The sequence below is a fragment of the Gemmatirosa kalamazoonensis genome (assembly GCF_000522985.1).
GTDB classification, from domain to species: domain Bacteria; phylum Gemmatimonadota; class Gemmatimonadetes; order Gemmatimonadales; family Gemmatimonadaceae; genus Gemmatirosa; species Gemmatirosa kalamazoonensis.
In genome coordinates this window covers 4,304,561-4,362,231 of the sequence record NZ_CP007128.1, presented here as the reverse complement: position 1 = coordinate 4,362,231, position 57,671 = coordinate 4,304,561, and the positions used below count along the sequence as shown (strand labels likewise).

General features: G+C 71.1%; 44 protein-coding genes, 1 tRNA gene, 1 rRNA gene and 1 pseudogene (2 of these 47 running past the window's edge). 21 read left to right on the top strand and 26 right to left on the bottom strand.

Features of this window, described 5'->3' with window-relative positions:
• From pckA to J421_RS19035, 4 genes are all read right to left on the bottom strand, one after another.
• On the bottom strand, positions 1–179 hold the 5' portion of the coding sequence (gene pckA, locus J421_RS19050; protein ID WP_025412760.1) for a phosphoenolpyruvate carboxykinase (ATP). The gene continues 1,450 nt to the left of window position 1, outside the view; 179 of the gene's 1,629 nt are visible here — the first part of the coding sequence; the start codon lies at positions 177–179; the stop codon falls past the left edge of the window.
• Positions 180–194: 15 nt separating this feature from the next.
• Positions 195–2,510, bottom strand: a complete 2,316-nt coding sequence (locus J421_RS34500; RefSeq protein WP_025412759.1) for an NADP-dependent malic enzyme — start codon at positions 2,508–2,510, stop codon at positions 195–197.
• Between the two features lie 155 nt (positions 2,511–2,665).
• Entirely contained in the window at positions 2,666–3,457 is a 792-nt protein-coding gene (locus tag J421_RS19040; protein ID WP_025412758.1) for a Swt1 family HEPN domain-containing protein, read from the bottom strand.
• A 10-nt stretch (positions 3,458–3,467) separates the two neighbouring features.
• Positions 3,468–4,085: a hypothetical protein gene (locus J421_RS19035; protein WP_025412757.1), complete on the bottom strand. Its 618-nt coding sequence runs from the start codon at positions 4,083–4,085 to the stop codon at positions 3,468–3,470.
• A 134-nt stretch (positions 4,086–4,219) separates the two neighbouring features.
• On the opposite strand from J421_RS19035, the gene J421_RS34015 reads away from it, so the two are divergent.
• Positions 4,220–6,094 (top strand): recombinase family protein, encoded by a 1,875-nt coding sequence (locus J421_RS34015; protein WP_104022809.1) that lies wholly within the window; start codon positions 4,220–4,222, stop codon positions 6,092–6,094.
• Here the strand turns inward: J421_RS34015 and J421_RS19025 are convergent.
• From J421_RS19025 to J421_RS18940, 18 genes and pseudogenes are all read right to left on the bottom strand, one after another.
• Positions 6,042–6,479 (bottom strand): annotated as a pseudogene (locus J421_RS19025) (NADP-dependent malic enzyme); the annotation flags it as partial. The gene J421_RS34015 and the pseudogene J421_RS19025 sit on opposite strands and share 53 nt — an antisense overlap.
• A 149-nt stretch (positions 6,480–6,628) precedes the next feature.
• Positions 6,629–9,775, bottom strand: a complete 3,147-nt coding sequence (locus J421_RS19020) for an efflux RND transporter permease subunit (protein WP_104022808.1) — start codon at positions 9,773–9,775, stop codon at positions 6,629–6,631.
• Positions 9,772–10,971, bottom strand: a complete 1,200-nt coding sequence (locus J421_RS19015; protein ID WP_025412753.1) for an efflux RND transporter periplasmic adaptor subunit — start codon at positions 10,969–10,971, stop codon at positions 9,772–9,774. Before J421_RS19015 ends, J421_RS19020 begins: the two co-directional genes overlap by 4 nt.
• Positions 10,968–12,299: a TolC family protein gene (locus J421_RS19010; protein WP_025412752.1), complete on the bottom strand. Its 1,332-nt coding sequence runs from the start codon at positions 12,297–12,299 to the stop codon at positions 10,968–10,970. The genes J421_RS19015 and J421_RS19010 overlap by 4 nt, the downstream gene beginning before the upstream one ends.
• 48 nt (positions 12,300–12,347) lie before the next feature.
• Positions 12,348–12,719, bottom strand: coding sequence for a hypothetical protein (locus J421_RS19005; protein WP_025412751.1), 372 nt, complete (start codon positions 12,717–12,719; stop codon positions 12,348–12,350).
• Positions 12,720–12,824: 105 nt separating this feature from the next.
• Positions 12,825–13,718 (bottom strand): deoxyribonuclease IV, encoded by an 894-nt coding sequence (locus J421_RS19000; protein ID WP_104022807.1) that lies wholly within the window; start codon positions 13,716–13,718, stop codon positions 12,825–12,827.
• Positions 13,719–13,996: 278 nt separating this feature from the next.
• Positions 13,997–15,052 (bottom strand): murein hydrolase activator EnvC family protein, encoded by a 1,056-nt coding sequence (locus tag J421_RS18995; RefSeq protein ID WP_158508838.1) that lies wholly within the window; start codon positions 15,050–15,052, stop codon positions 13,997–13,999.
• 185 nt (positions 15,053–15,237) lie between these two features.
• The gene (locus tag J421_RS18990) at positions 15,238–16,110 is read right to left on the bottom strand and encodes a cell division protein FtsX (protein ID WP_025412748.1); all 873 of its coding nucleotides are present in this window, start codon (positions 16,108–16,110) and stop codon (positions 15,238–15,240) included.
• A complete protein-coding gene (gene ftsE, locus J421_RS18985) occupies positions 16,107–16,802 on the bottom strand; it encodes a cell division ATP-binding protein FtsE (RefSeq protein ID WP_025412747.1) in 696 nt (231 codons plus the stop codon). The genes J421_RS18990 and ftsE overlap by 4 nt, the downstream gene beginning before the upstream one ends.
• Entirely contained in the window at positions 16,799–17,995 is a 1,197-nt protein-coding gene (locus J421_RS18980) for a trans-sulfuration enzyme family protein (protein ID WP_025412746.1), read from the bottom strand. Before J421_RS18980 ends, ftsE begins: the two co-directional genes overlap by 4 nt.
• 64 nt (positions 17,996–18,059) lie before the next feature.
• Complete coding sequence (locus tag J421_RS18975) at positions 18,060–18,335, bottom strand: molybdopterin dinucleotide binding domain-containing protein (RefSeq protein ID WP_025412745.1); 276 nt, start codon at positions 18,333–18,335, stop codon at positions 18,060–18,062.
• A gap of 41 nt (positions 18,336–18,376) precedes the next feature.
• Positions 18,377–18,955, bottom strand: a complete 579-nt coding sequence (locus J421_RS18970; RefSeq protein WP_148306397.1) for a hypothetical protein — start codon at positions 18,953–18,955, stop codon at positions 18,377–18,379.
• Positions 18,956–18,961: 6 nt separating this feature from the next.
• The gene (locus J421_RS18965) at positions 18,962–19,894 is read right to left on the bottom strand and encodes an ATP-binding protein (RefSeq protein WP_025412743.1); all 933 of its coding nucleotides are present in this window, start codon (positions 19,892–19,894) and stop codon (positions 18,962–18,964) included.
• Between the two features lie 69 nt (positions 19,895–19,963).
• Positions 19,964–20,947, bottom strand: coding sequence for a PfkB family carbohydrate kinase (locus J421_RS18960; RefSeq protein WP_025412742.1), 984 nt, complete (start codon positions 20,945–20,947; stop codon positions 19,964–19,966).
• Between the two features lie 91 nt (positions 20,948–21,038).
• A complete protein-coding gene (locus J421_RS18955; protein WP_104022805.1) occupies positions 21,039–22,046 on the bottom strand; it encodes an ROK family protein in 1,008 nt (335 codons plus the stop codon).
• A 46-nt stretch (positions 22,047–22,092) separates the two neighbouring features.
• The gene (locus tag J421_RS18950; RefSeq protein WP_104022804.1) at positions 22,093–23,217 is read right to left on the bottom strand and encodes a glycosyltransferase family 9 protein; all 1,125 of its coding nucleotides are present in this window, start codon (positions 23,215–23,217) and stop codon (positions 22,093–22,095) included.
• 20 nt (positions 23,218–23,237) lie between these two features.
• The gene (lepA, locus tag J421_RS18945) at positions 23,238–25,034 is read right to left on the bottom strand and encodes a translation elongation factor 4 (protein WP_025412739.1); all 1,797 of its coding nucleotides are present in this window, start codon (positions 25,032–25,034) and stop codon (positions 23,238–23,240) included.
• Positions 25,035–25,121: 87 nt separating this feature from the next.
• The gene (locus tag J421_RS18940) at positions 25,122–25,400 is read right to left on the bottom strand and encodes a DUF485 domain-containing protein (RefSeq protein WP_025412738.1); all 279 of its coding nucleotides are present in this window, start codon (positions 25,398–25,400) and stop codon (positions 25,122–25,124) included.
• Between the two features lie 96 nt (positions 25,401–25,496).
• Here J421_RS18940 and J421_RS18935 point away from each other — a divergent pair, with 96 nt between their 5' ends.
• From J421_RS18935 to J421_RS18905, 7 genes are all read left to right on the top strand, one after another.
• Positions 25,497–26,402, top strand: a complete 906-nt coding sequence (locus J421_RS18935; RefSeq protein ID WP_025412737.1) for a DUF58 domain-containing protein — start codon at positions 25,497–25,499, stop codon at positions 26,400–26,402.
• Between the two features lie 93 nt (positions 26,403–26,495).
• Positions 26,496–28,352 carry a vWA domain-containing protein gene (locus tag J421_RS18930; RefSeq protein ID WP_148306396.1) on the top strand — a complete coding sequence of 619 codons (1,857 nt, stop codon included), beginning with the start codon at positions 26,496–26,498 and terminating at the stop codon, positions 28,350–28,352.
• Between the two features lie 22 nt (positions 28,353–28,374).
• On the top strand, positions 28,375–31,722 hold the full coding sequence (gene mfd, locus J421_RS18925; protein WP_025412735.1) for a transcription-repair coupling factor: 3,348 nt from the start codon (positions 28,375–28,377) through the stop codon (positions 31,720–31,722).
• A gap of 87 nt (positions 31,723–31,809) precedes the next feature.
• Entirely contained in the window at positions 31,810–33,339 is a 1,530-nt protein-coding gene (locus tag J421_RS33675; protein ID WP_025412734.1) for a peptidylprolyl isomerase, read from the top strand.
• 74 nt (positions 33,340–33,413) lie between these two features.
• A complete protein-coding gene (locus J421_RS18915) occupies positions 33,414–34,775 on the top strand; it encodes a peptidylprolyl isomerase (RefSeq protein ID WP_025412733.1) in 1,362 nt (453 codons plus the stop codon).
• 10 nt (positions 34,776–34,785) lie between these two features.
• Positions 34,786–35,718 carry a PdxA family dehydrogenase gene (locus tag J421_RS18910; protein ID WP_025412732.1) on the top strand — a complete coding sequence of 311 codons (933 nt, stop codon included), beginning with the start codon at positions 34,786–34,788 and terminating at the stop codon, positions 35,716–35,718.
• Between the two features lie 69 nt (positions 35,719–35,787).
• Positions 35,788–37,260 (top strand): type IV pilus twitching motility protein PilT, encoded by a 1,473-nt coding sequence (locus J421_RS18905; RefSeq protein WP_025412731.1) that lies wholly within the window; start codon positions 35,788–35,790, stop codon positions 37,258–37,260.
• 91 nt (positions 37,261–37,351) lie between these two features.
• Here J421_RS18905 and J421_RS18900 read toward each other — a convergent pair whose 3' ends face one another.
• The gene (locus J421_RS18900) at positions 37,352–37,573 is read right to left on the bottom strand and encodes a hypothetical protein (RefSeq protein WP_025412730.1); all 222 of its coding nucleotides are present in this window, start codon (positions 37,571–37,573) and stop codon (positions 37,352–37,354) included.
• Between the two features lie 203 nt (positions 37,574–37,776).
• Between J421_RS18900 and typA the strand changes: the two genes are divergently transcribed.
• The 3 genes from typA (at position 37,777) to J421_RS18885 (ending at position 41,899) form a co-directional block, all read left to right on the top strand.
• Entirely contained in the window at positions 37,777–39,615 is a 1,839-nt protein-coding gene (typA, locus tag J421_RS18895) for a translational GTPase TypA (protein ID WP_025412729.1), read from the top strand.
• 131 nt (positions 39,616–39,746) lie between these two features.
• A complete protein-coding gene (locus J421_RS33670; protein ID WP_025412728.1) occupies positions 39,747–40,064 on the top strand; it encodes a hypothetical protein in 318 nt (105 codons plus the stop codon).
• Between the two features lie 310 nt (positions 40,065–40,374).
• A 16S ribosomal RNA gene (locus J421_RS18885) occupies positions 40,375–41,899 on the top strand.
• 188 nt (positions 41,900–42,087) lie between these two features.
• On the opposite strand, the gene J421_RS18880 is transcribed toward J421_RS18885, so the two are convergent.
• Together J421_RS18880 and J421_RS18875 are read right to left on the bottom strand one after the other, a co-directional pair.
• On the bottom strand, positions 42,088–44,733 hold the full coding sequence (locus tag J421_RS18880) for an RCC1 domain-containing protein (protein ID WP_025412727.1): 2,646 nt from the start codon (positions 44,731–44,733) through the stop codon (positions 42,088–42,090).
• A gap of 29 nt (positions 44,734–44,762) precedes the next feature.
• The gene (locus J421_RS18875; RefSeq protein ID WP_104022801.1) at positions 44,763–45,608 is read right to left on the bottom strand and encodes an FHA domain-containing protein; all 846 of its coding nucleotides are present in this window, start codon (positions 45,606–45,608) and stop codon (positions 44,763–44,765) included.
• A gap of 317 nt (positions 45,609–45,925) precedes the next feature.
• On the opposite strand from J421_RS18875, the gene J421_RS18870 reads away from it, so the two are divergent.
• From J421_RS18870 to J421_RS18855, 4 genes are all read left to right on the top strand, one after another.
• Positions 45,926–45,999, top strand: a tRNA-Ile gene (locus J421_RS18870).
• 112 nt (positions 46,000–46,111) lie between these two features.
• Positions 46,112–47,290: an NAD(P)/FAD-dependent oxidoreductase gene (locus tag J421_RS18865; RefSeq protein WP_025412725.1), complete on the top strand. Its 1,179-nt coding sequence runs from the start codon at positions 46,112–46,114 to the stop codon at positions 47,288–47,290.
• A 32-nt stretch (positions 47,291–47,322) separates the two neighbouring features.
• Positions 47,323–48,474, top strand: a complete 1,152-nt coding sequence (locus J421_RS18860) for a DUF2156 domain-containing protein (RefSeq protein ID WP_158508837.1) — start codon at positions 47,323–47,325, stop codon at positions 48,472–48,474.
• A gap of 34 nt (positions 48,475–48,508) precedes the next feature.
• Entirely contained in the window at positions 48,509–49,492 is a 984-nt protein-coding gene (locus tag J421_RS18855) for a deoxyhypusine synthase family protein (protein WP_025412723.1), read from the top strand.
• A 12-nt stretch (positions 49,493–49,504) separates the two neighbouring features.
• Here the strand turns inward: J421_RS18855 and J421_RS18850 are convergent, their stop codons facing one another.
• Positions 49,505–50,422 (bottom strand): LysM peptidoglycan-binding domain-containing protein, encoded by a 918-nt coding sequence (locus tag J421_RS18850; RefSeq protein ID WP_148306395.1) that lies wholly within the window; start codon positions 50,420–50,422, stop codon positions 49,505–49,507.
• 156 nt (positions 50,423–50,578) lie between these two features.
• Between J421_RS18850 and J421_RS18845 the strand changes: the two genes are divergently transcribed.
• From J421_RS18845 to J421_RS18820, 6 genes are all read left to right on the top strand, one after another.
• Positions 50,579–51,655 (top strand): LacI family DNA-binding transcriptional regulator, encoded by a 1,077-nt coding sequence (locus tag J421_RS18845; RefSeq protein WP_104022800.1) that lies wholly within the window; start codon positions 50,579–50,581, stop codon positions 51,653–51,655.
• 23 nt (positions 51,656–51,678) lie between these two features.
• Complete coding sequence (locus J421_RS18840; protein ID WP_025412720.1) at positions 51,679–52,674, top strand: 3-oxoacyl-ACP synthase III family protein; 996 nt, start codon at positions 51,679–51,681, stop codon at positions 52,672–52,674.
• Positions 52,671–54,452 carry an AMP-dependent synthetase/ligase gene (locus J421_RS18835; protein WP_025412719.1) on the top strand — a complete coding sequence of 594 codons (1,782 nt, stop codon included), beginning with the start codon at positions 52,671–52,673 and terminating at the stop codon, positions 54,450–54,452. Before J421_RS18840 ends, J421_RS18835 begins: the two co-directional genes overlap by 4 nt.
• Positions 54,449–55,006, top strand: coding sequence for a hypothetical protein (locus J421_RS18830; RefSeq protein ID WP_025412718.1), 558 nt, complete (start codon positions 54,449–54,451; stop codon positions 55,004–55,006). Before J421_RS18835 ends, J421_RS18830 begins: the two co-directional genes overlap by 4 nt.
• Complete coding sequence (locus J421_RS18825) at positions 55,003–56,538, top strand: sodium:solute symporter family transporter (protein ID WP_148306394.1); 1,536 nt, start codon at positions 55,003–55,005, stop codon at positions 56,536–56,538. Before J421_RS18830 ends, J421_RS18825 begins: the two co-directional genes overlap by 4 nt.
• Positions 56,539–56,599: 61 nt before the next feature.
• Positions 56,600–57,671: the start of a TonB-dependent receptor gene (locus J421_RS18820; protein WP_025412716.1), read on the top strand. It continues 1,529 nt past the right edge of the window; only the first 1,072 of its 2,601 coding nucleotides appear in the window; the start codon lies at positions 56,600–56,602; its stop codon lies off the right edge, out of view.

Below are 57,671 nucleotides of genomic sequence, written 5' to 3'. Positions count from 1 at the left end.
AACGGGCCCATGTCCGCGAGCTCGCCCTCGCCGCGCCGCACGGCGGCCTGCACGAGCTGCGGCGCGACGAGGTTCCAGTGCACCGCGCCGGCGGGCGTGATGCCGAGCGCGGCGAGCGACCTCGACGCGTTGACGGCGTCGTCGGACGCGTCGCGGTGTGGCTGGGTGAGCGTGGCCATGACGGAGAGTGCGAGTTAGAGGATGCCGGCCTCGCGCGGCACGCGCGGCACTCCCGGACCGAACCCGCTCTCGGCGGTGCTGCGACCACGGGACTGCGCGTCCATGACGGCGACGGCGGCCATGTTGACGATCTCCTGCACGTCGGCGCCCTGCTCGAGCACGTGGACCGGGCGCCCCATACCCACGAGGATCGGCCCGATCGCCGTCGCCCCGCCGAGGTGGTTCAGTAACTTGTAAGCGATGTTGCCGGCGCTCAAGTTGGGGAAGATCAACACGTTGGCCTCTTCCTTGAGCGTCGAGAACGGATACCGGTCGCGCAGGATCTGCTCGTCGAACGCGGTGTCCGCCTGCATCTCGCCGTCGACGACGAGCGACGGATCGCGCTGCCGGATGAGCCGCACGGCCTGCGCGACCTTCTCCGCGCCGGGGTGCCGCACCGAGCCGAAGTTCGAGAACGACAGCATCGCCACGCGCGGCTCCATGCCGAACGTGCGCACGATGCGACTCGCGGCGTAGGCGATCTGCGCGAGCTGCTCGGCGGTCGGGTCGATGTTCACGGTCGTGTCGCCGCAGAACACGACGCGCTTCTCGAACACCAGCATGTACATGCCGCTCAGGATCCCCGCCTTCGCGTGCGCGCCGATCGCCTCGAGCGCGGGGCGGATCGTCTCCGGGTACGTCGCGTTCACGCCGGAGAGCATCGCGTCGGCGTCGCCGCACGCCACCATGCAGCTCGCGAAGTAGTTCGCGATGTTGAGCCGCTGGTGCGCCTCGCCTAACGACAGGCCCTTGCGCTGCCGGCGCTCCCAGAGATAGCGCGCGTACTTCTCGCGGCTCGACGACGTCACGATGTCGACGATCTCGATCTCGTCGAGCGGGATCTGCCACTCGTCGGCGACGCGCTCGATCGCTTCCGCGTTGCCCAACAGGATCGGGTGCGCGATCCCCTCGTCGGCGCAGATGCGCGCGGCGCGCACGATCTTCGGCTCCTCGCCCTCGGCGAACACGAGCCGCTTGGGGTCGGCGACGGCGCGGTTGATGATGCCGCGCATGACGCCGCGCGCGCGGCCGAGCCGCGCCTCGAGCGTCTCGCGGTAGCTCTCGACGTCGATGAACTGCCGCGCGACGCCGCTCGCCACCGCTGCCCACGCGACGGCGGGCGCCACCCACAGCAGCACGCGCGGATCGAACGGGAAGGGGATGAGGTACTCGGGCCCGAACTTCACGCGCTTCAGTCCGTACAGGCGGCTCACCGACTCCGGCACGTTCTCGCGGGCGAGCAGCGCGAGCGCGCGCGTGGCGGCCATCTTCATCTCCTCGTTCACCGTCGTCGCGCGGGCGTCGAGCGCGCCGCGGAAGATGAACGGGAAGCCGAGGACGTTGTTGACCTGGTTCGGGTAGTCGCTGCGCCCGGTGGCGACGATCGCGTCGTCGCGGACCGCCTTCACCTCGTCCGGCAAGATCTCCGGCACCGGGTTGGCGAGCGCGAAGATGATCGGGCTGTCGGCCATGCGCCGCACCATGTCCTGCGTCATGGCGCCGGCGACCGAGAGCCCGACGAACACGTCGGTGCCGCCGATGACGTCGGCCAGCGTGCGGGCCCCGGTGTCCGGGGCGGTGAAGCGCGCCTTGTACGGGTCCATGTGGCCGCGGCCCTCGTACACCAGCCCCTCGCGGTCGCACATGAGGATGTTCTCGCGCCGCACGCCGAGGCGCACGTAGTGCTCGGCGGTCGCGATCGCGGCCGCGCCGGCGCCCGAGAACACGACCTTGATCTCGTCAAGCTTCTTCCCGACGAGGTCGAGCGCGTTCAGCAGCGCCGCACCGGAGATGATCGCGGTGCCGTGCTGGTCGTCGTGGAAGACGGGGATCTTCATCGTCTTCCGCAGCGTCTCCTCCACCAAAAAGCAGTCTGGTGCGCGAATATCCTCCAGATTTATTCCGCCGACGGTGGGCTCCAAAAGCTGGCAGAAACGGATTACGTCCTGTGGGTCCTCGGAGCCCACCTCCAAATCGAAGACGTCAAGGTCGGCGAACTGCTTGAAGAGGTTCGCTTTGCCTTCCATCACCGGCTTCCCGGCGAGCGCTCCGATGTTGCCGAGGCCGAGCACTGCCGTGCCGTTGCTGACCACGGCGACCAGGTTGCCCTTAGCCGTGTATCGGTAGGCGTCCTCGGGGTTCTTCTCGATCTCGAGGCACGGGTCGGCCACGCCGGGGGAGTAGGCGAGGGCGAGGTCGCGCTGGTTCGTGAGCGGCTTGGTCGGGACGACGGCGATCTTGCCTGGGCGACCGCGCTCGTGGTAGTCGAGTGCTTCTTTGCGTCTGCTCATAGAGGCCGAAACCTAATGCGGAGCATGGACATGCGACCAAGCCTCGTGTGGTCCTGCGCCGCAGGCGCACGCATGAGTCCGCCGAGTCCTTCGTAGCCGGTGCTCGTGTCGAGCGCCGGGAGGGCACGGCGTACAGCTCGACCGGCCCACCCGCGCTACGGGTTGACCTGTCGACACCAATCGCGGAACGAGAGAATGACCCTTTGGAAATCGTCCTCGGCGGGCAGCACGCCGTGGTGAGCAACGATGTTGCGGAGCCGCTCTAACTCCTCAAGCCTCAGTTCCACAAACTTGATGTCACTGATGAACGGCAAGAACTCGTTCTCATGCTTACGAATGAGAGCGACCAGATCGCCCCAGTCGATGTAGTACAGCGGGGAACCCCCGCGCGGCGTGATCCACTTTTGCCGCTGTTCCTTCTGCCTGCGGTCCTGGTACTTCGCCTTCATTCCCGTATTCGCGGCTTTCTCCCACCACGTAGCGCCTAACGACGTGCTAAGCACAGTCTCAATCAGCCGGCGTGCCGAGTTTTCGTAACAGTGGAGGATGATGTATAGCTCCGCCATTTGCTGAGCGGCGTCGACGTCGGCTTCGAGAAGTAACGGTGCCTGCCGGACTCCGGCTCGGTCCGTCACTTTCTGATCGGGCGTCGTCCGAAACAGGTGGCCCAACTGCTCGTCCAGCGCCGCTGCTCTTGTGCGGCTGACGCGATATTGGCCTTCAGCGGAGCCCTTGTATACGTCGCGGCTCTTTCGAAACGCCTCTCGCAAGCGCGATGTGTTTGGACGCGGGAGCCCCGCCGCGCCGAATAGAGCGTCGATGTCTGCGAGACTTCCGTCGGTACTTCCCGTCGATCGCGCGTGGAACCACAGGAGCGCGATCGCCTGATCTGTCTTGCTCAGGGACTGGAGACCGAGGTCTTGGCAAAACCGTTCGAGGAGATCCATCGGCCGCTAGCTACTTCGTCTCCGCCGGCTTCGGCAGTTCGTGCGTTACGAAGTCCTCACCGGTGTGGTGCAACACGAAGTTCTTGTCGTCACGTACCATCACGCCCTTGAGCACCAAGTTCGACATGACGGAACTCAGCCGCGTCGGAACGCGCGCCCCGACCGTCCGCAGAGCCGTGAAGACTTGGTCTTTGGAGAGGCTCGTCAGGTTCGCTTGCTGGGTGAGCCATGCTGCGACGACCAGTACCTCTTGACTCTGTCCCTTCGGCTGCTTGGCGGAGAAGAACTCCTTGAACGCCTTCCGTTGCGCGTCGTCGAGCCCGAGGTTGACAGACTTGAATGTCTCGGGCTTTGCCGCGCCCCGCTTTCTTGTCGTTCCGCCCTTGCTCGCAAGGTTGCTGGCGCTAGAAGCGGTACCTGTTCCGGCCTGCACAGGCGGCGTGTCGCTCTCTGATTCCGGTGCGCCCAGGTCGTCCGCATCCTCCTCCTCGGAGTCATCATGCGCGGCAACGAGGCGTGGAAGGAAGCTGTCCAACCGATCGAAAATCGTGTCGATTGCCTCGACGGGCGCCTCAACGTTCACCGACCCGTTTCGAAGATCGATCTGGATGCGGACAGGTGTGCTCATCGTGGAGATGGAAGGGGAAGCGGTCGCGTGAGCTTGGCAGACTGTTGAAAGATGCTGGGCTGTTACGTAGCGGTCCAGTCCGCTGATGTTGCAACGACCTGCGCGCTGTGCAAGTTGCCGTAGAACAGTCACTTATGTGGCTTTGTCGCAATTCAGAGGCGGGCGTCCGGTCACCGACCAGGCGCCCGCGAGTCTTCCCTACATTCCAAACGGCCATGCTACCACCACTCCCTGTCGCGTTGTACACGCGTAAGTCGAGCGTTGAGGACAGCAAGCAGGTCGCATCGCACGAGCAGCAGCGTGCTGCGATCCTCGCGCTCCACGACATCCCGGAGTACTTCCCTGGCACTTCCGTGCGCGCCTGGTGGCAGGACAGCGGGACGGGCAGCAGCTTCGATACTCGACCCGGCATAATCGGCTTCCTTCGTGAGGTCGCCGAGAAGTACCCGCAGCCGCCCGATGCGCCCGGGCGGCTTTTCATTTATGACGAGTCGCGATTCTCCCGCGCGCTCAAGAATGGCCAAGTGGATCTCCACGCCTCACAGGAGATGCAGATCAGGTTCGCGCGGTTAGGCTGGCAGATCGTGTTCATCAATCGACCGCCGACCGGCAACGCGGTTATGGACGCTGTGATGGACACTCTCGCCTTCGCGCAGGCGTCCGACTACCTCGTGAAGCTGTCCGCAAGCGTCAAGCGCGGGAAGGCGCACTGGGGTCAGAGCGGGTACTGGCTCGGCGGGCCGCCGCCGTTCCCTGCGCGTCGCGTTGAGGCCATCACTGGGCGGCCGCTCGCCGACGGCGTGAAGGCGACCGAGCGGACGGTGCTCGAAGCCGATCCGGCCAAGGTCGAGCACTGGAACCACGGCGCGGAAATGCTCCTCGCGGGTCGCACGGTAATGGACGTCGTGCGCTACTTCTCGGAAAACGTGCCGAACAGCTATCCGAAGCGGAAAGGGGAGGGCACCCACTGGACGTACACCACCGTCCAGAAGATGTACACCAACCGTGCGTTAATCGGCGAGTTGCGCTACCGTCTGAGCGGCGAGTTGATAGCGACGCAGGCGCGATGGGCACCAGTCGTGGATGTGGATCTGTTTCTACAGGTGAACGCCGAACTGGCGCGGCGCCAACGTCCTGAGTCGAGCCGCGTCGGTCGCCGAAACGGGAGCCGGTTCGTGCTCCAGCTGCTGCGCTGTGCGAAGTGCGGCTCCGGATACAAGGGCACGACGTTGGGCGGGCGGCGGTACTACGTCCACTACCAAGCCAAGGAACCGTACTTGCGCGGGGCCGCGCTACACCGCGCGGAAGCTGGCGGCTGCCGCAGCTTTACCGTCGATGCGGAACAATTGGAGCGGTTGATCCGTGACGCGATCGTCGCATTTCGATGCAGCGCCGAGGCGAGAGTCGCGGTGCTGAGTGCGCACCGTACGCGAGTCGCCTCTGCATCGGCGGAGCGTTCGGCAGTAATGGCGCTTCAGTCCGAGGAAGCGCGCCTCGCCGCCGAGTACGACAACCTCCGCGAGGCACTTCGTGCTACGCGGGATGCCGACCTCCGGAAAGACCTGATCGCGGACGCCGGCGGCGTTCGCGCGAAGCTGGAGCGGCTGCGGTTCGAGTTGCAGGCGGCCATCACTCGGCAGACCACGGTCGAAGGTGCAACAGACGCAGTGGGGCGCACGATTGACGAGTCAGCGCGCATCGCCGCCGAGTGGGACGAAGTCAGCACCAACGACCGGCAGGCGCTATTTGACCTATGGGTGGAGGACGTGCTGATCGAGATCGACCACCAGCCGGGGAAGCGGTGGGCGTCTGCGAAGCGCGCGTTCGTATGTCTCGCGGTGAGCCCCAACGAATTGCATCAGCGTCGCCGGCCCGAGAGTGAGATTCCGGCCTGGTACCGAAAGCAAAAGGGCCGCAAGCACTTGGCTTGCGGCCCCTTTATGTGTGGAGATGCTATAGCGTCTCCTCGATGTAGAAGCAATCCGGCGCGCGGATGTCCTCGAGGTTGATGCCGCCGACCGTCGGCTCGAGGAGCTGGCAGAACCGGACCACGTCGTCCGGGCTCTCGCTCCCGACCTCGAGGTCGAACACGTCGAGGTCGGCGAACTGCTTGAACAGGTTCGCCTTCCCCTCCATGACCGGCTTGCCGGCCAGCGCCCCGATGTTGCCGAGGCCGAGCACGGCGGTGCCGTTGGAGACCACGGCGACCAGGTTTCCCTTCGCCGTGTAGCGGTACGCGTCCTCGGGATTGCGCTCGATCTCGAGGCAGGGCTCGGCCACGCCGGGGGAGTAGGCGAGGGCGAGGTCGCGCTGGTTCGTGAGCGGCTTCGTCGGGACGACGGCGATCTTGCCGGGCCGGCCGCGTTCGTGGTACTCGAGGGCGTCCTTCTTCATGGACGAGAAACTAACGACGGCTTCGGCGCTGATGAATCGGCGCTGGTCGGACGGCGCTCGTGGGGCGGCGCTGATACCGCGCGGTACCAGCGCCGCCGTTCCAGCGCCGAAGGTCCAGCGCCGCCGTACCAGCGCCGCCTCACCCTGTCTCAGACTTCCAGATGGTCCCCCTCGCGGGCCGTCACGAGATACAGCACCGGCATGAGGAAGACGCTGATGAGGAGCCGGGAGAACAGCCCGCCCACGATCACCATGGCGAACGGCCGCTGAGTGTCCGACCCCACCCCGTGCGAGAGCGCCGCCGGGAGCAGGCCGAGCGCGGCCACCAGCGCCGTCATCATGATCGGCCGCAGCCGCAGCAGCGCCGCCGCCCGCGTCGCGTCGGCAATGCCGAACCCGCCGAGTCGCAGCTCGTTCGCGTAGGAGATGTAGACGACTGCCGTCTGCACCGAGACGCCGAACAGGGCGAGGAAGCCGATCATCGCCGATACCGACAGCGGCGTGCCGGTGAGGGCGAGCGCGAGCAGCCCGCCGAGCGGCGCCGAAAGGATCACGCCGCCGACCGTGATGAGCGGGAACTTGAAGTTGTGGTACAGCACGAACAGGATCGCGAAGATCAGCACCACCGTGATCGGCAGCACCACGTTCATCTCCGCGCGCGACGCGGTGTACTCCTCGAACTCGCCGCCCCAGCGCGTCGCGTAGCCCGTGGGCAGCTTCACCTGCCGCTCCACCGCGCGGCGCGCCTCGGCCACCGCGCTCGCCAGGTCGCGTCCCTCCACCGAGTACTGGACGCCGATGTAGCGCGAGTTGTCCTGGCGGTAGATGAACGACGCGCCGTTCGCGAGCGAGATGTCGGCCACCTCGCGCAGCGGGATCTGCTGTCCGTCGGGCGTGGCGATCAGGATGTTGCCGATCTGCTCCGGCGTCTCGCGGAACTGCGGCTGCAACCGCACCACGAGGTCGAACGTGCGCTCCCCCTGGACGACCTCCGTTGCGGAGACGCCGCCGACCGCGGCCTCGATCAGGCCGTTCACCGCGGCGACGTTCAGCCCGTAGCGCGAGAGCTTCTCGCGGTTCGCCGTGACGGTGAGGCTGGGCTGCCCGAGCTCCTGCACGAGGGTGACGTGGTTGATCCCGCGCACGCGCTCGATCACGCCCTTGATCTCGCGCCCCTTCTGCTCGAGCAGCGTGAGGTCCGTGCCGAACACCTTCACGTCGAGCGACGCCTTCAACCCGGTGAGCGCCTCGTCCACGGCGTCCTCGGCCGGCTGCGTGTAGTTGAACGTGATGCCGGGATAGACGGCGAGCTTCTTCTGGATCGCGAGGATCAGCTCGTCCTTCGTGCGATAGAGCCCGTGCCACTCGCGGTACGGCTTCAGGCCGACGTAGAACTCCGCGTTGAAGAAGCCCGTCGGATCGGTGCCCGCGTCGTCGCGCCCGTGCTCCGACGTGACGACGGTGACCTCGGGGAAGCTGCGCAGGATCTTCCGCACCTGCGGCACGATGCCCGACGACTCCTCGAACGAGATCGTGTACGGCATCGTCGCGCGCACCCACAGCGCGCCCTCGTCGAGCTTCGGCATGAACTCGCCGCCGAGCAGCGCGGCGAGGGCGAGCGATGCGACGAACAGCGCGATGGACGTCGCGACCGTCGCGCGCACGTGCGCCAGACACCAGTCGAGCGCGCGCGTGTAATGGCCGCGGAGCCACTCGAACGGGCGGTTCCGCCGTTCCACCACGCCGCCCTTGAGTCCCCACGCGCAGAGCACGGGTACCACGGTGAGCGTGAGCACGAGCGCGCCGAGCAGCGCGAAGATCGTCGTGTCGGCCATCGGCCGGAACAGCTTCCCGGACGCGCCGGACAGCGCGTAGATCGGCAGGAACGCCGCGACGATGACGGCGATCGCGTACACGATCGGCCGGTTCACCTCCGACGCGGCGGAGAGGATGACGTCGCGGATGCTGTACTCGGTGCCGTGTCGTCGCGCGAGCTGGCGGTAGATGTTCTCCACCATCACCACCGCGCCGTCGACGAGGATGCCGAAGTCGATGGCGCCGATCGACAGCAGGTTCGCCGGGATGTGGCGCAGGTCGAGGCACACGAACGCGACGAGCAGCGACAGCGGGATCGTCGCCGCGACGATGAGCCCCGACCGCACGTCGTACAGGAAGAAGATCAGCACCACGACGACGAGCAGGATGCCGCGCAGGAGGTTGTCCGCCACCGTGCGCGTCGTCAGGCTCACGAGATCGCCGCGGTCGTAGTACGGCACCACCTTCACATCCTTCGGCAGCACGTGCTCGTTCAGCTCGCGCGTCTTCTCCTCCACGCGCTTGAGCACCACCTGCGCCTGCTCGCCGGTGCGCATGAGGATCACGCCCTCGACCGCGTCGTCCTGCGCGTCGAAGCCGAACTGGCCGAGGCGCGGCGCGGCGCCGATCTGCACGGTGCCGACGTCCTTCACGAGCACGGGCGTGCCGTTGCGCACGGTGAGCACGATGTTGCCGATGTCCTCCAGCGTCGCGACGCGGCCGAGCCCGCGCACGTAGAAGAACTGCCCGCCCTGCGAGTAGAAGCCGCCGCCCGCGTTGCCGTTGTTCGCGTTCAGCGCGTCGACCACGTCGCCGACGGCGAGCCCCGCGCCGGCGAGGCGCGTCGGGTCGATCTGCACCTGGTACTGCATCGTCTCGCCGCCCAACGACGACACGTCGGCGACGCCGGGGACGGCGCGGTACGCCTTGTCGAGCACCCAGTCCTGCAGCACGTGCAGCTCGCGCGCGCTGCGGTCCGGGCTCCGGAGCACGTAGCGGTAGACGAGCCCCGACGGCGAGAACGGCGCCTCGATCTCGGGCGCGACGCCGTCCGGCAGCTCGACGCCGCTCAGCCGCTCGAACACCTGCTGGCGCGCGAAGTAGAGGTCCGTGCCGTCGGTGAACGTCACGCGCACGTTCGACAGCCCGTACAGCGACACCGAGCGCGTGACCTCGATGTTGGGCAGCCCGTTCAGCTCCGTCTCGAGCGGCACCGTGATGAGCCGCTCTACCTCCTCGGCGGCATGTCCGGGCCACTGCGCGGTGAGCTCGACGCCGGTCGGCGAGACGTCCGGGTACGCGTCGACGGGCAGCCGGTAGAGCGAGAAGATGCCCACGCCGATGATCGCGACGGCGAGCAGCGCGACGAGCAGCCGCTGGTCGAGCGATGCCTCGACCAGTCGCTGGATCGGCCCTCGTCGTCCCTCGGCACTCTCGGTGGGCAGCGGCTCGCGCGGGGGGCGGGTCCGCGGCTCGCTCATTGGCTCTCCGCGAACTGCAGGAAGAGCGCGCCGTCCGTCACGATCGCGTCGCCCGCCGCGAGCCCGGACGGCACCTCGTACGCGTCCCCGATCTGCGAGCCCAACGTGATCTGTCGTCGGTTGAACGAGCCGTCTTTCGCCGCGACGAACACGAACGGCAGGTTGTTCTCGTCGCGCAGCACTGCGGACGACGGGATCACGATGCCGGTCTGCGGCCGCGACGCGTGGATCGCGACGCGCACGAACATGTCCTTCCGCAGCGCGCGTCCGACGTTAGGCACCAGCACGCGGACGGCGACGGCCTTGCTCGCCGGATCGACGAGTGCCGCGACGTAGTCGACCTTGCCGACGATCGGCCGCGGCGACGCGTCGGTGAACACGTCGACCGGCTCGCCGACCGACACCGTGCCGAGATCGCCGGCGAACACGCTCGCCATCACCCACATCGTCGACAGGTCGGCGATCGTGAAGCACTGCGTGCTGCCCGCCTGCAGGAGCTGGCCGGGGCTGATCAGCTTCTCCACGACCGTGCCGGCGATCGGCGCGCGGATGATCGCCTCGAGCGGCCCGGCGGAGTGGCCCGCGGTGAGCGCCGCGATCTGATCGGCGCCGACGCCGAGCGATTTTATCTGCTCGATCGCCGCGTCGCGGTCGGCGGCGGCCGCCGCGGCGTCGGTCTGCGCCTGCTCGAGATCGCGCCGCGCGATGGCGTCGTTGTTCCAGAGCTGCTGATCGAGGTCGGCGATGCGCTTCAGGTTGCGGTAGTTGCTCTCCGCCTTGCGGAAGTCCGCGACCGCGGTGGCGAAGTCGGGCGACGACACCGTGGCGAGCGGCGCACCCCGCCCGACGACGGCGCCGGGGTTCACCATGATCCGCAGCGCGGGCCCGGAGATCGGCGAGAGCACCGGCGTCGAGCGGTCGCCGTTGAACGCGACCGTGCCCGTCGCCTGGACGACGCGGTTGTACGACGTGGGCTGCACGGTGGCGACGTGCAGGCGTGCGCGCTGCTCGGCCGTGAGGGTGAACCCGCCGCGGTGCGATGCCACGGTCTCGCCGGTCGAGCCGGTGGTCGCGGCGGCGCCGGTCGTCGCAGCGGTGGCGGCTCCGGTGTCCTTCGGCCCGGCATCGGTCCGCGAGCAGGCCACGCCGGCGCAGAGCAGCACCCACCGGATGGAGCGGAAGAAGGGCGTGGTCATGGCTGGGCGGGGAGGGAGGCGAGAGACACGCCTAACGCGCGTTCCAGATCGGCGCGCGCCGTGTTCGCGTCGGCGAGCGCCTGCGCGAGCTGGCTCTGGGCGTCCTGCAGGGCGCGCCGGGTGTCGAGCACCTCGAGCGCCGACGAGCCGCCGAGCGAGTAGCTCACGCTCGCCACGCGGAACGCTTCTCTCGCCGAGGGGAGCAGCTCGTCGCGGATGAACAGCGCCTGCTTCAGCGCCGTGTTCGCGTTCGCGAACGCCGAACGGACATCCTGCGTGACCTGGGCGCGGAGGTCGCGGTACGACGCGGCGAGCTCCTGCTCGCGGTGCTGCGACTCCGCGATCTCGCCGCGCGTGTGCTGCCAGTAGAACGTCGGCAGCGGCAGCGCGACGCCGGTCGTGAACACCGGCGATCCCGGCTGCGCGTAGTCGCGGGACACGCCGAGCGTGAGATCGGGGAGCCAGAACTGCTTCAGGAGGCTCGTGTTCGCGCGCTGTCCGCTCTGCTGGCTGGAGAGGATCGCGAGCTCCGGCCGTGCCGCGAGCGCCACGCGCTCGATCGTCGTCGAGTCGGGGAGCGGCGGTGGCACTTCGAGCGAGTCGAGTGGCGCGATCGGCGCGCCGATGACGCGGCCGAGGGCGCGGTTCAGCGACGCCTGCGCGTTCGCGACGTCGCGCTCGCTCCCGATGAGATCCGTCCGCGCCTGCGCGAGGTCGGTCTGCGCGCGGATGACATCGAGCTTCGGGACCGTGCCGGCGTCGTAGCGCGCCTGCGTGCGCTTCAGGAAGTCGCTCGCCAGCGTCACGTTCTCGATCAGGATGTCGCGGATCCGGCGCGCGACGAGCAGCGAGTCGTACGCTGCCGACGCGCCGACCGCGACGAGCTGCGACTGGAGCTGCGCGTTCGACTCCGACGCCCGCACGTCCGACGTCGCGACGCGACCGGCGAGGCGGATGCGCGACGGGAACGGGACGTCGAGCCCGATCCCGACGTTGCGCTCCTGCCCGGCGGCGCGGCCGAGGTTGAAGAGCTGCGGCTGCTGGTCGATCGACGCGGTGAACGCCGGGTCGGGGATGGCGGTGGCCGTGACCCGGCGCGCGCGCGACTGCGCGGTCTGCTCGCGGGCGACCTCGATGAGCGGGTTGTTGCGGAGCGCTTCCGCGATCGCCTGGCGACGCGTCAGGCGCAGCGAGTCGCCGGCGGCGACGGATGGGAGCGCGGAGGCCGACGCGTTAGGCGGCGGCCCCGCAGGCGGGCGCGGTGCGGTCTGCGCACGCGCGGGGCGACCGAGTGCGGCGAGCGCACTCAGCCCGAGAACGACGCGCATGACGATCCTCTACAGGTGATGATGAGTCGAACGACGGTCGAGCGAGACTCAGATCACCGTGGGAGGTGCGCGCGAATGGTTGGAGGACGCCGGGTCGACGATCGGCGGGCGCGACGCGGGCGCGCCGTGCTCCGTGGGCCGGAAGTCGTCGCCGGCGGCGAGTCGCGGGGCTGCCGCGACCCGGCCGTGCATGGAGCGGAGATGACACGCGCCGCAGGTCGTCTCGTCGTGCGAGTAGTGCGCCTTCGTGCCGACGGCCTCGATGTGCGTGCCGGCGCCGACCCCGTCGCGCCCCTCGGTGACGCCGAGCGCGATGCCGGCGACCTGGGCGAGCAGGACGAGCGCGAACGCCACGCGCCGCAGCCAGCTCGGACGCTCGGTGGTGCGCGTCTCCCGCCGCGCGGTGCGGGCCCGCAGCATCCGAGCGCGCCGCGACTCTTCCCCACGCCTCGAGGGCGTGGAGTGGCGGCGGAGCGCGACGGTCAGTGCGAGGCGGAGCGGCACGACGGGCATACGCGCGGCAATCTACACCCGTTGCGTCTCCGCGGCTGCGCTCGCCGTCCCCGCGTAGCTCCGCAGCCGCTCCAGCATCCGGCTGTCGGTCGCCGTCGCGTCGTCGAGCTTCGGCGTCTCGATGACCTTCGGCACGCCGGCGAGCCGGTCGTCGGTCATGATCCGGCGGAACGGCGCCTCGCCGAGCGACCCCTCGGCGATCAGCTCGTGCCGGTCGCGGCGGGAGGCGAACTTCGTCTTCGAGTCGTTCAGGTGCAGGACGCGGAGCCGCGCCAGGCCGAGCGTGTCGTCGAGGCGCGCGATGACGCCGTCGTAGTCGGTCACGAGGTCGTAGCCGGCCGAGTAGACGTGGCACGTGTCAAGGCAGACGCCGACGCGCGGCTGCAGCGCCGCGGGCAGCCGCGCGATGATCGCCGCGAGCTCCTCGAACGTCGCGCCGAGCGCGGTCCCGGTGCCGGCCGTCGTCTCCAGGCAGAGCACCGTCTTCCCCGGTACCCGCTCGAGCGCCTCGGCGATGCCGTCGGCGTTGCGCGCGAGACCGGCCTCACGCTCGTCCATGTAGTTCCCCGGGTGCGACACGAGGAACGCGAGCCCCAGCGCCTCGCACCGGCGCAGCTCCGCGGCGAAGGAGTCGATCGAACGCGCGCGGAGCGTGGGGTCCGGGGACGCGAGGTTGATGAGGTAGGAGTCGTGGGCGATCGCCGACCGCACGTCGGTCTCGGCGAGGGCCGAGCCGTACGCGGTGCATTCGTCCGCCTCGCACTCGCGCTCGGCCCACCGGTTCGCCTGCTTCGTGAAGACCTGCATCGCGGTGGCGGCGATGGCCTTCGCGCGCGGGGGGGCCTGGGGAAGCCCGCCGGCGGTGGAGACGTGGGCGCCGAGCAGGTCGGAGTGGGGCGGGATCATTGGAACGGCGGGATGGAAAAACGGCGGGACGATCGACGGCGGGACGATCGACGGCGGGACGATCGACGGCGGGATGCGTACAGCGGGACGGGGTCCGCGTCCGAAAGGTACGGTGGAAAGATCGGTGGGGTGGAACCTTGGGCGAAGGGGGGGGAGCCCCCCTGGGGACTAGGTACGCGCCGTCGAAGTTCCCGCCGTGGATCGTCCCGCGGTCGATCGTCCCGCCGTCGATCGTCCCGCCGTTTCCATCCCGCCGTCGATCGTCCGCCGTACCAGCTCTATCGCTTCCCCAGCCACGTCAGCGGGTCCACCGCCCGCCCCCCCGGCCGCACCTCGAAGTGCAGATGCGGCGGCAGATCCGGGTCCGCCGATCCCACCGTGCCGAGCGCCTGACCCGCCGCGACCGTCGCGCCCTTCCGCACGTCCGCGCGCGCCAGCGAGCCGTACACCGAGTAGTCGCCGCCCCCGTGCTGCACGATCACCGTGAGCCCGTACGTGCCCATCGGCTCCGCGAGCACCACCGTCCCCGCCGCCACCGCGCGCACCACCGTGCCCGTCGCCGCCGAGATGCCGATGCCGTTCCACCGCGTGGTCGTGTTGTTCGGGTTCACCACACGGCCGAACCGGTAGAGCAGGGAGCCGTTCACCGGCCAGGCCAGCGTCCCGGTCCCCGCCGGGCTCGCGGTCGACGCGCGCGGCTTCAGTGTGCTCGGCGCCGGCGCGGGTGCCCTCGGCCGCGCCTCGGCGCGCTTCCGCGCGTCCTCCAGCGACGCGATCACGCTCGTCAGCCGGGCCTCGTCGCGCGCGATCTGGGCGAGGCGCGCGCGCGTCCGATCCTGCTGCTGGCGCGCCTGCGCGAGGCTTGCCGCGCGCTCCGTCTGCAACGAGCGGAGCCGCTGCTCCTCGCTCGACTTCTCCTCGCGGTTGCGCGCGAGCTCCCCGCGCAGGCGCACCAGCAGCGACTGCTGCGCGAGCACGTCGTCGCGGAGCTGCTGTACGCGGCGCACGAGCGACCGGTCGCGCAGCGCCAGCTCGTGCAGGTACTTGTACCGCGTCACGAGCTCGCCCAGGCTCGCCGCCGAGAACAGCACCTCCGCGGTGTACAGCGGGCCGCGCTTGTAGATGTCGACGAGCCGGTGCTGCAGCGACACGGTCTTCCCGTCCAGCTCCTTCTGCGCGACGTACAGACGCGCCGTCGCGCCCTGCACGTCGCGGTCGAGCGACGCGAGCTGCGCGTCCAGCCCCGATACCAGCCGCGCCGTCGCGTCGGCCTGTCGATCGAGGTTCGCCACCTCCTCGCTGAGGTCGTGCACCGTCCCCTGAAGCACGCGCATCCGCTGCTGCAACGCCGCCCGCTCGCGCCGCACCTTCTCCAGCTCCGCGCGCTGAGCCTGCGTGCTCGGCGCCGGGGTCTGCGCGCTCAGGGCCGCGGGAATCGCGACAGCGCAGAACGCCGAGCGCAGGGCGCAGAGAGCGATTCTGGTCCTCCGCGCTCTGCGCTCGGCGCTCGGCGCGGTCCTCACCGCCATCGCCGCCGCTCCGTCCCCACGAGCCGCAGGTGCCGCCCCACCGATGCGGCGCTTCCGAGAAGGCCGAGCAGCGCGCCGCCCAGCACGCCTAACGCCGCCGTGCCCGCGTCGAAGAACCGCACGTGCACGAACCATCGGTCGACGACCGCGAACCCGATGCGCGTGAGCAGCAGCGCGAGCAGCCCGCCGAGGATCCCCTTCGCCGCGCCGTCGAGCAGGAACGGCAGCCGCACGAAGCCGTCCGTCGCGCCCACGAGGCGCATGATCTGGATCTCGAACGACCGCGCGAGCACCGCCATGCGGATCGTCGCGCCGACGATGATGATCGCCGCCGCGGCGAACGCCGCGCCGAGCGCGATCCCCGTCGCCGTCGCCACGGTGCGCAGACGATAGAGCTTCTGCACCCACTCCGCGCCGTAGCGCACGTCCTCCACGAACGGGTACTGGCGCGCCCGCGTCGCCACGCGCTGCACCGACGCCGGGTCGCGCTGTCCCGCGCGCAGCCGCACCTCGAGCGACGCCGGCAGCACCGCCGACCCCCACACGTCGTTGAACTCGCCGAGCTCGCGCCGCGCGCGTGCGAGCGCCGCCTCGGGCGACACGTACGTCACCGCCGCCACCGCCGGCACGCGCCCCAGCTCCTCCGCCGCCGCGCGCGCCGTCGCTTCCGGCGTTCCTTCCGTGAGGAACGCGCGCACCTCCACACGCTCCTCCACCTGGCCGAGCGCGTCGCGCAGGTTGATCGCCACGAGGCCGAACAGCCCGAGCGCGAACAGCGAGAACGCGATCGTGGTCACGCTCAGGATGCTGAGCAGCGGCGTGCGCCGGAACGCGTGCAGCATCTCGCGCAGCGCGAGCCTCATGAGGTCCGCTCCACGGCCGGCGGCGCCCCGTCGCCCGAGTCGAACGCGATCGCGCCGCGACTCAGCTCGATCACGCGCATGTCCACCGAGCGCACGAGATCCAGGTTGTGCGTCGCCATGAGCACCGCGGTGCCGGCGGCGTTGATCTCCTGCAGCAGCTGCAGCACGCCGCGCGCCGCGCGCTCGTCCAGGTTCCCCGTCGGCTCGTCGGCGAGCAGCACGAGCGGCCGGTTCACCACGGCGCGCGCGATCGCCACGCGCTGCCGCTCGCCACCGGACAGCTCCTGCGGCAGCGCCGTTCCCTTCGACGCGAGCCCCACCTGCGCGAGCGCGCGCACCGCGCGGTCGCGGATCGTGTCCTGGGGCGCGCCCGTCACCTCGAGCGCGAACGCGACGTTCTGCTCCGCGGTGCGGTCGGGCAGCAGACGGTAGTCCTGGAACACGATGCCCAACTTCCGCCGCAGGAACGGCACGTCCTTGCGTTGCGCGGCCGACGATCGCACGCCGCACGTCTCCACCTCACCGCGCGTCGGCCACTCGTCGAAGTACGCGAGCTTCAGCAGCGTGCTCTTGCCCGAGCCGCTCGGGCCGGTGAGGAACGCGAACTCCCCCTTCGCGACGTTGAACGACACGCCCGTGAGCGCGGTGCCGCCCTTCGCGTACTCCTTCACCACGTCGGTGAAGCGGATCACGCGAGCGCCTGCTCGACGTCGGCGATGAGATCCTCGACGTTCTCGATGCCGACGCTGATGCGGAGGAACCCGTCCGGCACGCCCGCCTTCGCGCGCTCGGCAACGGTCAGGTGCGCGTGCGACGTGTAGCGCGGCTCGCTCACGAGCGAGTCCACGCCGCCGAGGCTCGGCGCGTGCGTGATGACCCGCAGACGCTTCACGAAGCGCTCCGCGGCCTCGCCGCCGCCCTCCAGCTCGATCGCCATCATCCCGCCGAAGCCGTCGAGCGTGTCGCGCGCGACGTCGTGGTCGGGGTGCGACGGCAGCCCCGGGTACAGCACGCGCGCGATCTCGCCGCGCGACTCGCACCACTCCGCCAGCCGCTGCGCGTTCTCCGACTGACGGCGCACGCGCACGTCGAGCGTCTTCATGCCCCGCTCGAGCAGCCAGCACGCGAACGGATCCGGCGCCTGCCCCCACACGATCATCTTCTGTCGCACCTCCTCGATCACCGACGCCGCGCCGGCGACCGCGCCGCCGAGCACGTCGTGATGGCCGTTGAGGTACTTCGTCGCCGAATGGATCACGACGTCGGCGCCGTGCTCCAGCGGCCGGAAGTTGATCGGGCTCGCGAAGGTGGAGTCGACGACGAGCGCGAGTCCGAGCTCGCTCGACATGCGCGCCAGCGGCCGCAGGTCGAGCACGCGCGTCGTCGGGTTCACCGGCGACTCCACGAACACCGCGCGCGTCGTCTTGCGCACCGAGCGCCGCCAGTCGCGCTGCTTCGTCGGGTCGACGAACGTGACCTCTACGCCGAATGCCGGCAGCTCCTGCGTGAACAGCTTGTGCGTGCCGCCGTAGATCCACGCGCTCGACAGCAGATGGTCGCCGGGGCGGAGCAGGGCGAGCATCGTGCACGCCGTCGCGCCCATGCCGCTTGCGCACACGAGCGCCGCCTCCGCGCCCTCGAGCAGCGCGAGCCGCGTCTGCACCGACTCGGCGTTCGGCACGTTGCCGTAGCGCGTGTAGCGCAGCCCGTCCTCCGTCCCGAACGGCTGCGTGAAGTTCACCGACTGCACGAGCGGCGTGACGACGGGACGGCCCGCCGGGCGCTCGGCGCCGTCCGACGCGTCGTCGCGGAGCACGCGGGCGCCGTGGACGGCGACGGTCGAGAAGCCCGGCGTCACGGCGGCGGGGGCGGAGGAGGTGTCCATCGGAGCGGAGGTGCGCGGTCGGCGGCCCGGCGAACGACGCGAGGCCGGTCGAGCGATCGGACGGTTAGGCGAACGTGCGGTTGGGCGGCGGCGCGTCGAGGTCGGGCTTCATCACGTACACGATCTCCGACGGCGACACGCCGCCGATGTCGCGCACGATCACGCCGCCGCGCGGCACCGCGTCGTCGATCCGGACCTGCGCGAGCTGCTGCCCGCGCGGCCCCTCCACGAGCGCCAGCTCCCCGTCGATCAGCATCCGCTCGCGCGCGTGGTCGGCGCGGAGCCGCACCTGCGGCCCCCGCTCCGCGTCCTCGCGCCGCGAGGCGACGAACCCTTCCACCCGGAGAGGACGAGCGCTCTGGGGCCGACGATACAACCCGCTCATGCCGCCGCCTCCGGCGCCGTCGGTGGCACGTACGCGCCGATCACGGCGTAGTCGTCGCCCAGCCGCACCGCGAGCCGCCGCCGGCACAGCGCCTCCAGCACCTCCGCCACGTCCCGCGACGGCGCGTGCAGCGTCGCCGCCAGCGTCGCCACGTCGCTCGGTCCGGCGTCGCGGAGCGCCTCCCACACGGCGCGGGTCGGCGCGTCCACGTCGCCCACGAGCGACGCCGTCCCGTCCATCACCGCGACGATCGCGAGCCGCTGCCGCTCCAGCACCTGCTCCACGGCGTCGAGGTGCCGCTCGCCGAGCCCGAGGAAGAGGAAGTACTCCTCGACCTCGCACCCCGCGCACGCGCGCAGCATGAGCTTCGCGACGATCTCGTCGGCGCACGAGAAATCGAGCAGCATCACCTGCGAGAAGTCGATGACGGTGATCGTACGTCCGCCGAGGTCCGCGATCGCCCGCTCGATCTCCGTGCGGACGGCCGCACCGGTGGGACGCGTGACCAGATTCGAGTACAGCGCGCACACCGTCCCGCGCAGCACCGAGCCAAGGTCGATGTGGTGGTGAATCACGGCGCCTCAGAATGCGGTGTTGCGAGCAGCAGACGCAGCCTTCGGGCCGCCATGGGGCGCGGGCGCCGTCTCGGGGATGGTGATCTGCACCTGCGCCCCCGGAAAGTACGGCAGGCGCTCGGCCAGCGGCTCGTCGTCGTCCCACGGCGGCACGATGGCGATGCGCGCGGTCCCGCTGCGGATGCTCAACTTGCCGTCCCACTTCGAGATGAAGCGCCGGATCCCGGCGAGCCCCTGGCCCCGGCCGGGGTCGGGGAAGCGGCTCACGTTGCGGAGCAGCGCCGCCTCCAGCGCCTGCCCGTCGTCCCACCGGTCGCCGCGCGGGCGCGACGAGTTCTGCTCCAGCGACCGGCGGAAGCCGATCCCCGCGTCGCAGACGGCGATGACGACCACGCGTCGGCCGAGTCGCTTGCGCCACGTGTACGTCTGCACCGCCACCCAGCCGCCGCGCCCCGCGTGCTCCACGATGTTCTGGCACGCCTCGGAGAGCGTCATCGAGAACCCGATCGTCGCGCGCGCGTCGAGCCCGAGCCCGTCGTGCAGGATCGCCTTCGAGCGCTCCTGGATCCGCTCCACGACCTCGTGCACGTCCCCCGCCTGCGAGACCGACGTGAGCTCCAGCAGCACGCTCGACTCGCCGGCCGCGCGCGCCCGCGGCACCGGCCGCCCGAAGTCGTACAGCCGCTCCGCGTGCCGGAAGAAGCCGGTGCGCGCCCAGTAGCTCACCGTGTCTTCCGCATCCGGCGGCGCGAAGCTCGGCCGAACCTCGCGCGACTGGGCGAGCGCGAGCAGCGCCGTGAGCCCGTACGGCGACGCCCACCGCGCGTGCCGCGCGTCGACGAGCAGCCGAGCGTCCGGCGGGAGCGTCGCGAGCTGCTCGAAGATCTGCTCGAACGTCGCGTCGTCGAGCGACGGAGGAACGGTGATGACGGTGGTCATGAAGGATGGCTGCGTGGCTGCGTGGGACGTGGCTGCATGCCGCTTGTCACGCAGCCACGTGGTGCGCAGCTACGCCGTGTGGATCTCGCCCCGCAGGAACGCCGCGAGCCCCGACGCGCCCCGGTGCTCGACGTTGCGTGCCGCCGCGCGGTGCGCGGCCACGATCGCGTCCGTCAAGTTAGCACCGGCGAGCAGAGCGGAGAAACAGGTCGCCCCCCACACGTCGCCGCACCCCGTCGGGTCGCCGAGCGTCACGGTGCGCTCCGACGGCACGAGCGCCGTGCGCACCGGCCCGAACGCCGGCACCACCGGCTCGCCCGGCGCGCGGCCCGCGAGCGACGTGAGCCCGTCGAAGTCCGGCTGCGCGAAGTACACCGCGCCGCGCTTCGCGAGCGTGACGATGAGACAGCGCACGCCGTTGCCGAGCGCGCTCGCGGCCAGCGCCATCGGGTCGGGCGCGAGCAGCGCCATCTCGTCCTCGTTCACCTGCAGCACGTCGAAGCAGCGGAACCACGCCGACGCGTTGGGCAGCGGCTGCGGCGTGCGCAGCCCGCCCGGCTGGACGGTGAGCAGCAGCGAGTGCAGGTCGCAGTACATCACGCCCTTGAAGTGCTGCCGCAGCAGCTGCGCGGTCTCGATGTCCATCTCGAAGCCCGCGATGAAGTTCACGTACAGCGCGTCGATGTCGTCGAGCATCGGCTTCAGGCCGAGCCACGTCCACCCCGGCACGCCGCCGTGCAGGATCTCGCTCCGCCGCTCGCTGCTGTAGTAGAACAGCTCGACGCGGTTGTTCGGGTACGGGACCTCGACGAGCGCCGCGTCGGGCGCGGCGTGCTGCAGCGACCGCACGAACTCCTGCGCCCGGTCGAGGAGGTCGTACCCCACCTTCATCAGCGGCACGATCTCCCAGTCGTCCGGCAGCGCGGCGTCGAGCGCGCCGAGCGCGTAGGTGATGCCGCCCCACTCCTGCACGGGCGCCGTGCGCACGTCGCGCCCGTGGATCACGTCCCAGACGAAGGTCCCGATGACGCCTAACCGCTTCTTCCGCGTCACTCCTCCACGCTCCACGCTCCGCGCTCCGTGCTCACCATGCTGCCGCAAACACGCCGAGCGTGGAGCGTGGGGCGTGGAGAATTCTCGGAGCTCACTGATTTTGTTGGAGGAACGTCGCGACCGCGCCCACCACGCCCGCCGAGCCCGGAAGGATCCCCGGCACGATGCGGCACGCCTCCACCACCGGGCGGAAGGCCCGGCGTCGGACCTCGGCGTTCAGCGGCTCGAACAGCGCGTCGCCCGCCTGCGTCACGCCCCCCGCGATCACCACGCAGTCGGGGTTGAACGTGTTCAGCAGGTTCGCGATGCCCGCGCCGAGGAACCGCGCCGTGTCGCGCACGACCTCGCGCGCGAGCGGGTCGCCCTTCTCGGACGCCTCGTACACCGTCTGCGCCGTGATGCGCTCCAGCTTTCCCCCGACGAGCGACGACAGCACCGACGGCTCGTCGGCGTTGATCGCCTCGCGCGCGCGCTCGGCGATCGCGGGGCCCGACGCATACGCCTCGAGGCAGCCGTAGTTGCCGCAGTTGCAGCGGCGGCCGTTCGAGTCGATCGTCATGTGACCGATCTCCCCGGCCATGTCGGACGAGCCGTGGTACAGCCGGCCGTCGAGGATCAAGCCGCCGCCGATCCCGGTGCCGATCGTGATCCCCACGACGTTGCGCGCGCCCCGCGCGGCGCCCGTCCACCACTCGCCTAACGTCGCGCAGTTCGCGTCGTTGTCGAGCGTCGCGGCGAGCCCCACGCGGTCCATGATGAGCGCGCGCAGCGGCAGGTCGCGCCAGCCGAGGTTCGGCGCGATGAGCACCACGCCCCTGCCGCGGTCGAGCGGTCCCGGCGCGCCGACGCCGACGCCGACGAACTGCTCGCGCGTCGCGCCCGTCTCGGCGCGGGCGATGGTGATCGCGTCCTCCACCATCTGGCAGATGCGGTCGACGACGACGTCGGCGCCGAGGTCCGCGCGCGTCGGCTGCGAGCGCATCGCGATCTCGCGGCTGCCGTCCTCCGGCATCACGCCGACGACGATGTTCGTGCCGCCGAGGTCCACGCCGACCACGTAGCGCGGCGCGTCGGAGGAGGGAGCGGTCTGTTGGGGCATCGGGCTCGGTCGAGGCGTTAGGCGGTCGGCGTCCGGCGGTCGGCGATCAGCGCGCCACGTGGCGCGGCGCGTGGCGCGTCGCGTGGTCGGCCGTCACGGCGCCGACCACCTGCGCGATCGTCTCCGGCGTCAGCTCGCGCATGCACCGCCAGTGCCCCAGCGGGCACCGCTGCGGTCCGTGGGCGTCGCACGGCCGGCACGCGAGCCCCGGGTGCCCCGCGGTGCGGCTCCCCGGCGCGAGCGGCCCGAAGCCGAACTCCGGAACGGTCGGCCCAAAGATAGTCACCGTGGGCACCCCCATGGCGGAGGCCAGGTGCTGCGGCGCGGAGTCGTTCGTCACGAGCGTCGCGCACCGGCCGATGAGCTCCGCCGACGCGAGCAGCGACAGCTTGCCCGTCGCGTCGAGGGCCGCCGGTGCCGCCGCGACGATCGCCCGCGCGAGCTCCGCGTCGCCCGGGCCGCCGACGACCACGAGCTGCGCCCCGGTCGCCGCGAGCCGCGCCGCGAGCTCCGCGTAGTACGGCCACCGCTTCGTCGCCCACACGCTGCCCGGCGCGAGCGCCACGATCGGGTCGCCGGTCGCGAAGCCGCTCAGCAGCGCGCTCACCGCGCGGCGCTCCTCGTACCCCGGATGGAGCCGCGGCCGCAGCGCCTCGGGCGCGGGCTGCGCGTCGTCGGGCATCGCGAGGCTCCACAGCCGCTCCGCGTGGTGCCGGTCCGCGCGGTAGCGCACCACGCGCGTGTACAGCGGCCGCGCCGACCGTGACGTCTCGAACCCGACGCGCTCCGCGAACCCGCCGAGCATCGCGAGCGTCGCGCTCCGCACCGACCCCTGCGCGAGATACGCCACCCGCCGCGCGTCGCCGTCCTCGCGCGCCAGCCGCCGCAGCACCCCGCCCATGCGCCACACGCCGCCCGCCCCCGCGTGGGTGCCGCGCTTGTCGAACACGATCACGCGCCGCACGTCTGGGTTGTTCGCCAGCAGCGCTGCCCCGTCCGGCCTAACGACCACGTCCACCGCCCCCCGCTGCGCCAGCTCCGCGATCAGCGGCGTGGTGAGCACCACGTCCCCGAGAAACGACGTCTGCACCACCAGCGACACCTCCCGCCGCGGCCCGTTAGGCCACCGCTCGGCGGGGTCGGGACGTGGCGCGGGAATCGGAAGGGCCATGTCGCTCGGCGGCGGCGAGCCTACTCGACCTGCAGCACCGCCAGAAACGCCTCCTGCGGAATCTCCACCGCGCCGACCTGCTTCATCCGCTTCTTACCTTCCTTCTGCTTCTCGAGCAGCTTGCGCTTCCGCGTGATGTCCCCGCCGTAGCACTTCGCGAGCACGTCCTTGCGCAGCGGCTTCACCGTCGTCCGCGCGATCACCTTCTGTCCGATCGCCGCCTGGATCGCCACCTCGAACAGCTGCCGCGGGATCAGATCCTTCAGCTTGTCGGCGATCTTCCGCCCCCACTCGTACGACTTGTCCCGGTGGATGATCACGCTGAACGCGTCGATCGGATCTCCGTTGATCAGCATGTCGAGCCGCACGAGATCGCTCGCGCGGTAGCCGAGCATCTCGTAGTCGAGCGACGCGTAGCCACGGCTCACCGTCTTCATCTTGTCGAAGAAGTCGAGGATGATCTCGGCGAGCGGGAACTCCCAGTCGAACTCCACGCGCGACTGGTCGATGTAGCTCATGTTCTTGTACACGCCGCGCCGCTCGGTGCCGAGCGACATGATCGGGCCGATGTACTCGCTCGGCACCATGATGCGCGCCTTCACGTACGGCTCCTCGATCCGCTCGATGACCCCCGCCGGCGGCATGAGCGACGGGTTCTCGATGAGCACCATCTCGCCGTCGGTCTTGTACACCTTGTACTCGACGCTCGGCACCGTCGTGACGAGATCGAGGTCGAACTCGCGCTCGAGGCGCTCCTGCACGATCTCCATGTGCAGGAGCCCCAGGAAGCCGCAGCGGAAGCCGAAGCCTAACGCGGTCGACGTCTCGGGCTCGTAGTTCAGCGACGCGTCGTTGAGCTGCAGCTTCTCCAGCGCGTCGCGCAGCAGCTCGTACTGCTGCGTGTCCGTCGGGTAGATGCCGGCGAACACGAACGAGCGCACCGCCTGGTAGCCCGGCAGCGGATCCTTCGCGTGCCGCGTCGCGTCGAACACCGTGTCGCCGGCGCGCGTCTCGCGCACGCTGCGCACGTTCGCCACCACGTAGCCCACCTCGCCCGGTCCCAGCTGCTCGGCCTTCACCTGCCGGAGCTGGTTGTAGCCCACCTCCTCCACCTCGTACACCGAGTCGTTCGAGCCGAACGTGATCTGCATCTTCGGCTTCAGCACGCCGTCGACGACGCGCACGCTCGGGATCGCGCCGCGATACTTGTCGTAGTACGAGTCGTAGATGAGTGCGCGGAGCGGCGCGCTCCGGTCGCCCTTCGGCGGCGGCACGCGCTCGACGATCGCCTCGAGCAGCTCCTGGATGCCGATGCCCGCCTTCGCGCTCACCCGCAGGATGCCGTCGGCGTCCACGCCGAGCAGGTCGGCCACCTCCTGCGCGCGGCGGTCCGGCTCCGCGCCCGGCAGGTCGATCTTGTTCAGGATCGGGATGATCTCCAGCCCCGCGTCCATCGCCAGGAACAGGTTCGACAGCGTCTGCGCCTGGATCCCCTGGCTCGCGTCGACGACGAGGATTGCCCCCTCGCACGCGGCGAGCGACCGCGACACCTCGTACGTGAAGTCCACGTGCCCCGGGGTGTCGATCAGGTTCAGCTCGTACGTCTCACCGTTCGTCGCCGTGTACGACATGCGCACGGCGTTCAGCTTGATGGTGATCCCGCGCTCGCGCTCGAGGTCGAGGGTGTCGAGCACCTGCGCCTTCATTTCACGCTTCTGCAGCATGCCCGTCTCCTCGATGAGACGGTCGGCCAGGGTGGACTTCCCGTGGTCGATGTGCGCGACGATGCAGAAGTTGCGGATGTGGTCGAGCTGCAACGGAGGAGACGAGTCTGGGAAACGCCGCGGGGGCGCAAGTCGGTGTAAAATCGCAATCTAGCGCACCCCGACTGTCTTCCCAACCGTTCAGGTCCACCCGCGGTCGCGGCTCCGGAATCGTGCCCACACCAGCGTGCCGAGCACCCCGACCGCCGTCTCCAGCCGGCCCGCGGTCAACAGGATGTGCCCCAGCTCCACGTCGGTGACGTGGAACGCCGCCGCGCCGAGCACCAACCCGATCGCCGTCCACACGAGACACAGCGCCGTCACGAGCACCACGAAGCGGCGGCGCTCGCGGGTGTCCTGTCGATGCTGTCGGCGGTTGCGCTCCGCGATCTCGGCGTACAGCTCGTCGCGCGTCGGCATGCCTCCACGTTCGCCGCCCGCGCGGCCGGTGTCCAGCGCCGCCTAACGCCCGACGGGTCGCCGCGCGCCGTGTGCGCCGATTAGCTTCCGCCGCTCATGGATACCGCGCGCGCCGATCTCGTCGACCCCGCCGCGCTCGCCGCGCTCGGCGGGCTCGAGATCGTGGCGCGGTGGGTCGTCGACGGCTTCATCACCGGGTTGCACCGGTCGCCGCGACGCGGCTTCTCCGTGGAGTTCGCGGAGCACCGCCCCTACCAGCCCGGCGACGACCTGCGGTACCTCGACTGGCGCATCGCCGCGCGCGCCGACCGCTGGGTCGTGAAACAGTTCGAGGAGGAGACGAACCTCCGCGCCACCGTCGTCCTCGACGTCAGCCGGTCCATGGCGTGGAGCGGCGCGCCCGGCGGCCCGGTCCCGCGCCTCACGAAGCTCGCCTACGCGGAGCGCCTCGTCGCCGCGCTCACGCTGCTGCTGCTCCGCCAGCGCGACGCCGTGGGCCTGATCCGGTTCGATGACCGCGTGCGGTCCGTCGTGGCGCCGCGCGCGCGCCACGGCCAGTGGCGCCGCCTGCTCGGCACGCTCGCCGAAGAGGGCGCGGGCACGGAATCGAAGGCGGGCGACGCGCTGGCGAGCGCCGCGCGCCTCGTGCGCCGTGCGGGCATGGTCATCCTCGTCTCCGATCTGCTCGTCGACACCGGTGAGGTGGAGACCGCGATCCGCGGCCTTCGCGGAGCGGGGCACGATGTGAACGTGCTGCACGTCATCGATCCCGCGGAGCGCGATCTCTCGCTCGGCGCCGGCGAGGCGGTGTTCGTCGACCCGGAGAGCGGCGCCGCCGTCCCCGCCGTCGTCGCCGACGTGCGCGAGGCCTATCGCGCCACCGTCGACACCGCGATCGCCGACTGGCGCAGCCTGTTCGCGCGCTACGGCGCCCGCTACGCCACCGTCATGACCGACGCGCCGTTCGGCGTGCCGCTGCGTTATGCGTTCTCCGCGCACTGAGATCCTCCACGCTCCACGCTCCACGCGCCACGCTCGGCCAGTCCGTGGCGCGTGGCGAGCGTGGCGCGTGGAGCGTGGAGCGTAGCGAACATCATGGAATTCCTCGCTCCTTGGTACGCGGCGCTGGCGGCTGCCGCGGCAGTGCCGCTGCTGCTGCACTTCCTGCGGCGCCGCATCGGCACGCGGCTCGACTTCCCGGCCGTGCGCTACCTCGAGCGCGCGGAGCAGGAGCACAGCGCGCGGCTGCGACTGCGCAACTGGCTGCTCATGGCGCTGCGCGTGCTCGCGGTGCTGCTCGTCGCGCTCGCGGCCACGCGTCCCGTGGCACGCGTCGGCGGGGCGGGGCACGCGCCGGCCGCCGTCGCCATCGTGCTCGACAACTCGCTCAGCACCACCGCCGTCGTCGACGGGCGCCCCGTGTTCGCAGCGCTGCGCGATGCGGCGTTGGAGATCGTGTCGAACGCGGCCGCCGAGGATCGCGTGTGGCTCGTCACGGCGAGCGGCCGCGTCGTCGGCAGCGACGCGAGCGCGGTGCGCGATGCCATCCGCGCGCTCACGCCGCTCGCCGGCGCGGGCGATCTCCCGCGCGCCGTCTCCCGCGCTGCGGAGCTCGCGCGCTCCGCGCGCCGTCCGTCGCCGACCGTCGTCGTCCTCACCGATGGTCAGGCCACCGCGTGGCGCACGACGGCGGACGCCGGGAGCGCGCGGGTCGTGACGTGGGTGCCGCGCGGTGCGCCGCCGCGCAACCGTGCCGTCGTCGCTGCCGACGCCACGCCGCGCCGGTGGACGCCGTCGGGCACGGTCGTCGCGCGCGTGCTCTCGGCCGACTCGGTGCCCTACCGCGTGTCGGAGCGCGACGCCTCCGGCGGCGAGCGCACGCTCGCCCGCGGCACCGCGCCGCCCGACGGCGAGGTCCGCGTGCACGTCACGCCTAACGGGCGCGGCTGGCTCGCCATCGGTGTCGCCGTGCAGCCCGACGAACTGCGTGGCGACGACCAGCGCTGGTTCGCCGCGTTCTCCGGTGAGCCGCCGACCGCGGTCGGCGATCCCTCGGCCGGACCGTTCGTCGCGAGCGCGCTCGCCACGCTCGCGCAGTCCGGCCGCGTCGCGTCCGCGGGTCCGCGTCCCGCGCAGATCGTCTCCGCCGATGCGGCCACCCGGCTCCCCGCGCTCCTCGTCGCGCCGAGCGACCCGGCGCGCGTCGGTCCCGCGAACCTCGCGCTCGAGCGGCTCGGCGTGCCGTGGCGCTTCGCCGCCGCGCGCTTCGGCGAGGCCGCCGTGCGCTTCGCGAGCGGCGCGAGCGATTCCTCGCGCCTCGGCATCGTCGCCACGCGCCGCTTCCAGCTCGTGCCGCGCGCCGCGGCGCGCGCCGACACGCTCGCCACCGCCGGCGGCGAGGCGTGGATCGTGGCCGGGCCGGGATACGTGCTCCTCGGCTCTCCGCTCGCGCCCGACGCCACGACGTTTCCCGTGCGCGCGGCGTTCGTCCCGTGGCTCGGCGAGGTGCTGGCCGAGCGACTCGGCGGCGATCCCGGCGCGGTCACGACGGCGGCGCCTGGCGCGACCCTCGAGCCGCCGGCCGGCGTCGACGCCCTGCTCGGACCCGATGGGCGCCGCATCCCGGTCGCCGCGGGGGTCACCGCACCGGAGCGCGGGGGTGTTTACTTTTGGCTCCGTGGCGGCGCCCGCGTGGGCGCACTCGTGGTGAACGTGGAGGCCGAGGAGTCGGAGTTGGCACGGTTGAACGCGCGCACGCTCGCGGAGCGCATCCGAGGCACTGCGGTGGACGTCGCGCCGAGCGTGAACGAGGCGGCTGCGGCGACGTTCGCCGTCCGCGGCCGCCGACCCGTCGGCGGTGCGGCGTTGATCGCCGCGCTCGTCGCGCTCGCTGCCGAGGGGCTCGCGACGCGCCGCCGGCGCACCGCTCGCGCCGCGCTCGCCGCCGCCTGAGCGGTCCTCCCGCACGAAGGACATGGCACTTCCTACCCTGCTCGACGCCGTCGAGGCGCTACCGGCGTTCGCGCGTCTCACGAACACGCTTCCTGGGGCGAAGGCCCGGGTCACCGTCGCCGGCCTCGCCGGCTCGAGTGACGCGGTGCTCGTCGCCGCGCTCGCCCGCCGTCTGCCGCAGCGGCTGTTCGTCGTCATCGCCTGCAACGTCCCCGACGCCGAGCGGTGGCTCGCCGACCTCGAGGCGCTCGTCGAGGCGCCCGCGCGCGCCGGAGGCACCGTCGCCGAGCCGGGCGCCGCGCCCACGCCGTCGTCGCCTGTGGCGCTGTATCCACCGCGCGAGTCGTTCGGCGAGGCGGAGGCGCACGCCGAGGTGGCGGGCGAGCGCGTCGAGACCGTCGAGCGGCTGGCGCACGGGCAGGTGCGCGTGCTGCTCACGACGCCGCGCGCGGTCATGGAGCGTACGCGTCTGCCGCGCGCGCTGGCCGGCGCCCGCTTGGAGCTGCGCAAGGGCGACGTTAGGCGCCCCGAGGAGCTCGCGGAGCATCTCGAGCGGATCGGCTTCGAGCGCGTGCCGATGGTGGAGGACGTCGCGCAGTTCTCCGTGCGCGGCGGCATCTTCGATGTGTACGGCTTCGGCATGGCCGAACCCGTTAGGCTCGAGTTCTGGGGCGACGAGGTCGTCGAGCTGCGCCACTTCGACCTGTTCAGCCAGCGCTCCACGCGCGCCGCCGAGGTCGCGCTCATCCTGCCCGTCGACGGCGGCGTGCGCGACGAGTCGAGCGGCTTCGAGCGGCTCTCCATCGCCGACCTGTGGCCGCCCGACACGGTGGTGTTCGTGCCGCGGGGCGTCGACCTGCCCGCGGAGCTGCGCCGCACGTGGGACGAGACGCAGCATCACGTCGAGCTCGCGCGCCGCCGCGGCGAGGACGTACCGCACCGCGACGAGCTGTTCGTCGCGCCCGAGCACGCCGCGCGGACCATCGCCGCTTTCGGCACCGTCGCCGAGGTCGAATCGTCGCCCGACGTCGGCTTCCCGATCCGCGCGCCGGAGCCGGTGAACCGCGACATCCGCGCGCTTCGCCGCCTCGTGCGCGACGGCGTGCCGACGATCATCCTCTGCGACAACCAGGGGCAGGCGGAGCGCCTCGACGAGCTGTTGAGCGAGGCCGAGGAGCGGTGGCGGCTCTCGTCGCCGTCGCCGGCGGCGCTCGTCATCGGCGTGTTGGGCGGCGGATTCCTCATCCCGCCCGCGACCGGCTCGCCGCTGCGGGTGCTCACCGACCACGAGGTCTTCCGCCGCGAGCGCCGCATCCGCCGCAGCCGTCGTTACGCCGCCGGCACCGCGCTCGACGTTGGCGTCGCGCTGAAGCCGGGCGACTACGTCGTGCACTTGGAGCACGGCGTCGGCATCTACCGCGGCATCGAGACGAAGTTCGTCGGCACGAACACCATCGAGGTCGCGGTCATCGAGTACGAAGGCGGCGACAAGCTCAATCTGCCGCTCTACCGGCTCGACCTGCTCGAGCGCTACCGCGGCGCCGGCGACGTCGGCGAGGACGCGCCCGCGCCGCGGCTGCACAAGCTCGGAGGCAAGCGCTGGTCGCAGCAGCGCGAGAAGACGCGCGCGGCGATCCAGGAGATGACCGTCGAGCTGCTGCAGCTCTACGCGCGGCGTCGCGTCGCGACGCGCCCGCCGCACTTTCCCGACACGCCGTGGCAGCGGCAGCTCGAGAGCTCGTTCCTGTTCGAAGACACGCCCGACCAGCGCAAGGCCACCGTCGACGTGAAGAGCGACATGGAAGGCGCGCGCCCCATGGATCGTCTGCTCGTCGGCGACGTCGGCTACGGCAAGACCGAGATCGCGGTGCGCGCCGCGTTCAAGGCGGTGCAGAGCGGTCGCCAGGTCGCGGTGCTCGTGCCGACGACCATTCTCGCCGACCAGCACCATCGCACGTTCAGCGAGCGCTTCGCGGACTTCCCGATCCGCGTCGACGTCATGTCGCGCTTCCAGACGGCGTCGCAGCAGACCGTCCTGCTCGCGGACCTGAAGGCGAAGAAGGTGGACGTCGTCATCGGCACGCACCGCCTTCTCAGCCCGGACGTTCACTTCTCGGACCTCGGCCTCATCATCGTCGACGAGGAGCACCGCTTCGGCGTGAAGCACAAGGAGCGGCTCAAGCAGCTCAAGCTCGAGACCGACGTGCTGACGCTCACCGCGACGCCCATCCCGCGGACGCTGCACCAGTCGCTCGCCGGGCTGCGCGACATGACGCTGATGCAGACGCCGCCGCGCGACCGCTCACCGGTGCTCACGTTCGTCGAGCCGTGGGACGACGGGCTGCTGGAGGAGGGAATCGCGCGGGAGCTCGACCGCGGCGGGCAGGTCTTCTTCGTCCACAACCGCATCGAGACCATCGAGGCGATCGCCGATCACGTCAGGCGCCTCGCCCCGCGCGCCCGCGTCGCCGTCGGCCACGGGCAGATGCGCGAGCGCGACCTCGAGGACGTGATGCACAAGTTCGCGAGCGGCGAGGTCGACGTCCTCGTCTCGACGCTCATCGTCGAGACGGGGCTCGACGTGCCTAACGCGAACACGATGTTCGTGAACCGCGCCGACCACTTCGGCCTCGCGCAGCTCTATCAGCTCCGCGGCCGCGTCGGCCGCTCGCACCGACGCGCGTACTGCTACCTGCTCGTCCCCGATTCGATCGACGAGGACGCGGAGCGCCGGCTGGCGGTGCTCGAGCACCACACCGAGCTCGGTGCCGGCTACCGCGTCGCGCTGAAGGACCTCGAGATGCGCGGCGCGGGCAACCTGCTCGGCCCCGAGCAGAGCGGCTTCGTGCACGCCGTCGGCTTCGACATGTACATGCGCATGCTCGACGAGACGGTGCGGCACGTGGTCCAGGGCGACGGCGCGCCGAAGCTCGTGCCGAGCGACGTGTCGCTCGACCGGCCGGCGTACCTGCCGGACGAGTACGTGGTTTCCCAGGAAGCGAAGCTCGACCTGTACCGGCGGCTCGGGCAGCTCACTACGCCCGACGAGATCGAGGCGCTGCGGGCCGAGATCCGCGACCGCTTCGGCCCGCTCCCCCAGCCAGCGGACGCGTTTCTGGCCACCGCTCAGCTCCGGGTGATCGGGGGCGCGCTCGGCGTCGAGGGGATTCTGGTGCGCGGAGACGAGGCTCGTGTTACTTTCCGAGACTCTGCCGTGCCACGGATGAAGGCGCTCGGCGGGGCGTTCCACGATGTCCAGTTCCAGGTAGAGATTCGCCGCGCCCAGCCGCTCGCGCTCAAGCTCACGCGACTCGGCGGCGCCGAGATCCTGTCCGGACTCGTTCGCGCGCTCCGTAGCCTCCTCCCCTGACGGCAGCGCCGCGCGCCGGTGCGTTCTCCGGCGCCCCGCCGCGGCGCGCTACTCACCCCACAAAAAACCCACCGCGCGCAGGTGTCCATGAAACGCCAGGGAATCCTCGTTGTCGCCGCCATCGCCGCACTTTCGGCCTGCGAGGGCGCGCTGACGGCGCACGTCGACACCGTCGCCAAGGCGGCTTCCAACGAGCTCTCCATCGAGCGCCTCGGCACGCTCCTCGGCGCTGCCCCGCAGATCCCCATCCAGGGGGCGCAGGGGCGCGAGGTCGCGAAGAACGTCGCCAGCCTCTGGATCGACTACCAGCTCGTCGGCGCCGCCGCCGCCCGCGGCGACTCGCTGAGCGATCCCAAGGTCGTCGACAAGGCGCTCTGGGCCATCGTCGCCATGGAGCGCATCCGCAAGCTCGGCGAGCAGGTCCTCGCCAAGGTGCCGGCGAACGACACCGCGGGCTACGCGGCCCGGTACAACTCCGGCGAGATGCTCGCCGCGCGGCACATCCTGTTCTCGTTCCCGACGCCGCCCGGGGCCCAGCCGGGGCAGCCCGGCGTGACGGTGCCGCAGAACGTGAAGGACTCCGTCCGCCGCAAGGCCGAGGCGATCCGCGCCCAGGTGAACACCGGCAACTTCGCCCAGCTCGCCCAGAAGAACAGCGGCGACCCGGGCTCGGCGGCGCGCGGCGGTGACCTCGGCATCTTCCCGAAGGGCGCGATGATGCCGCAGTTCGAGAAGGGCGTTACGTCGCTGCAGCCGGGGCAGATCTCGCCGCTCGTCGAGACCCCCTACGGCTACCACATCATCTATCGCCCGACGTACGCCGAGGTCGCCAACCAGTTCGGCCAGGCCATGTCCGGCCGCGGCCGGCAGGTCGCCGAGAGCACGTACCTCACGGGCCTCGAGGCGAAGGGCAAGATCGACGTGAAGCCGGACGCCGCGCTGTGGGCCAAGTCCATCGCCGCCGACGTCGATGGGCACATGAAGGACGACAAGGTGCTCGCCACGTCGAGCGCCGGCGACCTGAAGGCGTCGCGCGTCGCCGACTGGCTCGCCTCGCTGCCGCAGTCGCAGCAGATGCGCGGGCAGGTCCAGCAGGCGCCGGACTCGATCGTGAAGGTCTTCGTGAAGCAGCTCGCGCGGAACGAGCTCCTGCTGAAGCAGGCCGACAGCGCGAAGATCCAGCTCGACACCGCGGAGATGAACAACCTCCGCCGCACGTTCGTCGGTGCGGTCGCGCAGCTGTGGGCCGGCCTCGGCGTCGCGCCCGCGTCGCTGAAGGACAGCGCGAAGACCGACGGCGATCGCGAGAAGCTCGCGGCTTCCCGCATCGAGGCGTACCTGGACAAGCTCACCCAGCAGCGCGCCGAGTTCGTGCAGATGCCGGTGCCCGTCGAGCGCGCGCTCCGCGAGAAGTACGAGTGGAAGATGAACGACGCGGGTCTCGATCGCGCGCTCGAGCGCGCGGCGCAGGTGCGCGCGACGCGCGACTCGTCGCGTGCGGCCGGCCAGCCGCCGACCGCCGTGCCGCTCCCGGGCGGTGCGACGCCTGCCCCGAACGCTCCCGCGCCGAACACGCCGCCGCCGAGCGCTCCGACGCCGGACGCGAAGCGGCCCTGATGGCCGGACGCGGTAACCAGCCGGGGTCCGAGCGCGCTCGGACCCCGGTCGTTTCACCCGGGTACGACACGCCCATGCGCCGTCTCCATCATCTCGTCCGCTCTCGCGCGGCCCTCGTCGCGCTCGTCGCTGCCGTCGCCGCGCCGGCCGCCGCTCAGTCCACGCCGAGCGCCGTGCCGGCCACGCCGCCGGCCACGGGGCCCATCGAGGTCGACCGCGTCGTCGCGATCGTCGGCGATCAGCCGATCCTGTACAGCGAGCTGCGCGACGAGGTGCTCACGCGCCGCGCGCAGGGGCTGGAGGTCCCGACCGACTCGGCGGCGCTCGCCAAGCTCGAGGCGAGCGTGCTGAGCGAGATGATCGACGCCGAGCTGCTCGTGCAGAAGGCGAAGGAAGAGAAGGTCGAGGTGAGCGACGATGATCTCGAGCGCACCATCGACCGGCGCATGGCCGACATCCGCAGCCGATTCTCGGGCGAGGCGGAGTTCCGGTCGGAGCTGAAGAAGGCCGGCTTCGGCACGCCCGAGGACTATCGCAAGAAGCAGCTCGACATCCTGCGCCGGCAGCAGCTGCAGCAGGAGGTCTTTCGCAAGCTGAAGCAGGAGGGCAAGCTCTCGCCCGCGCCGGTGAGCGAGGGCGAGGTCACCGAGGCGTATCAGCAGAGCAAGGCCACGCTGCCGAAGCGCGAGGCTCGCATCAGCTTCAAGCAGATCGTCGTCGCGCCGAAGCCCACGCCGGCCGCGAAGGCCGCCGCGCGCGCGAAGGCCGAGTCGCTGCTCGTGGAGATCTCGAAGGGTGGTGACTTCGAGCAGATCGCGAAGCGGGAGTCGATGGACCCGGGATCGAAGGCGCAGGGCGGTGACCTCGGCTGGTTCCGGCGCGGCGTCATGCTGCGTCCGTTCGAGGACATGGCGTTCGCGCTGCCCGTCGGTCGCGTGAGCCCGATCGTCGAGACGGCGTACGGCTTCCACATCATTCGCGTCGACCGCGCGCAGCCGTCCGAGGTGAAGGCGCGCCACATTCTCATTCGTCCGAAGATCGATTCGGCCGACGTCGTGCGCGCGAAGCTCGAGGCGGACAGCGTGCGTGCGGCGCTCGACAAGGGCGCGAACTTCGATTCGCTCGTCACGAAGCACCACGACCCGATCGAGAACGTCGTGCTGCCCGACCTGCCGCGCGACTCGGTTCCGGCCGCATACTCGCAGGCGATCGGCACCCAGGGAGCGAACGCGATCGTCGGGCCGTTCGCGCTCCCCGACCTGACGAACAACCTCACGAAGTACGTGGTGCTGCGCGTGACGGCGGCGACGCCCGCCGGCGACTACCCGGAAGACGAGGCGCGTCAGGTGCTCCGGCAGCAGATCGGCGAGGCGAAGACCGCGCGCCGGCTCCTCGACTCCCTGCGCAAGCAGACCTACGTCGCGATCAAGCTCTGACGCCGTCGTCGTGCGTCCTCGCCTCGCCATCACGCTCGGCGACCCGCGCGGCATAGGTCCCGAGATCGTCGCCGCGACGCTGCGCGATGGCGCCGTCGCGGCCGACGTGCTGGTGGTGGGGCCCACCGGCACCGAAGTACCGGTCGACGTGTCGGTCGGCGAGTGGACGCGCGACGGCGGCGCCGGCGTCGCGGGGCGGCTCGCGGGGCTCGCCATCGAGCGCGCGGTCTCGCTCGCCCTCGCCGGCGAGGTGCACGGCATCGTCACGGCGCCGATCGACAAGGCGGCGCTGTTCGCCGGTGGGTACGACTATCCCGGCCACACCGAGATGCTCGCCGCGCTCACCGGCCACCGCACGGCGATGATGCTCACGTCCACGGGACCGACCGCCGGCGGGTATCCGCTGCGCGTCGTGCTCGCGACGACGCACGTCGCGCTGCGCGAGGTGCCTAACGCGCTGACGTCGGACGCCATCGCCGCTGCCGCGGGGGTCACGCGCGACTACCTGCAGCGCTGGTTCGGCGTCGAGTCGCCGCGCATCGCGCTGTGCGCGCTGAACCCACATGCGGGGGATGGCGGCCGGTTCGGCACCGAGGACGATGCGTTGCTGGCGCCTGTCGCGCGTACGCTCGGGTTGGTCGGCCCGCTGCCCGCCGACACCGTGTTCGTGCGCGCCATGCGCGGCGCGTTCGACGCGGTCATCGCGCCGTATCACGACGTGGGCATGACGGCCATCAAGGTCGCCGCGTTCGGCCACGGCGTGAACGTCACCCTCGGCCTTCCGTTCCCGCGCACGTCGCCCGACCACGGTACGGCGCTCGACATCGCGGGACGCGGGCTCGCGGATCCGTCGAGCTTCCGTGCCGCGCTGCAGCTCTGCGCGGACCTGGCGCGTCGCGCCTCGCACCCGGCGGCGGCGGCACCCGTGGCGGTGACCGGCTGAGCGGGTGGGGCGTCTAGGGACAGCGCGGGCCGCGCACCTCGGCCCGTTCGTCTCCTCGTCCCACTCGCCATGCCGCAGCTCGATCGCCTGCTCGCCGCACTTACCGCCCAGGGGGCCGACGCCGTCGAGCTCACCGAGGGCGACGTCGCCGCGCTCGTCGCCGGCGGCGTGCGCCGTCCGCTCACGCGGCAGGCGCTGACCGGGCCCCAGCTCGTCTCCGTCGTGCGCGAGGTGGCGCCTCCGGACGCCGTCGCGCAGCTCGATGCGTCGCTGCCCGCGCAGTTCAGCTACGCGGCGAGTGAAGGGCGATTCCTCGTGCGTGTCATGCGCATCGACGAGCGGTGGTCGGCCACCGTCGCCGCGGAGCCTGCGTCGGTCGACGACGCGTCCCAGCGCGCGGCCGTTCCAGCGCCGAGCGCGGCGCCCCGCGTGGGCGACGACCGTGCGAAGAACGCCATGGATCGGCTGCTGCGCACGCTCGTCGAGCGTGGCGGGTCGGACCTGCATCTGCGCGTCGGCGAGCCGCCGGTCATCCGCGCGTCGGGTGAGCTCGAGCGGCTCGAGGAGCCGCCGATGCACGCGCCCGACCTCGAGGCGATGCTCGTCGCGATCATGCCCGAGCGCAACCGCGCGGAGTTCGTGGAGCGCAGCGACACCGACTACGCCTACGAGATCGACGGCGTCGCGCGCTTCCGCGCGAACGCGCTGCGCGATCGCAAGGGCCCGGCGGCGGTGTTCCGCGTCATTCCGGCGAAGATCGTGAGCGTCGAGGACATGGGGCTGTCGCAGGAAGTGCAGAACCTCGCGTACCTCACGAAGGGGCTCGTGCTCGTCACCGGTCCGACCGGCTCGGGCAAGTCGACGACGCTCTGCTCGCTCGTCGACCTCGTAAACCGCTCGCGCGGCGATCACATCCTCACGATCGAGGATCCGATCGAGTTCGTGCACCCGAACAAGAAGTGCCTCGTCACGCAGCGACAGGTCGGCGTGCACACCGAGTCGTTCAAGACCGCGTTGCGCGCGGCGCTGCGTGAGGATCCCGACGTCATCCTCGTCGGCGAGCTGCGCGACCTCGAGACCGTCTCGATCGCGATCGAGACCGCGGAGACGGGGCACCTCGTGTTCGGCACGCTGCACACGACGACGGCCGCCGGCACCGTCGACCGCATCATCGATCAGTTTCCCGCCGACCGGCAGGAGCAGATCCGCATGATGCTGAGCGAGTCGATCAAGGGCGTCATCTCGCAGACGCTGTGCAAGAAGATCGGCGGTGGCCGCGTCGCCGCGCGCGAGATCCTGCTCGCCAACTCCGCGGTCGCGAACCTGATTCGCGAGGGGAAGACGGTGCAGATCCAGAGCGTGATGCAGACGAGCAAGCGGCTCGGCATGGTCACGCTGAACGACGCGCTCATGGAGCACGTCGACGCCGGCGCGGTGGAGCCGAAGGAGGCCTACATGAAGTGCGTCGACAAGCCGAACCTGCTCGCCACGCTGAAGGCGCGCGGCCACGACACGAGCTTCGTCGAGTCGATCAAATCCTGACCTGCGGAAGCGAGAACGGCGGAAGCGGATACCGCGGCACCTGCGTGCCTTGCGGTATCCGCTTCCGCCGTTCTCGCCGTCGCATCAGCCGTCAGCCGTCCGTGCCCTCACTGTCGATGCTGTCGCTCGCGCGTCTGCGCTCGCCGCTGTCCGCTAGGTCGAAGGTGCCGTCGCTCTCTCCACGTCGCCGCGCGTACTCTGGGCGTTCGCTGTAGCCGTAGCCACCGAACACCTCGCCGCCGCGCATGTAGTCGTGGCCGTAGCCCCGGCCGTGAGGGTAGTCGTTCTCGGACTGCTGCTCGCGCTGCTCCATTGGCGGATCCTCCGTAGAGCGTGTGTGGACCAAGTTCCCGCCGCACTCGTCGTGCCGCAAGTCCGTGGCAGCCCACGGGACTCGGCGTGCTGGAGCGTCGCGGACGAGGCGGCCGCTCGGTGCGGGTCCGCCGTCGGACGGCGTAAGTGTCCTTCCCGCGCGGACTTGCAAGCGCTCGCCGGTGCCCGATATATTTAAAGGCTATGCAGATTAGGAACATCGCCATCATCGCGCACGTCGACCACGGCAAGACGACGCTCGTGGACAAGATGCTCCGGCAGTCCGGAGCCTTCCGCGACAACCAGGTCGTGCAGGAGCGGGTGATGGACTCGAACCCGCTCGAGCGCGAGCGCGGCATCACGATTCTCGCGAAGAACACGTCCATCCACTGGAAGGACGTGAAGATCAACGTCGTCGACACGCCGGGGCACGCCGACTTTGGCGGCGAGGTGGAGCGCATTCTCCGCATGGTCGACGGCGTGCTGCTCGTCGTCGACGCGTTCGACGGCCCGATGCCGCAGACGCGCTTCGTCCTGCGCAAGGCGCTGGAGCTCGGACGCACGCCGGTGATCGTCATCAACAAGATCGACCGTCCCGGCGCCGATCCGCTGCGCGTGCACGACGAGGTGCTGTCGCTGTTCATCGAGCTGGAGGCCGACGAGGCGCAGCTCGACGCGCCGGTCGTCTACGCGTCGGCGCGTGACGGCGTCTCGACGCTCGATCTCGACACACCGCTCACCGACCTGTCGCCGCTGTTCGACACGATCGTGGCGCACGTGCCGCCGCCGAGCGACGCGGCGGGGCCGTTCCAGATGCTGGTGTCGACGATCGACTACTCGCCGTACCTCGGCCGGCTCGCGATCGGCCGCATCGAGCGCGGGACCATCAAGGTCGGCGACGCGGTCGCGCTGCTCCCGCTCGAGCCGACGCGGCCGATGGAGCGTGGACGCGTCACGAAGCTATTCGGCATCGAGGGGCTCGAGCGCATCGAGATCGAGAGCGCGTCGGCCGGCGAGATCGTGCAGCTCGCAGGGCTCGAAGGCGTCGAGATCGGCCTCACGGTCACCGACATCGAGCACCCCGAGCGGCTCGCCGGCATCAGCGTCGAAGAGCCGACGATCTCCGTCGACTTCGTCGTGAACAACTCGCCGTTCGCCGGCAAGGACGGAAAGTTCGTGACGTCGCGGCAGCTGCGTGAGCGGCTGTACAAGGAGCTGGAGCGGAACGTCGCGCTGCGCGTGGAGGACACGGAGAGCACCGACTCGTGGGCGGTGTCCGGGCGCGGTGAGCTGCACCTCTCCATCCTGATGGAGACGATGCGCCGCGAGGGCTACGAGTTCCAGGTGTCGCGCCCGCGCGTGATCACGAAGGAAGGGCTGAACGGCGAGCGTCTCGAGCCGTACGAGGAGCTGTCCATCGACGTGCCCGAGGACTTCCTCGGCGCGGTGATGGAGAAGCTCGGGCAGCGGCGCGCCGAGATGATCGAGATGAAGAACCCGGGGCAGGGGCTCGTGCGGCTGCTGTACCGGATTCCGGCGCGCGGGCTGTTCGGCTACCGTTCCGAATTCCTGACCGACACGCGCGGCACCGGGATCATGCACCATCGGTATCTCGAGTACGGGCCGTGGGCCGGGCCGCTCGCCGGACGGTCGCGGGGCGTGCTCGTGTCGATGGAGAACGGAACGGTGGTGGCGTTCGCGCTCATGTCGCTGCAGGAGCGCGCGACGCTGTTCGTGTCGCCGGGCGACGCGGTGTACGAGGGGATGGTGGTCGGCGAGAACTCGCGCCCGGGGGACATGGACGTCAACCCGAGCAAGGAGAAGAAGCTGACGAACATCCGCACGAAGTCGACGGACGAGAACGTGAACCTCGAGCCGCCGCGGGTGTTGACCTTGGAAAGCGCGTTGGAGTATATCGAGGACGATGAGCTCATCGAGGTGACGCCGCAGAGCATCCGCCTGCGCAAGCGTCTCCTCAGCGCGAGCGACCGGAAGAAGATCTCGCGGGAGGCGAAGCGGGAACGCGAGCGCGCCGCGTTGTAGCGGGCGCGGGTCGCGTCGGCACGTCGTCGCCTGGTAGCGTGGTGGTCCGGTGGCATCGACTGCGCGGTCCGCTTTGTGCGGGCCGCGCGCAGTTCCTTCTACTCACTCGACCCTGCAAGGAGAGCCCTCGTATGTCGGACAAGCTCGAGTCGGCGTGGCCGGAGACCCTGGCGGATGAGGGGTTCGGACCGCTGGCGATGTCGCCGCGTCGGGAGGATGACGACGAACCCGACGAGGACGGATTCGACGATGCGGATGACGATCTCGACGACGAGTTCGACGACATCGACGATCTCGACGACGAGGATGAGGACGACGACGACGATCTCGACGAAGACGAGGACGATCTCGACGACGACGAGGACGATCTCGACGACGAGGATCTGGACGACGAGGATCTCGACGACGAGGAGCTGGACGACGTCGAGGACGAGGATTACGACGCGTAACGGGTCGAGTGGACCGGGTCGACGGCCTCGACCGTGAGGCGGGGTGGTGGGACGGACAAAAAGCTGTTCCTTCCCCTTGAAGTCGGCCCTTGAGGCGCTATACTTATCGTTCCCCGGCGGCGCCGGGCGGCCGCCGCGACGAGCAGCGGCCGACGAACGGTTGATTGACAATCGAGTGAGGAATCGTGCGATGGCCCTCAACGATCCGCGGCTCTCGTGGGCAGCGGGGAGAGGTCAAGACACGAATGATTCCGGACGCGGGCTTCCGCGTCTGTGACGTGGAACCGCGTTCGAAGAGCAGACAGATTCTCTCTTGGAGAGTTTGATCCTGGCTCAGGACGAACGCTGGCGGCGTGCTTAACACATGCAAGTCAGGGGGCGGAGCAATCCGTCACCGGCGAACGGGTGCGTAACACGTGAGCGACCTGCCCTGGTGTGGGGGATAGCCGGCCCAACGGCCGGGTAATACCGCATACGGCGCGACGGGGGCATCCCCGATGCGCGAAACTATTTAGGCGCCAGGAGGGGCTCGCGGCCTATCAGCTAGTTGGCGGGGTAATGGCCCACCAAGGCGATGACGGGTAGCTGGTCTGAGAGGATGGCCAGCCACATTGGGACTGAGAGACGGCCCAGACTCCTACGGGAGGCAGCAGTGGGGAATCTTGCGCAATGGCCGAAAGGCTGACGCAGCGACGCCGCGTGTGGGATGACGGCCTTCGGGTTGTAAACCACTGTTGCCCGGGACGAACAGCGCTTTTCGAGGCGCCTGACGGTACCGGGTGAGGAAGCACCGGCTAACTCTGTGCCAGCAGCCGCGGTAATACAGAGGGTGCGAGCGTTGTCCGGAATCACTGGGCGTAAAGGGCGCGTAGGCGGTCTCTTAAGCGTGTGGTGAAAGCCCGGGGCTCAACTCCGGGTCGGCCGTGCGAACTGGGAGACTGGAGCTTGTCAGAGGCAGGCGGAATTCCGGGTGTAGCGGTGGAATGCGTAGAGATCCGGAAGAACACCGGTGGCGAAGGCGGCCTGCTGGGACAGTGCTGACGCTGATGCGCGACAGCGTGGGGAGCAAACAGGATTAGATACCCTGGTAGTCCACGCCGTAAACGATGGGCACTAGGTGCTTGGGGGAGCGACCCCCTGAGTGCCGGCGCTAACGCATTAAGTGCCCCGCCTGGGGAGTACGGCCGCAAGGCTGAAACTCAAAGGAATTGACGGGGGCCCGCACAAGCGGTGGAGCATGTGGTTTAATTCGACGCAACGCGAAGAACCTTACCTGGGCTTGACATGCACGGGAAAGCCTCTGGAAACAGGGGCCCCTCTTCGGAGCTCGTGCACAGGTGCTGCATGGCTGTCGTCAGCTCGTGTCGTGAGATGTTGGGTTAAGTCCCGCAACGAGCGCAACCCTCGCCTCTAGTTACCAGCGGGTCATGCCGGGGACTCTAGAGGGACTGCCGGTGCCAAACCGGAGGAAGGTGAGGACGACGTCAAGTCATCATGGTCCTTACGCCCAGGGCCACACACGTGCTACAATGGCACCGACAGAAGGTCGCGAGGCCGCGAGGCCGAGCCAATCCCCAAACGGTGCCTCAGTTCGGATTGTCCTCTGCAACTCGAGGGCATGAAGCTGGAATCGCTAGTAATCGTGGATCAGCTACGCCACGGTGAATACGTTCCCGGGCCTTGTACACACCGCCCGTCACGCCATGGAAGCTGTGAGCGCCCGAAGTCCGTGACGCAACCCGCAAGGGAGCTAGCGGCCGAAGGCGAGCGCAGTGACTGGGGCGAAGTCGTAACAAGGTAGCCGTAGGGGAACCTGCGGCTGGATCACCTCCTTACCGGAGCGACGAGTACAACTCCTCAGAGTTCGAAAGTCCTCGGAAGTCGCGCCATCGCACGACCCTCACTCGATTGTCAGCTCATTCCCGAGCCCCGAGTTCACCCCGGTGAACTCGGGGCTCGGTGCGTCGTACCCATGCCTGACGCGACCCGCTAGCGCTCGTCGGAGCGCCTCACACCACGGTGCCTAACGGCGGGTCCGGGACGCCGGCGGCCGCGGGCCGTCCGCATGCGAGGCGTTGTCCGCGAAGGCCACTCGCGTCGGCACCGCGCGGACGCTCTGCGTCGCGTCGCCGAGCTGGCCGTCGACGTTGTTCCCCCAGCAGAGCAGCGCGCCGGCCGTCGTCGCGCCGCACGTGTGGGTCGCACCGGCCGCGATCGCGCCGAACGGCTCGGCCGAGGCCACGCGCGTCGGCAATGATGCGTCGCTCTGCGAGCCGATACCGAGCTGGCCCGCCCCGTTCGCGCCCCAGCAGAACGCGTCGCCGCTCGCCGTGAGCGCGCACGCGTGCTGCCCACCCGACGCGACGGCGACCGCGGGCACGGCGAGCCGCACGCGCTGCGGCGACCGGTCGCTGGCCGTGCGCGCGCCGACGCCGAGCTGGCCGCGCGCGTTTCCCCCCCAGCACCACACGCTCCCGTCGACCGACAGACCGCACGTGTGCTGCGTGCCCGTCGACAGCATGGCGAAGCGCGTGTCGCCGGCGACGGGCGTCGGCAGGTGCTGGTCGCCGCCGGCCATCCCCAGCTGCCCGCGATCGTTGGCACCCCAGCAATACGCGACGCCCTCGGTCGTGAGCGCACACGTGTGCATCGCGCCCGCGGCGACCTGTACGAAGCGCGCGGGCACGGCGCCGATCGGCGTCGGTACGGTGTGCGCCCGCGTCGTGCCGTCGCCGAGCTGGCCGTGCCCGTTCGCGCCCCAGCAGTGCACCATGCCCTCGACGGTGAGGGCGCACGAATGCGCGTCGCCGCTCGTCGCGCTGCGATACACGCCAGGACCGGCGACGCGCACGGGGGCGTTGCGGCGCACCGTCGTCGCGTCACCGAGCTGGCCGGAGGCGTCGTTCCCCCAGCAGTAGACGTCGCCCGTCCGCGTGACGCCGCAGCTCTGCGACGAGCCCGCGGCGATGCTCGCGAACGTGAGCTCGGCGGCGACGCGCACGGGCGCGATCTGTCGCTGCGCCGTGCCGTCGCCGAGCTGTCCGCGCTCGTTGGCGCCCCAGCAGTGCGCGGCGCCGTCGATCGTGACCGCGCACGTGTGGCGCGCGCCGAGCGAGAGCACGGAGTGCGGCAGCGTGCCGATGCTCGTCGGCGCGGCACCGGTGAGCGCGGCGGCGGTCGGACTGTCCGCCGCGGCGCCGGCAGGCGTTTGCGGGTCGGCTGTCACGGCAGCAACGAGCGAGACACGCGCATCCGTCGGCGGCGTCCGCGGATCGAGCACCGCGAGTCGAGCACCGAGTGCGGACGCGTGCTCGCGCACCCAGGCGGGATGCATCGCTCCGAGCACCGCGGCCGCGACGAGGCCCACGGCGAGCGCACCGAGGACCAGCCGACGACCGGTGCGTCGCGGCCGCACCTCCCAGCTCGGGGGAACGATCGGCTCTTCCGTGCGTACGCGCGCGGGAGTCGACAGAGCGTTAGGCCGTCGGAACGGTGCGCGCCACGCGGGCACCGGGCGCTCAACGGCGACGGGAACGGCCGCGGCGTCGAGAACCGGCGCCGTCGCGATCGGGAGCGCGTCGAGCGCGCCGCGCGACACCGCCATCGTGTCGGAGAGCGCCTGCGCGTCCGCCCGCGACGGCTCGGCGCGACGCGTGTCGAAGCGACCGGTGGCGACGCGCACGAAGCGCATGGTCGACGCGATCAGCCCACCGGACGTGCCGCCTGCGACGGCGTCGGCGGCCGTGCGCTCACGTTCCTTGAGCTCCGCGCGGTACTTCTCGACGCGCTTGCGGAGCGCCGCCTGCCACCGGCCGTAGTCGCCGGGCAGCACGGTGTGCGCGAGCTGGGCGAGCAGGCCCTCGGCGCCAGCCCAGCGCGCGGCGGCCTTCTTCTGCAGCATCCGGTCGATGATGTACTGCAGGCGCAGCGGCACGCCGGAGCGCAGCGCCTCGATCGGCGGCAGCTCCTCGTGCTTCTGCTTGAAGATGACGTTGTACAGGCTCTCGCCGTCCCACGGGCGGCGGCCGGTCAGCATCTCCCAGGCGACCAGACCGAGGCTGTAGAGATCCGAGCGCCCGTCGATCGCGCCGCCGTCGATCTGCTCCGGCGACATGTAGAACGGCGTGCCGATTGCCGTGCCGGTGAGCGTCATCGACTCGTGCTCGTCGGACCGCGCGATCCCGAAGTCCGAGAGGAGCGCGCGCCCGGTGTCCTCGTCGACGAAGATGTTCTCGGGCTTCACGTCGCGGTGCACGACGCCGCGCGCGTGCGCGTACGCGAGCGCCTCCGCGACGTCGCGCAGGATGCGCTGGCATCGCTCGGGCTCCACGGGGCCGTCCTGCTGGACGATCGCCTTCAGCGTGCGCCCCGGGACGAGCTGCATCACGAGGGCGAGCCCGCCGCCGGAGAGCCGCTTGACCGCGAACACCGTGACGATGTTCGGGTGCTGGAGCTGCGCGACGGTGCGCGCCTCGCGGGCGAGGCGGGCGACGGCGTCGTCGTCGGGGGAGAGCGGGCGGGGGTGGACGACCTTGATCGCGACGTCGCGCCCGAGGCTGCGGTCGCGGGCGCGATAGACGACGGCGCTACCGCCGCGACCGAGCTCGCCGAGGATCTCGTACTCAGCCGTTAGCTGCGCGAGCTCTCCGCCGAGGGCTGTTTCGGTCATCGGTTCGAGCGAGCGGGCGAGGCGCCCGCTCAGTCGTCGTGGAAGACGAACGCCACCTCGCCCATCTCGATCCGATCGCCCTCGACGAGGAGGGGCGCGACCTCGTTGCCGGCGAGCACACGGCCGTTCAGCACGACCGGGTTGGTCGACGAGAGGTTCGTCAGCTGCCAGTGCTCGTCGATGAGCGACATCACGGCGTGGCGACGGCTGACCGTGCGCGCGAGGATCTGCACGTGGCGGTTCGGCGGCCCCTCGCTGCGGCCGAACGTGACCTCGACGTTCTCCTCGCCGGTCGTGCGGACGAACCGGATCTCGCGTCCGGCCTCGGGCCCGGCGACGATCTCGAGCCGGCCGGGGATGAACTCGACCGCGCCGTCGGTCGGGATCGCGAAGCGCAACGTCTCGCCCTCGATGAGCGCGAGGTCCGGCATGCCCGCCGGCGTGGGGAGCGGCCGAGGCGCGGGCACGGACGGGCGCTCGGCCGTGGCCGTGATCGCGCTCGCGGCGGGGGCGGGCATCGCGTGATAGCCGTCGCGCGGCGTCGGCGGGCGCAGGGGGGCCGCGGGCGGCGGGGGCGCGTGGTACGACCGGCCATTGCTCGACGCGGGCACGACCGACTTCGGGGCGGCGACCTGCGGCGCGTGCGAGATCGGCGGGATCGGACGCCGGGGAGCGTCGTCCTCCTCCTCCTCGAACGTGCCGTCGGCCGAGCGGATCGCCAGCTGGTCGGTCCCGAACAGCGGCAGGCGCTGGGGCTCGCGCTCGCGGCGCCGCCCGCGTCCGCCGTGTCGCCGTTCGACCAGGTAGATCCCGAGGATCACGAGCGGGAGTACGATGGCCAGAACGAGCAGACCGATCTTGGGTCCGTCAAGCATCCGCGTCAGAGAGAGGGAAGGCCGCCGGCGCGCGCATCACGGTGGGAGAACGCTCGGGACGCGTCCGCAACGTCTGGGGCACGCGCCGCACCACTCGGAGGTCGGGCGCGGCCACGGCTGTCGAGGGCGACTCGCGAGCCGGATGAGCCTCGTGCCGGCCTGAGCCGGCAAGAGGTCGACGTGCGCATGGCGCAAGTTGCATCCGGGCAAGCGATTCTGCAACGCGTTCACAGGCAGGAGACGGGCCACGGTCGACCACGGTAACTACTCCCGATTGACCTATGCCATGGTACAAACTACACTTAACCCTCTACCACGGGCCTGTAGCTCAGGTGGTTAGAGCGCACGCCTGATAAGCGTGAGGTCGGAGGTTCAACTCCTCCCAGGCCCATTCCCGAAATACCCGCGCCCCAGCACGCAGTTCGCTGGGGCGCGTTTTTTTGTGCCCCCAGCCCGGTGCGGCGATCTTTCGGAGGGGCGACGGCATCGTCAGCTTTGCGCGCATGCCAACCGATCCGGAGGTGTGGGACGTCGCCGTCGTCGGGGCGGGACCAGCCGGCGCGATCGCCGGGCTGATACTCGCGCGCGCGGGCCGCCGCGTGCTGCTGGTGGACCGCCGGCGCTTCCCGCGGGACAAGGCGTGCGGCGACGCGCTGATTCCCGACGCGCTGGCGCTGCTCGCGCGGTACGGGCTGCTGGCGCGCGTGGAGGCCAAGGCCGCGCGGTGGACGGTGGGCACGGTGTACGGGCCCTATCGCATGTCGGTCGACATCGACACCGACCTGCTGACGATCCGGCGCGCGGTGCTCGACGCGGAGCTCGTCGCCGCGGCGACGGAGGCCGGCGCGACGCTCGTGCAGGGCATGGTCACGGAGATCGACGACGCCGGCGAGAGCGGGACGACGCTGCGGCTCGCCGGCGGCGGCGAGCTGCGCGCGCGGCTAGCGTGCATCGCCACGGGCGCGAACGTCTCGCTGCTGGAGCGCTGCGGCATGCTGGAGCGGCCCGCGCCGAGCGCCGTCGCGATCCGGACGTACGTGCACTCGGACCATCCGCTGGACCGGCTCGTGGTGTCGTTCGATCGCCACATCCTTCCCGGCTACGGATGGATCTTCCCGATGGGCGGCGGGACGTTCAACGTCGGCTGCGGCGTGGTCACGGGCACCGCGACCCCGGACACGGACCTGCGCGCGATGCTCGGCGTGTTCCTCGACGCATTTCCGTTAGGCAGGGCACTCGTGCGCGCCGAGGCGCGGCGCGAGGCGGTGCGCGGCGCGCTGCTGCGCTATGGGCTCACCGGCGCGCGGCCGCACGGCGGGGGCGCGGTATTCGCGGTCGGCGAGGCGGTGGGCAGCACGTATCCGCTCACGGGCGAGGGAATCGGCAAGGCGATGGAGACGGCGGCGATCGGCGCGTCGCTCGCGGACGCGGCGCTGCGTGCGGGGACCACGACACCGCTCGCGGCGTACAGCGAGCGGCTCGCGCGCGAGCTGCGGCCGAAGTACGCGGGCTACGAGGCGGCGCAGCGGTGGATCGCCGTGCCCGGCCTCGCCGACGCGCTGTTCTGGCGCGCCCGCCATCGGCCGCGTCTGCGTGCGGCGTTCTCCGGCATGCTGAACGAGACCGTGGAGCCGTCGCGCGTGATCTCGCCGCGCGGGCTGCTGCGGGCGCTGCTCGCCTGACGGCGACGCTCACCGCGCACGCACGAACGCACGTGTCAGCCGACACCGCACTCGACGCGCCACGCTGGCCGGCACCCGTGCAGCGCGTGCGCGAGCTGGTGCTGGCGCACGGCTGGAACGCGACCGCGTACCAGATCGTGAACCCGGGGATCCAGCACTGGTTCGCGGCGGGGGGCGACGCGGTGGTGGGCTACGTGCGCCACGCGCGCACGCGGGTCGTCGCGGGCGCACCGGTGTGCGCGGCGGACCGGCTCGCGTCGGTGGTCGAGGAGTTCGAGCGGGCCAGCACCGCGGCGGGGGACCACGTCTGCTACTTCGGCGCGGAGGCGCGGCTGGAGCAGGTGCTCGGCGGGAGCTCGCGACACGCGCTGCTGGCGCTCGGCGCGCAGCCGGCGTGGCGGCCGACCGGGTTCGTGGAGATCGTGCGGTCGCGGTCGTCGCTGCGCGCGCAGGTGAACCGCGCGCGCAACAAGGACGTCGTGGTGGAGGAGTGGCGACCGGGCGCGGACGCCGATCGCGCCGCGCTGCGTCGCGTGCTCGACGAGTGGCTGTCGACGCGAGGGCTGCCGCCGCTGCACTTCCTGGTGGAGCCGCAGACGCTGGATCGGCTGGAGGATCGCCTCGTGTTCGTCGCGCGTCGCGGCGGCGCGGTGACCGCATTCGTCGTGACGTCGCCGGTTCCCGCGCGGCGCGGGTGGCTCGTGGAGCAGTTCGTGCGCGGGCGGGCGGCGGTGAACGGCACGATCGAGCTGCTGCTCGACGCGGCGGTGCAGCGCATGGCGGCACACAGCGCGGAGTACGTGACGCTCGGACTCGCGCCGCTGTCGCGCTTCGGTCCGCGGCAGACGAGCGACGCGACGTGGCTGCGGCTGGTGCTTCGCTGGGTGCGCGCGCACGGGCGACGGTTCTACAACTTCGACGGACTCGACGCATTCAAGGCGAAGTTCCAGCCGGAGTGGTGGGAGCCGGTGTACGCGATCGCGCGCACGGGGCACGGCCGCACGTTCCCGCCGCGGGCGCTGTGGGCGATCGCGGGCGCGTTCGGCGCGCGGTCACCGGTGACGCTCATGATGCACGCGGTCGGACGCGCGGCGGCGCAGGAGGCGCGCTGGCTCGCGGCGCGGCGCGAGCACGGCGACAGCACGCGGAGCCGCGCTAGCAATCCAGCGGGCGGTCGCGATTAGATTCCGCCGTCGAACTCACCACCGCCTAACTGCCATGCCGAACGCGAACGGGCCCGTCTCGCAGTTCCTGCGACACAACTTCCGGCACTTCAACGCCGCCGCGCTGATCGACGCGACCGACGGCTACGTCCGCCATCTCGACAAGGGCGGGAAGATGCTCGTCACGCTCGCCGGCGCGATGAGCACGGCGGAGCTCGGGATCTCGCTCGCCGAGATGATCCGGCAGGACAAGGTGCACGCGATCAGCTGCACAGGCGCGAACCTCGAGGAGGATCTGTTCAACCTCGTGGCGCACGACGCGTACGAGCGCGTGCCGCACTACCGCACGCTGTCAATCAAGGAGGAGGAGGCGCTGCTCCAGCGGCACATGAACCGCGTGACCGACACGTGCATCCCGGAGGCGGAGGCGATGCGCCGCCTCGAGAAGGTGGTGCTCGAGGAGTGGATGGCGGCGGACGCGGCGGGGGAACGGTACTTCCCACACGAGTTCTACTATCGGATCCTGCGCGCGGGAAAGCTGGAGCAGTACTACCAGATCGATCCGAAGGACTCGTGGATGATCGCGGCGGCGGAGAAGAACCTGCCGATCGTGACGCCCGGCTGGGAGGACTCGACGACGGGCAACATGTACGCGTCGCACGTGATCACGGGCGAGGTGAAGAACGTGCACACCGTGCGCTCGGGGATCGAGTACATGGTGTGGCTCGCCGACTGGTACACGTCGCTGACGGCGGAGCACTCGTTAGGCTTCTTCCAGATCGGCGGCGGGATCGCGGGCGACTTCCCGATCTGCGTGGTGCCGATGCTGCACCAGGACCTGCAGCGCGAGAACGTGCCGCTGTGGGGCTACTTCTGTCAGATCAGCGAGGCGACGACGAGCTACGGCGGCTACTCGGGCGCGCCGCCGAACGAGAAGATCACGTGGGGGAAGCTCGGCGGGGAGACGCCGATGTACGTGATCGAGAGCGACGCGTCGATCGTGGCGCCGTTGATGTTCGCGCTGATCCTGAACCAGTAGCTGCAGCAGCCGTCACGGCACGTTCGCCGGCTGCGGCTGTGGGGGGGCGGCGTTAGGCGCCTGCGGGACGCGGAGGCGCTGGCCGATGCGGATGCGGTCGGTCGGCAGGCGGTTCAGCTGGCGGATCACGTCGGGGGTCGTGCGGTAGGTGCGCGCGATGGACGTGACCGACTCGCCGCTGTGCACGACATGCGTGACGTAGACCGGTGGCGGCGGCGGCGGCGGCGCGATGCGGCCGAGCTGCTCCTGCTGCGTGGCCTGGCTCTGCGCGACCTGCGCCCGCTCGACGACGCGCTCGATCTCGTCGACGCGGCTCGCCTCGCCCCGCGGGACGAGGAACGTGAGGTCGCCGCTCGTCGTCTGGATCACGACGCCAGGAAAGAGCAGGATGCGGCGTGTCTGCGCCGTGAACGGCGCGTCGTACGAGAGACTCTGGACGCGGAGCTCCGGCGGGCCGTCGTCCTCGCTGCGGCGCAGCCAGCTCGCCGGCGGGACGCCGACGAACAGCAGCCGCCGGTCGGTGGCGGCGAGGACGCCGAACGACTCACGGAAGTTGTCCCACCAGTTCCGCTGCGAGACGTACGCCTGGCCGATGACGTGCTCCCCCTCCTCCAGCTCGCTCCGCAGCTCCTGCTCGGCGAGACGGCGTGCCGCGGAGCGGGCGCCGAGGGGAGAGAGCAGCGTGGCGAGCGCGAGGACGCCGCCGATGACGATGAGGAGCGTGCCCCCCGACAGCGCGATCAGGATGCGCTGGACCCGGCTGTGCCGCCGTGGCCGGATGCCGCGGGTGGGGAGCGTGATGTCGGGCGACGGGACGTCGAGCAGCTCCCCGGGGGCATAGGCGGGGAGCTCCATCGTCTGGTTCGGCGACGGGCCCACGAGGGGCGTGCGCGGCGACGGCGACGGAACGGGCGCGGGAGAGCTGGTCATCGGGAGGGTACCGAGCGCAAACCTAACGCCGCCGCGGCGCGGGTGGCGCACGCGGCGGTCGGCGGAGCCGGTACAGCGCCCGGGAATCGCGCCCGCTCTTGACAACGGTCGAGTGCCAATGCGTATTAGCACCCCGATGCCAATACGCATTTGCCGATGACCCCCCGGCCCGCGTCGCGATCCCTCTCCGACGCCGCGGCCACGGGCGTGCCGCCGACCGCCCCTGCCACCGGGGCCGGCGCGCGGGTGACCGTCCGCGACGTCGCGCGCGCGGCCGGTGTGTCACAGCCCACGGCGTCGCTCGTCCTCGGCAACCATCCCACCGCCCGCGTCGCGCCCGCAACGCGCGCCCGGGTCCTCGCCGCCGCGCACGCGCTCGGCTACCGACCGAACGTGCTCGCCCGTGGCCTCGCCCGCGGCCGGTCGTTCGCGCTGGGCGTCATCGTCCCGGACCTGCGGAACCCGTTCTTCGCCGACGTCGTGAGCGGCGCCGAGCGCGTGGCCGGAGCGGCGGGGTACGCGCTGCTGCTCTGCGGCGCCGCGGAGCGCCCGGCCGGCGAGCACCTCGCGACGCTGGTCAGCCGACAGATCGACGGCGTGATCATCGACGCGGTGAACGCGGCCGCGCTCGACGAGGACGCGCTCGCCGGCCTGAACGTGGTGCTCGTCGACGAGCCGAGCGAGCAGTGGCCCGGCGTGGCGAGCGACGCGCTCGACGCGGGTCGACAGGCGACGACGCACCTGCTCGCGCTCGGCCACACGCGGCTCGCGTTCATCGGGCCGGCGGCGGACGTCCACGCGTTCCGGATGCGCGAGCGCGGGTTCGTGCAGCGGCTGCGCGAGGCGGGGCTGTCGCTGCCGTCGCCGATGCTGCGGCGCGCGCCGGCCACCGTCCGCGGTGGCGACGAGGCGATGCGCGCGCTGCTCGCCGAGCGCACGCGGCCGACGGCGGTGTTCTGCGCGAACGATCTCGTCGCGATCGGCGCGCTGAAGCGCTGCGCGGCGGCAGGAGTGCGCGTGCCCGCGGAGCTGTCGATCGTCGGGTGCGACGACATCGAGATGGCGCGCCTCGTGACGCCGGAGCTCACGACGGTCGCGGTGCCGGCGCGCGAGCTCGGGGCACGCGCCGCGCGCCTGCTCGTGCGACAGCTCGGCGGCGAGCCGCCGCGCGCGCGTGCCGCACTGCTGCCCGTGAAGCTGGTGGCGCGCGGGACGTCGGGGCCGGTCTCGTGACGGCGAACGGATCCTCCGCCGGCGTGCGCCACGCCGCGATCACGGGCACGGGCTCGTACGCGCCGGCGCGCGTGGTGACGAACGCGGAGCTCTCCGCGGCGCTGGGCACCGACGTCGACGACTTCGTGTCGAACACGTTAGGCATCCGCGAGCGGCGGTGGTGCGCGGACGACGAGTCGACCGCCGACCTCGCGGAGCGGGCGGCACGACGCGCGCTGAACGATGCGGGCGTCGCCGCCGAGGACGTGGACCTGCTCATCGTCGCGACCGACACGCCGGAGTACGTGTCGCCGGCGACGTCGGCGGTGGTACAGGGGCGGTTGGGCGCGTGGCGCGCCGGCACGTTCGACGTCAACAGCGGCTGCGCGGGGTTCGTGACGGCGCTCGACGTGGCGTGGAAGTACGTGCGCGCCGACGAGCGGTACTCGCGCGTGCTGGTGGTCGGCGCGTACGCGATGTCGAAGTTCCTCGACCGCGCCGACAAGAAGACGTCGACGATCTTCGCCGACGGCGCCGGCGCGGTGATGCTCGAGGCGTCGCGCGCGCACGGGATCGTCGCGTCGGAGCTGTACGCCGACGGACGACTGGCGCCGGGGATGGGTGTGTTCGCCGGCGGCACCGCGGAGCCGATCACCGAAGCGGTGCTGCGCGAGGGATACCGCAACCGGCTGCGGTTCGTGCAGAAGTATCCAGCCTCGGTGAACGAGGAAGGATGGCCGCGCATCGCGCGCTCGGTGCTCGCGCGCGCGGGCGCATCGGTGGACGACGTCGGCCTGTGGCTGTGGACGCAGGTGAACCGCTCGACGATCGAGACGGTGATGCGCACGCTCGACGCGCCGATGGAGCGCGCGCACACGGTCATGCACAAGTGGGGATACACCGGATCGGCGTGCCTTCCGATGGCGCTCGACGACGCAGCGCGCGCCGGGCGCCTCGGCGACGGCGACCTGGTGCTGCTCACCGGGTCGGGCGCGGGGCTGTCGATGGGCTGCGTGGCGCTGCGCTGGAGGGACGCGTGAGCACGCCGACGCGTGCCGAGCGCGCGAACGCGTACGCGCCGAGCGAGATGCCGCGGGTGCCGGTTCGAGCGGACGCGCTGGCGCACGACACGGTGCTGCGGCGGTTCCTCGCGCGCGCGGAGTCGACGCCCGACGTCGCGGCGCTGCGCGCGCTGGCGGCCGGCGGCGCGGCGGCGGACGAGACGATCACGTGGAGCGAGTGGGCATCGGCGGCGGCGTGCGTCGCGGCGGCGCTGGTCTCCGATGGCGTGCGCGCCGGAGACCGGGTCGCGATCCTCGCCGGCAACACACCGCTGTGGCCGATCGTCGACGTCGGCGCGCTGCTCGCCGGCACGATCGTCGTCGGGCTGTTCCCGACGTGCACCGCGGCGCAGGCCGATGCGCTGCTCGGCGACTGTGGCGCGCGCGTGCTTCTCGTCGACGGCGCCGCGCAGCTCGCGAAGGTGTCGCCGAGCGACGGACGCCGGATCGTGAGCGCGGCGACGTGGGACGAGTGGCTCGACGGCGGCCGGCGCGCGCTGGCCGACGAGGCGGTGGCGGCGGAGATCGCGCGCCGTGCGCGCGCCGCGGCGCCCGACGACGTCGCGGGGCTGATCTACACGTCCGGCTCGACGGGGGAGCCGAAGGGCGCCTGCGTGTCGCACGAGTACCTGCTCGCGTCGGCGGAGTCGATCGCGGACGCGCTGAAGCTCGTGGCGGGCGACAGCTCGCTGTCCGTGCTGCCGTACGCGCACGCCGCGGAGCGGGTGTTCGGCCACTACACGCGGATCGTCGTGGGGATGGAGGCGGGGCTCGTGGCCGACGCGTCGCGGCTGTGGGAGGCCGCGCGGACGTTCCGCCCGACGGTGTTCGGCGGGCTGCCGCGGCTGTACGAGCGAGCGCGCGACGCGCTGCTCGCGGCACGCGCCGCGGTGCCTAACGAGGCGCGCCTGCGCTGGGACGAGCTGCTCCGCGTCGGCGTCGATCGCTCGCGGCTGCGGCGCGCGGGCGCCGCGGTGCCCGCGGATCTCGAACGCGCCTGGGCGTCGCTGCGCGACGTCGCGGCAGCGCCGCTCGCGTCGATCTTCGGCGACCGGATGCGGCTCGCGACGTCGGGGGGCGCGCCACTCGCGCCCGACGTCGCGGAAGCGCTCGACGCGATGGGCGTGACGGTGCTCGGGGCGTACGGGCAGACCGAGCACCTGTGCGTCGCGTTCCATCGTCCGGACGACTACGACTTCGACAGCGTCGGCCGTCCGATGCTCGGCACGGAGCTCCGCATCGCGGCCGACGGCGAGCTGTTGATCGGCCGCGGCGCGCTGACGTTCGCGGGCTACTGGGGACGACCCGAGGCGACGCGCGACGCGTTCACGGACGACGGGCGCTGGCTGCGCACCGGCGATCTGGCGCGGATCGACGAGCGCGGACGGCTCGCGATCACGGGGCGCAAGAAGGAGCTGCTCGCGCTGTCGACGGGCAAGAAGGTGGCGCCGCTCCCGATCGAGGGACGGCTCGCGGAGCACCCGCGCGTCGCGCAGGCGGTGGTGTTCGGCGACGGCCGCAAGCACGTGGGCGCGCTGCTGTTCCTGCGCGACGGCGCCGCGGCCGACGACGCGTCGCTCGACGCGCACGTGCGCGAAGTGAACGCGACGCTCGCGCCGCACGAGCAGGTGCGGCGGTGGCGCGCGGTGCCGGGGGAGCTCCGGGAGAGCGCCGGCGAGCTCACGGCGACGCTCAAGGTCAAGCGCGCGGTCGTCGCCGCGCGACACGCGGATGCGGTGGAGGCGCTGTTCCGGTGAGCACGACGATGGATCCGACGGCGCGCGACACGTACGCGGCGCCGCGCGACACGGCGCATGGCGCGTCGCGCCCGGTGGCGCAGGGGCCCGCGACGCGCGTGGCGATCGCGCTGCTGGTCGCCGCGACGCTCGCGATCGCGGTGGCCTACGCGAGCGCGTTCCGCACGGCCGGACCGCCGGGGTGGGCGGCGTGGCTGCTGGCGACCGGCGTGCCGCTCGCGCTGGTGGGTGTGATGGTGCTCGGCGCGGCGCGCGCCGGACGCCTGCCCGGCACGTTAGGCGCGGCGTTCGCGCTCGTGGGCCTGATGCTGGCGGGCGGCTTCTGTCTCGCGCTCGCGCTGCCCGCCGCGGGTGCCGGGGAAACGGAGCCGCTGCTGTTAGGCCTTCCACGGCGGGCGGCGATCATCGTGTACGGCGTGGGGCTGCTGCCGGTGTTCGTGCTGCCGGCGGCGTACGCGCTCACGTTCGACGCGCAGACGCTGCGCGACGAGGATCTCGCACGCGTGCGCGAGGCGGCCGTCTCGTGGCGCGCGGGCAGGAGGGAACGGGCATGAGCAGCTCCCTCGCTTCGCTCGCGCTGGTGCAGCAGAAGACCGGCGCCGCGCAGCTCGACCGGTTCGGCGACCCGACCATCGTCGGCGTGGCGCTCGCGTACTTCGCGGTGATCGTGGGCGTCAGCGTGTGGGCGGCGCGGCGCACGCGGACGGCGAGCGACTTCTTCGTCGCCGGGCACGGGATCGGGCTCGTGGCGCTGACGGTGGCGTCGGTGTCGACGTCGGTGTCGGGCTTCGCGTTCATCGGCGGCCCCGGGCTGCTGTACTCGGTGGGGCTCGGCGCGCTCTTTCTCATCCTCCCCGCAGCGGTGACGAACGTGCTCGGCGCGTGGGTGCTCGCGAAGCGCATGCGGCTGCTCGGCGAGGTGCGCGGGCTGATGACGGTGCCGGACGCGATCGGCGCGCGGTACCGGTCGCCGATGGCGCAGGGGCTGTCGGGCATCGCGATCCTCGTCGGCATCGTCGGCTACATGGCGACGAACTGCCTGGCGATGGGCTACGTGCTCGACGCGATCTTCGGCGTCGGCGTGACGTGGGGGATCTGGATCGGGATGGGCGTCACGCTCGCGTACTCGGTGGCGGGCGGCATCCTCGCCGGGATCTACAACGACGTGTTCCAGGGCACGCTGATGGCCGTCGCGTCGTCGGCGGTATTCGTGTACGTGCTGAAGCTGGGCGGGGGCATGGCCGGCCTGTCGAACGCGATCACGCCGACGGACGCGGGGTTCCTCGGACCGTTCGGGAAGATGACACCGCTCGCCGCGCTGTCGCTGTTCTTCGTGTTCGGCATGGGCTCGTTAGGCCAGCCGCAGGCCGTGCACAAGTACTACATGCTGCGCGACCCGAAGCAGCTCAAGTGGTACCCGATGCTGAAGACGGTGGGCCAGCTCGTGGTGCTGCTGCTGTACTTCGGCGTGGGCGTCGGCGTGAAGGCGCTCGTGTCCGCGCAGCGGATGGCGCCGCTCGCGAAGCCGGACGCCGCGACGCCGAGCTTCCTGCTGCAGTTCACGCCCGCGCTGCTCGCGGGCATCGTGTTCGCCGGCGTGGCCGCGGCGACGATGGGGGCGACGAACTCGTTCATCAACATCGGCGCGGCGGTGGTGACGCACGACCTGCCGACGGCATTGGGCCGCCCGCTGCGGAACGAGCTGCGGTGGGGGCGCATCTCGACGCTCGTGCTCGCGCTGCTGGCGGGGCTCATCGCGCAGTACTCGGGCGCGCTGGTGGCGTTCCTCGGCGTGTTCGGCTGGGGGCTGTTCGCATCGACGACGGTGCCCGCGCTCGCGATCGGGTTGAACTGGGCGGGCGCGACGCGCGCGGGCGCGATCGCGTCGATCGTGACGGGGCTCGCCACCACGCTGACGCTGGAGACGCTCGCGTACCTGAAGCTGTACGCGTTTCCGGCGGGCGTGAGCGGGACCGCGGTGGGCCTGGTGCTGTCGCTGCTGGTGTTCTTCGCCGGATCGTGGCTGACGCGCGCGCGCGCCGCGGCGGCGATCGACGGCGACGTGCGGCTCGTGATGGACGTGTAGCGCAGAGAGGCCGAGACGTTTCGTGGCGATGTCGACCTTCAACGCTCGTGGAGGAATCCCCATGCAGAGGCTGTCCCACCGCTCGCTCGCGTGCGCGCTCGTCGTGCGCGCGGCGCCGCTGGTCGCGCTGATCACGCTCGTCGCCGTCCCCGCGTCGCTCGCGGCGCAGGCCACGGCGACGGGCCGCGTGGTCGGCGTGATCACGGACGAGAACCACGCGCCGGTGCAGGGCGCGCAGGTCTCGCTCACCGGCACGAGGCTCGGCGCGCTCTCGGGGCTCGACGGGCGCTACGTGATCGGCGGCGTGCCGGCCGGCACGTACGAGGTGCGCGTGCAGCGCATCGGACAGCGCCCGCGGTCGGTGCCGAACGTCGTGGTCCGCGCGGGCGAGGCCACCGCGGCGGACGCGTCGCTGGAGGCGGCCGCGGCGTCGTTAGGCGGGGTCGTGGTGTCGGCGTCGCGGCGCGTGGAGAAGATCACCGACGCGCCGGCGACCATCTCCAGCATCGGCACGGAGACGCTGGACCAGTCGGTCGGCAACACGTTCGCCGGCGCGCTGAAGGAGGCGAAGGGGGTCGACTTCATCCAGGTCGGCATGACGGCGATCGCGATCAACGCGCGCGGGTTCAACTCGTCGTTCAACAACCGGTTCCTCATGGTGGAGGACGGCCGCATCTCGGTGCTGCCCGAGAACGGGCTGCCGGTCGGCTCGTTCACGCCGACACCGAAGGTGGATCTCGCCGGGCTCGAGGTGCTCGTCGGCCCGGGCTCCGCGCTGTATGGGCCCGATGCGTCGAACGGCGTGCTGTCGCTGCGCACGAAGGATCCGCGGCAATACAAGGGCGCGACGCTGGAGATCACCGGCGGCAACCGGAGCTACGCCGACATCCAGGGGCGCTACGCGAACACGACGTCGAGCGGTGCGCTCGGCTTCAAGGTGGCCGGCGAGTACCAGACGGCGAACGACTGGGCGAACTACCTGTGCTACACGGCCGGCGGCGCGGTGTCGTTCGCCGCAGGACAGAAGCCGACGTGCGCGACGGGACTCGTGCGCGAGGACAACCTGAAGACCCCGATCGACTGGAAGGCGAAGGTCGCGCGCGGCACCGGCGCGGTCGTCTGGTACGACGGCG

Excerpts from the sequence above, each read along its gene's own strand:
- J421_RS34500 (WP_025412759.1), bottom strand. The coding sequence starts at position 2,510 with ATGAGCAGACGCAAAGAAGCACTCGACTACCACGAGCGCGGTCGCCCA.
- J421_RS19040 (WP_025412758.1), bottom strand. The coding sequence starts at position 3,457 with ATGGATCTCCTCGAACGGTTTTGCCAAGACCTCGGTCTCCAGTCCCTG.
- J421_RS19035 (WP_025412757.1), bottom strand. The coding sequence starts at position 4,085 with ATGAGCACACCTGTCCGCATCCAGATCGATCTTCGAAACGGGTCGGTG.
- J421_RS34015 (WP_104022809.1), top strand. The coding sequence starts at position 4,220 with ATGTGGCTTTGTCGCAATTCAGAGGCGGGCGTCCGGTCACCGACCAGG.
- J421_RS19020 (WP_104022808.1), bottom strand. The coding sequence starts at position 9,775 with ATGAGCGAGCCGCGGACCCGCCCCCCGCGCGAGCCGCTGCCCACCGAG.
- J421_RS19015 (WP_025412753.1), bottom strand. The coding sequence starts at position 10,971 with ATGACCACGCCCTTCTTCCGCTCCATCCGGTGGGTGCTGCTCTGCGCC.
- J421_RS19010 (WP_025412752.1), bottom strand. The coding sequence starts at position 12,299 with ATGCGCGTCGTTCTCGGGCTGAGTGCGCTCGCCGCACTCGGTCGCCCC.
- J421_RS19005 (WP_025412751.1), bottom strand. The coding sequence starts at position 12,719 with ATGCTGCGGGCCCGCACCGCGCGGCGGGAGACGCGCACCACCGAGCGT.
- J421_RS19000 (WP_104022807.1), bottom strand. The coding sequence starts at position 13,718 with ATGATCCCGCCCCACTCCGACCTGCTCGGCGCCCACGTCTCCACCGCC.
- J421_RS18995 (WP_158508838.1), bottom strand. The coding sequence starts at position 15,052 with ATGCGCGTGCTTCAGGGGACGGTGCACGACCTCAGCGAGGAGGTGGCG.
- J421_RS18990 (WP_025412748.1), bottom strand. The coding sequence starts at position 16,110 with ATGAGGCTCGCGCTGCGCGAGATGCTGCACGCGTTCCGGCGCACGCCG.
- J421_RS18980 (WP_025412746.1), bottom strand. The coding sequence starts at position 17,995 with ATGGACACCTCCTCCGCCCCCGCCGCCGTGACGCCGGGCTTCTCGACC.
- J421_RS18965 (WP_025412743.1), bottom strand. The coding sequence starts at position 19,894 with ATGACCACCGTCATCACCGTTCCTCCGTCGCTCGACGACGCGACGTTC.
- J421_RS18955 (WP_104022805.1), bottom strand. The coding sequence starts at position 22,046 with ATGCCCCAACAGACCGCTCCCTCCTCCGACGCGCCGCGCTACGTGGTC.
- J421_RS18950 (WP_104022804.1), bottom strand. The coding sequence starts at position 23,217 with ATGGCCCTTCCGATTCCCGCGCCACGTCCCGACCCCGCCGAGCGGTGG.
- J421_RS18940 (WP_025412738.1), bottom strand. The coding sequence starts at position 25,400 with ATGCCGACGCGCGACGAGCTGTACGCCGAGATCGCGGAGCGCAACCGC.
- J421_RS18935 (WP_025412737.1), top strand. The coding sequence starts at position 25,497 with ATGGATACCGCGCGCGCCGATCTCGTCGACCCCGCCGCGCTCGCCGCG.
- J421_RS18930 (WP_148306396.1), top strand. The coding sequence starts at position 26,496 with ATGGAATTCCTCGCTCCTTGGTACGCGGCGCTGGCGGCTGCCGCGGCA.
- mfd (WP_025412735.1), top strand. The coding sequence starts at position 28,375 with ATGGCACTTCCTACCCTGCTCGACGCCGTCGAGGCGCTACCGGCGTTC.
- J421_RS33675 (WP_025412734.1), top strand. The coding sequence starts at position 31,810 with ATGAAACGCCAGGGAATCCTCGTTGTCGCCGCCATCGCCGCACTTTCG.
- J421_RS18915 (WP_025412733.1), top strand. The coding sequence starts at position 33,414 with ATGCGCCGTCTCCATCATCTCGTCCGCTCTCGCGCGGCCCTCGTCGCG.
- J421_RS18905 (WP_025412731.1), top strand. The coding sequence starts at position 35,788 with ATGCCGCAGCTCGATCGCCTGCTCGCCGCACTTACCGCCCAGGGGGCC.
- J421_RS18900 (WP_025412730.1), bottom strand. The coding sequence starts at position 37,573 with ATGGAGCAGCGCGAGCAGCAGTCCGAGAACGACTACCCTCACGGCCGG.
- typA (WP_025412729.1), top strand. The coding sequence starts at position 37,777 with ATGCAGATTAGGAACATCGCCATCATCGCGCACGTCGACCACGGCAAG.
- J421_RS33670 (WP_025412728.1), top strand. The coding sequence starts at position 39,747 with ATGTCGGACAAGCTCGAGTCGGCGTGGCCGGAGACCCTGGCGGATGAG.
- J421_RS18880 (WP_025412727.1), bottom strand. The coding sequence starts at position 44,733 with ATGACCGAAACAGCCCTCGGCGGAGAGCTCGCGCAGCTAACGGCTGAG.
- J421_RS18875 (WP_104022801.1), bottom strand. The coding sequence starts at position 45,608 with ATGCTTGACGGACCCAAGATCGGTCTGCTCGTTCTGGCCATCGTACTC.
- J421_RS18865 (WP_025412725.1), top strand. The coding sequence starts at position 46,112 with ATGCCAACCGATCCGGAGGTGTGGGACGTCGCCGTCGTCGGGGCGGGA.
- J421_RS18855 (WP_025412723.1), top strand. The coding sequence starts at position 48,509 with ATGCCGAACGCGAACGGGCCCGTCTCGCAGTTCCTGCGACACAACTTC.
- J421_RS18850 (WP_148306395.1), bottom strand. The coding sequence starts at position 50,422 with ATGACCAGCTCTCCCGCGCCCGTTCCGTCGCCGTCGCCGCGCACGCCC.
- J421_RS18845 (WP_104022800.1), top strand. The coding sequence starts at position 50,579 with ATGACCCCCCGGCCCGCGTCGCGATCCCTCTCCGACGCCGCGGCCACG.
- J421_RS18825 (WP_148306394.1), top strand. The coding sequence starts at position 55,003 with ATGAGCAGCTCCCTCGCTTCGCTCGCGCTGGTGCAGCAGAAGACCGGC.